The sequence below is a fragment of the Stappia sp. genome (assembly GCF_048261845.1).
Lineage (GTDB): Bacteria > Pseudomonadota > Alphaproteobacteria > Rhizobiales > Stappiaceae > Stappia.
In genome coordinates this window covers 55,674-111,119 of the sequence record NZ_JBLXFR010000005.1, presented here as the reverse complement: position 1 = coordinate 111,119, position 55,446 = coordinate 55,674, and the positions used below count along the sequence as shown (strand labels likewise).

Here is a 55,446-nt window from a genome sequence, read left to right as displayed (position 1 = left end):
GCATGGACCGGATCACCGGCGTCGACTACGAGAACGCCCTGGTGACGGTCCAGGCCGGCATGAACGGCGAGCTCTTCGAGGCGGAACTCAATGCCAAGGGCTACACGGTCGGCCATCTTCCCCAGTCGCTGACCATTTCCACGACAGGCGGTTGGGCGGCCTGCCGGGGCGGCGGCCAGGAGTCCAGTCGCTACGGCAAGATCGAGGACATCGTCGTCGGCCTCAAGGCCGTGCTGCCGGACGGCCGCCTGCTTGAGGTCCGGCCGTTGCCCAAGCGGGCGACCGGCCCGTCGATCCGCGACCTGATCGTCGGCAACGAGGGCACGCTCGCCATCATCACCGAACTCACCTTGCGCCTGTGGAAGCAGCCCGAGGCCGAAGAGGTCATGGTGTTCGCACTGCCGGACCGCGTGGCGACGCTCGGCCTTGCCCGCCGGATCATGCAGGCGGGACTGCATCCCAGGATCGTGCGGCTCTACGACGAGCGGGAGACGGCGTCGCGTACCGAAGGGATCGCCGCCTTCGCCGATCGGCCCGTGATGGCCAATATCGTGGTTTGCGGGGAGCCGGGCCTCGTGGCCGCCGAAGCGGCGCTGGTGCGCGCCTTTGCGGCGGAGGCAGACGCCGTTGAAACCGAAACCCGGCCGTTCGACGAGTGGCGGGCGAGCCGCTACAAGTCGATCACCAAGCTGTGGCAGGACAAGGGCTATTACAACGACACCATCGAGGTGACGGTGAACTGGTCGCGTGCCGCCGCGCTCTACGAGGCAATCGAACGGCAGGTGCCGGGGATCTGCCCGGATGCGCATTTCAGCGCCCATTGGTCGCATGTCTATCCGGAGGGCGTGTGCCAGTACATGACGATCCGCCTGCCGCAAATGCCGCAGGACGAGGCCCTTCCGCTGCATGCCCGATTGTGGGAACTGCTGGAGGGCGAAACGCTCGCTCATGGAGGTTCCATCGCCCATCACCATGGCAGCGGCTTGTTCCGCGGTCCCTGGATGGACGGGGAACTGGGCGTCGGCATGGATGTGCTGCGCGCCGTCAAGCAGGCGATCGATCCGCAGAACCTCTTCAACCCCGGCAAGCTCGGCCTGCCGCCGCGCGCCGGCTCCATCGACCCCTATCGAGACAGGGTGGACCATGCCTGATCCGTTGCTGTTGGGCATAGACCTCGGCGCCGGCTCGCTCAAGTCGACCGTGATCGACGGGGCCGGCAAGGTCCTTGGCGCGGCCTCGGCCGCTGTCGAGACGCTGGCTCCGCATCCCGGGTTCAGCGAACAGGACCCGCTCGGCTGGCGGGCGGCGATGATCGACACCCTGTCGCAGCTCTGGCGGCAGGGGATCGATCCGGCCCGCATCGGGGGCATCGCCTTCACCGCCGGAGCGCACACGCACGTTCTCGAGGACGCCGACGGCCATGCGCTTCGCCCGGCGATCATGTGGAACGATCAGCGCTCGGGACGTCAGGTCGCGGCTCTTCGACAGACGCAAGGGGATCGGATCCTTGCGCTGTCCGGCAACCTGGTCAGCGCCACATGGACGCTGCCGCAGCTTGTGTGGACGCGCGAGAACGAACCTGACCTGTTTGCCCGCATCCACCGGGTCCGTCCGGCCAAGGACTGGCTGCGACGCCAGATCGACGGAAGCGACGCGACCGATATCACCGATGCCTGGGGGCTGATGCTGGCCGATGCCAATGGCTCGAGCTGGTCGGACGAGCTCTGCCGGATGGCGGGGATCGACCCGTCCGTGCTGCCGCCCATCGTCGGCTCGACAGAGGTCACCGGCCGGGTCACGGCGGCGGCCGCACAGGCGACCGGCTTGATGGCCGGAACGCCGGTGATCTGCGGAACCTCGGACACCAATGCCGAGACCTTCTGCGGCGGCATGACCCGCGCCGGGCTCGGCGCGCTCAAGCTGGCGACCGCGGGAACCGTGTCGACGCTGACGGCAAACCCGGCCTTTTCGGAAAAGGTCATCCACTATCCGCATCTGGTGCCGGGCCATTGCTACACGATCCTCGGCACCAATTCCTGTGCGTCGGCGCATCGCTGGCTGCGCGACACGCTGTTCGGCGCCATCGGTTTCGAGGGCATGGACCGTGCCGCGCAAGGCGTGCCGCCGGGAAGCGACGGGCTGGTCTTTCACCCCTATCTCAACGGCGAGCGCAGCCCCTATTGGGACCCGGACCTTCGGGCGTCCTATGTCGGCCTCGGCTTCGCCCATGGTCCGGGCCATTTCGTCCGGGCGCTCTATGAGGGAATCGCCTTCAGCCTGCGCGATTGTCTCGAGGTGCTGCGCGGGCTCGACATGGGGTTCTCGACGGCCCGGCTGGTTGGCGGGGGCACGCGCAGCGAGCTCTGGCAGCAGATCATCGCGGACGTGACCGGTCTGGTGATCGAGATCCCGCGCGAGGGAGATGCCTCCTTCGGCGCCGCCCTGATCGCCGGCCTCGGCGCAGGCGTCTTCGCCGACACGCAGGCCGCCGCCGCCGTGATCGAGGTCAAGGCAACCCGCCGGCCCGATCTGGACGCCGCACGGCGTTACGAGGACGTTTTTGCCATCTACCGCGAGACCAAGGACGCGCTGACGCCTGTCAACCATCGCATCGCCGCAGCCGGCAGGGAAGGGAACTGATGGCCGAAGTGAGCCTGCGCAACCTGCGCAAGACCTATGGCGGCGTGACCGCCGTCGAGGGGGTCAATCTGGACATCGCCAAGGGCGAGCTGATCGTCCTGCTGGGGCCTTCGGGCTGCGGCAAGTCGACGACGCTCCGCATGGTGGCGGGTCTGGAGAGCATTTCCGGCGGTGAGCTTTTCATCGGCGGGCGCGACGTGACGAACCTGGAACCGAAGGATCGCGACATTGCGATGGTGTTCCAGAACTACGCTCTTTATCCGCACAAGACGATACGCGCCAACCTGGGCTTCGGCCTGAAGATGCGCGGCATGACCACTGCCGATACGGCCCGGCGCGTCGACGAGGTTGCCGAGATGCTGGCGATCACGCATCTGCTTGATCGCAAGCCGCGCCAGCTTTCGGGCGGGCAGATGCAGCGGGTCGCGCTGGGCCGGGCTCTGGTGCGCGATCCGGCGGTGTTCCTGCTCGACGAGCCGCTGTCGAACCTCGACGCGAAGCTCAGGGTGCGCATGCGCGAGGAGATCGCCTTGCTGCAGAAGCGCATCGGCAAGGCGATGGTCTACGTCACCCACGACCAGACCGAGGCCATGACGCTGGCGGATCGCATCGTGATCATGCGGGACGGTCACGTCCAGCAGATCGGCGCGCCGCTGGAGGTCTACGACCGGCCGCGCAACGTCTTCGTCGCCGGCTTCATCGGATCGCCGGAGATGAACCTCTTCCCGGCCGAGATCGGGGAGGGACGTTTGCGCATGGGGCCGTCCGACGACATGTCGCTGCCGGCGCCGTCTGGGGCGCCGGACGGCCCGCTCGTTGCCGGCATACGGCCCGAGGCGCTCTTCGTCGCGCAGGAGGGCATTCCCTTCGCCGTGCGCGCCGTCGAGCAACTGGGATCGCAGACCCTGCTGATCGGCAGGATCGGCGAGCACCAGCTGCGGGTGATGGAGGACCGGCGCGACGACATCCGCGCGGGCGACACGGTGAACGTGTCGGCCGATCCGGCGGGCGTCCATCTGTTCGACAAGGAGACCGAACTGCGACTGGCGCTGTCCGCCTCTGCGGAACCGGCGCGGAATTGAACGAAACCACCGCGGCGGAGGACCGCGGGGCAACTCGGGAGGAGAAACCATGACGAAATCAGGCAATTCACGGCTGATCACGCGGCGACAGACCCTGCAGGGTGCCGGCGTGCTGGGCCTCGGCGCGGCACTGTCCAGCCTCGGCGCACCCGCCCTCAGGGCGCAGGGGCGCAAGGAGATCCGTTTCCTGAACTGCGAGACGGGCAAGGACACGCTCGCCTTCTTCGACAGGATCGCGAAGGAATACCAGGAGAAGACCGGCATCGAGGTGCGGATCGATTCCGTTCCCCTTGGAGAGGCCTTCACCAAGATCACCAACGGCATCCGCAGCGGAACGCCCTATGACATCGCCAATGTCGGCTTTATCGGCCACGTCCTGATCCTCGCGGACCAGGGGCAGATCGTGCCGCTGAACGAACTCACCGATCCGTATGAATGGGGCAACAACATCCTGTTCCCGATGGACGGCAAGGTCTACTGGTACCCGTTCGACTACAACCTTTCGGTCATCTACTACCGCAAGGATCTCTACGAGCAGAAGGGCCTGTCGATCCCCAACACCTGGGACGACTTCGTGACCAACTGCCAGGCCACCATCGAGGGCCGGCGCAAGGGCTGCCTGTTCCCCATCGGCTCCAATGGCGCGACCAACTGGATGTCGGTTGCCTTCATGTGGGCCGAGGGTGTCAAGCTGTTCGACGACCAGTGGAATGTGACGCTGGACGCCGAAGGCATGAAGTCCAAGGCGGCCGCCTATCTCGACTTCATGGAGCGGCTCTACCCGACCATGCCGCCGGGCGCGATCCAGGCCGACTACGCGACGGTGTTGTCGAACGTCGTCGGCGGCTCCGTCGCGCATGGCGCCTATGCCGGACGGGTTCTCGAGGCGGCGGAGCGGGACAATCCGCAGGTCGCAGAAAACCTCGGGATCATGCCCTACATGGACAGCGCCGGGCAGAACAAGGCGGTCAGCCACGGCTATGACGGCTGGGTGGTCCTCAAGACCGACAATACCGGCCCGGCGATGGAGTTCATGCGCTGGATGACCACCGACCGCCTGGTCGACTTCCTGCACACCGCACCTGTCCACTTCCAGCCGGCGCGGCTCGACATCTACGACAATGACCGCTGGCGCGACAACGCGATGATCAAGAAGTATTCCGAGCAGATCGAGACGATGCGCGGGATGGTCACCGACGACAAGATGCTGGTCACCTCGATCGACACGCAGGGACCGTATCCGGACATCCGTCCCGGCAAGGTGTTCGAGGCCTTCGTCATGCCCGAGATGCTCCAGAACAAGCTCATCAAGGGCATGTCGTCGACGGAGGCCGTCGAGACGGCGGCGGCGCGGATGCGCGAGCTTGTGAACTGATCGCCCGGTCCGTTCCCGACATCGTTCCGGAGGCGGCGCAAGCCGCCGCCTCCGGCCTTCGGATTGCAAAAAGGGTGCAAGAATGACCCGCTGGATGCTGCCGGCCTTCCTGGCTGTGGGCGTGATCGTGACATTGCTGCTGATCGTCGGTCCGGCGGTCTATGCCGTGTCGCTGAGCTTCTTCGACCTGCCGTCGCTGACCTCCGACCCGGTCTGGGTGGGCCTTGCGAAATACCAGGCCGTGCTGGCAAGCGCGGAATTCTGGAGCGCGCTGTGGAACGGCATTATCTATGCCGGGCTGGCGATCGTTCTCCAGGTGGTGCTGGGCATCAGCTTCGCGCTTGTCCTGCACCAGCCGTTCCGTGGCAGGGCGCTGGTGCGCGGCATGGCGTTCCTGCCCTATCTGCTGCCGACCGTGATCGCCGTTCTGACCTTCAAGTGGATGGTCGACGGGTCGCTCGGTATCGTCACCATCCTGATGGACGAGTGGGGCCTGCCGCCGATCTACTGGTTCGAGACCGAGCAGGCGGCCATGATTTCGGTGATCCTGATCTCGGTCTGGCTGTGGACGCCGTTCGTCACCACCACCTTCCTTGCCGGCCTGCAGACGGTGCCGACCCAGCTCTACGAGGCGGCCCGCGTCGACGGCGCCGGTCCCATCCGCCGCTTTTTCCACGTCACGCTCCCGGTGCTTCGGCCGATCCTGACGGTGATCGTGCTGCTGCGCGGGGTGTGGATGTTCAACAAGTTCGACGTCATCTGGCTGACGACGGGCGGCGGTCCCCTGGGGGCGACGGAGCATCTTCCGATCCTGTCGTACCGGACGGCCTTCGCGCTCTACGACATCGGCACGGGCGCGGCGGTCGCGACGATCTCCTTCCTGTTCCTGTCGCTCGCCGTCTTCCTGTATTTCCGAGCCTTTCCCATGGAGGACGATGCATGACAACCGCATCGCGCCGGCCGGCCGCCCGTATCGGCCTCTATCTCGCGGCGATCGCCATCGCGCTCTACAGCGCCTTTCCCATCTACTGGATGGTGTCGTCGTCGCTGCGTCCGACGCAGGAGATGCTGCTCAACCCGACGCTCGTGCCGACCGAGCTCACCTTGCAGTACTATTACAGCCTGCTGGCCCAGACCGATTATCCCCGGCAGTTCCTGAACAGCCTGATCGTCGCCCTGTCGACGGTGGTGCTGACCATGTTCCTGTCGGTGATGATCGCCTATGGCGTCACCCGGCAGCGGATCCGCGGCAAGAAGGCGATCATCGCCGGCATGCTCTATGCCTACATGTTCCCGCCGCTGCTGCTCGCCATCCCGCTCTATGCGATGTTTACCAAGGTCGGGCTCAACGACACGCTCCTTTCCCTCGTCATCTCGCACCTGACCATGACCATGCCGCTCGGGGTCTGGTTCCTGTGGGGGTTCTTCAAGGCGATGCCGTTCGAGCTGGAAGAGGCCGCCATGGTCGACGGCTGCACGCGGCTCGGCGCCTTCCTGCGGGTGGTGCTGCCGCTTTCGGTTCCCGGGCTCGTGACCGTCGCGATCTTCGCCTTCCTGCTGTCGTGGACGGATTACACCTTCGCGCTGGTGATGATCGGCTCGGACGTGAACAAGACGGTGCCGCTCGGACTTGCCTCCATGATCGGGGCGTTCGACCTGCGCTGGGGCGACATCATGGCCGGTTCGACGCTGATCGCTATGCCCCTGTTCATCGCTTTCATCCTTCTGTCCCGCTATTTCGTGCAGGGCCTGACGGCCGGCGCGGTGAAAGGCTAGGTCATGGCCCTGCGTATTCTCGGAGCCCCGCAACGCTACGTCCAGGGACCTGGCGCGGTCGACACGCTCGCCGGGGAAGTCGAGCGGCTGGGCGGCGGCCCGGTTGCCGTGGTCATCGATCCGGTTGCCCGGGAACTGCTCGGCGACCGACTGGGGCAATGCCTCCCGCAGGCGCGGCTCCTGCCGTTCGGGGGTGAGTGCACGGCAGAAGAGATCGAGGCCCGCGCCGGCGAGATCGGCGATGCGCGCCTGATCCTCGGCATCGGCGGGGGCAAGGCCATCGACACGGCCAAGGGCGCCGCGATCCTGTGCGACCTGCCGGTGGCGATCGTCCCCACGATCGCCTCCAACGACAGCCCGACGAGCCACATCGCGGTGGTCTACACCGCCGACCATGCGGTCGAGGGCGTGCGTCACATGCGGGCCAATCCCGTTCTGGTGCTCGTGGATACGGCCGTCATCGCCTCCGCGCCGCGCCGCTTCCTGGCCGCCGGCATCGGCGATGCCATGTCGAAACCCTATGAGCTTGCCGGCGCGCTGGCCGGCGGCGGCCTGAACTTCTTCGGCGGAACGCCGACCGAGCTGACAAAAGCCATCGTCGAACGCGCCCGTGTCATCCTTCTGGAAGACGGCGAAACGGCCATGCGGGCGAAGGAACCGGACGAAGCCTTCGAGCGCGTCGTCGAGGCGTCGATCCTGCTGAGCGGGCTGGCCTTTGAAAGCGGCGGGCTGTCCATCGCCCATTCCATGGTGCGCGGGTTCTCCGCGATGCCGCAGCTCGCGCGTCTCCTGCATGGCGAGATGGTCGCGCTGGGCACGCTGACGCAGCTTGCGGCCGGGCAGGGCAGCAAAGAGGAAATCGAGGAGCTGACAGCCTTCTTCGAAAGGATGGGGCTGCCGGTGTCGTTCGAGGCGTTCGGGCTCACCGAGAAGGCCGACTTCCTGAAGATGGCGGAGATATCCCTGACTGCGCCCTATGCCGGGAACTACATGCGCCAACTTCGGCCGGAAGACCTGGTCACGGCCATGCGCGCCCTCGACGGGCGGTCTTGAGGCGCCAACACCTGTGAGGTTTTTCGATGCGAACGGCGATTGTAACGGGCGGGGGAACCGGCATCGGACGGGCGACGGCGGAAGGACTGGCCCGCCGCGGCTGGAGCGTTGTCGCGGCGGGGCTGGAACGTGATGAGGGTCTGTCGGACGAGGTTTCCTTCGCCGAATGCGACATCACCGATGCCACCGCCCGCGCGGCGTTGTTCGCGTCGGTGCCCGTGTTGCACGGGCTCGTCAATTGTGCCGGCGTGATCCGTTTCGACGACGAGTGGACGGAGGAGGGCTTCCGAAAGGTGATGGACATCAACGTGGGCGGCAGTTTCGCGGCGGCCAACGCCGCCCTGCCGGCGCTTGAACGCGGCGGCGGGGCGGTGGTCAACATCGCCTCGATGTGGAGCGGGTTCGGCAATGCGGCGGCGCCCGCCTACTCGGCGAGCAAGGGGGCGGTTTCCTCCATGACGCGTTCGCTGGCGGTCGCCTGGGGCGGACGCGGCGTCCGCGTCAATGCGGTGGCGCCGGGCTGGGTCGACACGAAACTCTCGGCACGGGCAAAAGCGGATCCGGTGCGCGGGCCCCGGATCGAGGCGCGCATACCGCTTGGCCGCTGGGCGCAGCCTGCCGAGATTGCCTCTGTCATCGCCTTTCTGCTGTCGGACGAGGCGTCCTATGTCCACGGGGCGATCATCCCCGTCGATGGCGGTTACCTGGCCGCCTGATCGCGACATCCGGGTGCCGTCGCACCGCTACTGATAGTCGGAGAAGTCCGGCGCTGGCAGGCGTGTCGAGAGCCTCGACCGGTGACGCCCGCCGAGGACATGGAAGATGTCCCCGAAGATGTATGTCCAGGGCACGGGATAGCGTGACGGTTTGCCGTCATGCATGTCGCCGGGTTGCTCGCGCGGGTGGCGCGCCGGGTGCTCGAGCAGTGCCGGCAGCAGCTTGTCGAGCCGACGGTTCATCTCGTCCCACCACGCCTGGGCGAACGGGGTCCCGGGCCTGAACACGAAGGCGCAACAACCGATCAGGCTGCGGAAATGCAGCTGAAGCCATTTGCGATGCAGGTATGCGCGCGCGCGCCGGTCGTGACTTTCGCCGAGCAGGCAGCTTGACGAGTACATGTTGGAAATCGCGCCAGGATTGGGTTCGCGGTAGCCGGCGGCCCAGATTGCGGGATCCTCGTCCAGCTGCCGGAACGCCGGTTCCCAGCTGTGGTAATGCGGTTTGATGTCGGCATAGCCGCCGCCGTGACGCAGCATCGCGTAGCAGCGCAGGAAATCGGCCCGATGCGCGAGATTGAGATGAGGGTAGGCCGGATGCAGGTCGCGGGCGGGGATGAAATCCGTCACTTCGTCGGCGGCGATCAGCACGACCTCGCAGCCGGAGTGGTGGCGAAGGGCGGCAAGCCCTTTCCTCCGGTTTTCCGTCAACGGATTTTCTCCCGTCCAGAAACAGAAGATCCGGCGTTCGAGCATGACGGTCCGCCCCCTTTGCGGCCCCGGAGGCGGTCGCGCCGGGGCCTGTCGCTGGCGGTCTAGCTAGCACACGGCAAGGTGGCGTGCAGCCGGCTATTTCACATGCTGCGCGGGTTCCGGGCCCTCGGTTGGAGGTTCAGAACGCCTCGCGCTCGCTGGTCACGCTTTCCAGGAACTCCCGGTCGAGGTGAACACCGATGCCGGCACCTTCCGGTACGGCCATCATGCCGTTCTCGGTTTCCAGGTTCTCAAGGATGATATCCTTGCGGAAGTAGCGGCTTGCGCTCGAGGTATCGCCCGGCTTGCGGAAGTTCGGCAGGGTCGAGAGGTGGATGTTGTGGGCGCGGCCGATGCCGGCTTCCAGCATGCCGCCGCACCACACGGGCACGGCCCATGCGGCGGCGATGTCGTGGATGCGCATCGCTTCCGCATGGCCACCGACGCGGCCGACCTTGATGTTGATGACGCGGGTCGCGTCGTTGGCGAGCGCCTTGCGGGCATCCGCCGCCGAGCGGATGCTCTCGTCGAGGCAGATCGGTGTCGAAATGCGCGACTGCAGCACGGCGTGGTCGTGCAGGTCGTCATAGGCCAGCGGCTGCTCGATATATTCGAGGTCGAAGGCGTCGAGCGCCCGCATCACCTTGGTGTCGGCGAGCGAGTAGGCGGTGTTGGCATCGACGCTGATCCGGGCGCCGGGCAGCGCGGCACGCACCGCCGAGACGAGTTCGATGTCGTGCCCGGGCTGGATCTTCAGCTTGATCCGCTTGTAGCCCTCGGCGTGATGGCGCTTCGCCGCCTCGACCGTTGCCGCGATGCTGTCGATACCGAGCGAGACACCGACCGCGACCTTGTCGCCCGAACCGCCAAGCAGGGTCTTGAGCGGAAGGCCGAGCGACTTCGCCCACAGGTCCCAGAAGGCCATCTCCACGGTCGCCTTGGCCATCCAGTGGCCACGCCAGGGCGCGAGCACACGCTCCAGCTCGCCCGGATTGGCGAAGCTCTTGCCGACGACGTGCGGCAGGATCGCCTCGCGCAGGAAATGGGTCGTGGCCGAGATGGTGTCGTCGAGATAGTCCGGCAACTGGTCCATGACGCCTTCCGCGATGCCTTCCAGTTCGCCTGCCTTTAGCACCAGGACGGGAAGGACCTTTTCGCGCATCGTGCCCGTCGAGGTGGTGAACGGGTTGATCAGGGGCAGGTGAACGACGCGCAGTTCGGCGCTGTCGATGGTCAGGGCTGCGGACTGCCGGGCGGCAAGCGGACTGGTCATCTGGGGTCCTCGAAGGATAATGAAAAAAGTGAAGGAAGGCGGCGGTGCCCGTCAGGTGGCGAGCGGAACGGTGAGGGCGGAGGCAAGAAGGCGGCGCGTGTAGTCATGCGCCGGGCCGGCGAAGAGGCGCTCGGCCTCGTCCAGCTCGACGATCCGGCCCTCCTGCATCACCGCGACGCGGTCGGCGATGTACTCGACGACGGCAAGGTCGTGGCTGATGAACAGGTAGGTCAGGCCGAACTCGGCGCGCAGTTCCATCAGGAGGTTGAGCACCTCCGCCTGGACGGAAACGTCGAGCGCCGAGGTCGGCTCGTCGCAAATGACGATCTCGGGCCTCGAGATGAGCGCCCGGGCGATGGCAACGCGCTGGCGCTGGCCACCCGACATCTGGCTCGGATAGGCATCCAGCATGCGCTCGGGCATGCGCAGGATGTCGAGCAGTTCGCGTACCCGCGCCAGCCGTTCGGATGCCCGAACCCCGCCGGCGATGACCAGCGGCATCTCGATGAGCTGGCGCACGGTCTTGCGCGGATTGAGCGAGGAGTAGGGGTCCTGGAACACCGGCTGGACACGCGCGGCGAATTTGCGCCGGGCGATGGAGGAGACCGGCTTGCCGTCGAGAAGGACCTCGCCCGAGGTCGGCGCCTCGAGGCCGAGCAGGATGCGCGACAAGGTGCTCTTGCCGCTGCCCGATTCCCCGACCAGCGCCAGCACTTCGCCGCGCCTGAGGTCGAGGCTGACACCGGCCAGCGCGTCGAGGTTTCTGGGCTTGCCGAACAGGCCGCCGCTGAGCTGATAGGTGCGCCGGATGTCCCGGATTTCCATCACCGGATCGGTCGTGCTGCCTGTCACGGGCGTGTCTCCCGGCTCTCGGCATCGTCCGCGTCCTCGCTCCAGCGGATCGCGCCGAGCGTGTCGCGGCCCCAGCGCATGCCGCGCCGCGGCACGGAGGAGAGCAGAGCCCTGGTATAGGGGTGCCTGGGATGGCGCAGCAGGTCGTCGACCGGTCCGCCGTCGACCGTGCGCCCGCCATACATGACCTGGACGCGATGGGCGATGCGCGAAACGACGCCGATGTCGTGGCTGATGAAGACCATGGCGAGGCCGCGCTCCTGTTGCAGGCCGGCGAGGAGGTCGAGGATCTGTGCCTGTACCGTCACGTCGAGCGCCGTTGTCGGTTCGTCGGCGATGATCAGTTCGGGATCGCACAGGAGCGCCATGGCGATCATCACCCGTTGGCGCAAACCGCCGGAAAGCTGGTGCGGATAGACGTCCATGCGCTCGCGCGGATGCGGGATGCCGACCCGGTCGAGCAGGTCGACGGCGCGTTCGCGCGCCTCCTTCATCGGCGTCCTGCGATGGCGGAGCCAGGTCTCGGTGAGTTGTCGCCCGACAGTGAGCACCGGGTTGAGCGCGGTCATCGGCTCCTGGAAGATCATCGCCATGCGCTCGCCGCGCAGGTCCGCCATCTTCCGCTCGCCCAATGTCAGGAGATCGGTGCCGCCGAGGCGCATCTCGTCCGCGGTGACGGAAATCCGCTCGGGCAGCAGGCGCATCACCGCCATCGAGGTGACCGACTTGCCGCAGCCGCTTTCGCCGACGATGCCGAGCGTTTCGCCGGCCTTGACCGTCAGGTCGACGCCGCGCACGGCGGCGAGCGGCCCGGCATGGGTCGGGATGGTGACCTGGAGGTTGCGGACACTGAGCACGGTCATCCGCGTCCCTCCGGGGTGAGAACATCGCGCAGGCCGTCGCCGATCAGGTTGATGCCGAGGACCAGGATGGCGATGGCGGCGCCCGGCAGGGCGATCAGGCGGGCGTCGAAGAAGACCATGCCCTTGCCTTCCGACACCATCAGTCCCCACGAGGGCGTGGGGGGCTGGACGCCGAGGCCGAGGAAGGAGAGAGCCGATTCCAGCAGGATCGCATGGGCGACTTCCAGCGAACCGATGACGACCAGCGGCCCGACAAGATTGGGCAGCAGCTCGACGATCAGGATGCGCGGTGTCGAGGCCCCCATGGCGCGGGCGGCGGTGACGAACTCCTGGTTGCGCAACTGCTGCGTGGCGGAGCGGACGACGACGGCGAAGCGGTCCCACAGGAGCAGGCTGAGCACCGCGACGACGATCCACAGTTCACCGCCGAACAGCGACACGACGGCGAGGGCGACAAGCACCACGGGCAGCGCCAGGCGAACGGAGACGATGAAGGTGACGAGACTGTCGACCTTGCCGCCGAAATAGCCGGCGAGAAGCCCGAGCGTTGTTCCGATGATGCCGGAGCCGAGCGCGGCGGTGAGACCGATCAGCATCGAGACACGGGCACCGTAGAGGATGCGGGAGAAGTAGTCCCGGCCGAGCGCGTCGGTGCCGAAGATGTGGTCCCACGAGCCCTTGTCGGACCAGACCGGCGGCACGAGGCGCTTGCTGAGGTCCTGGAGATAGGGATCGTGCGGCGCGATCAGCGGGGCGGCGAGCCCGACGAACAGCACGGCAAGGACGATTGCCCCGCCGATCAGCAGGCCGCGATGGGCCCTGGCGCGCTTCAGCAGGATGCGGCGGGGCGAGGGATGGGGAAGGCCGGGGGCGACGGACATCGGGTCAGCTCACGCGAATGCGGGGATCGAGCCAGGCGTTGATCACGTCGGCGAGGAAGGTCAGCCAGACATAGATCATCGCGTAGACGAGAATGATCGCCTGGATGGTCGGGAAGTCGTTGCGGGCGATGCTTTCCCAGGCAAGCAGGCCGACACCGCGGATGCCGAAGACGCTTTCCACGACGACCGAGCCGCCGAGAATGAAGCCGAACTCGACCGCCGCGACGCTGATCACCGGAAGGATGGCATTGCGGATCGCATGGCCGAACAGGACCTGGCGCGGCAGCATGCCCTTGGCGCGGGCCGTGCGCACATAGTCGGAGGCCAGCGCGTCGATCATGCCGGCGCGGCACAGGCGCAGCATGGAGGGAGCTGCGTAATAGCCGAGCACCAGTGCCGGCAGCACGAAATGGGCCAGCGTCTGGGATCCGGAGACGGGCAAGGCGCGCAGCTTGACGGCGAAGAGCCAGATCAGCATCAACCCGAGCCAGAAGCTGGGCGTTGCCTGGCCGATGGTGCCGAAGGTGAGGGCGGCGCGGTCGGCCACCTTGTTCTGGCGCATCGCGGCGATGATGCCGAGCGGGATCGACAGGACGAGCGCGACAACGATGGCGAGAACGCCGAGCGTCGCCGTTGCGGGAAAGCGTTCCGCGAGGAGGTCGACGACCGGCTTGCTGAAATAGATGCTGTCGCCGAAGTCGCCGCGCGCCGCATTGGCGACCCAGGCGCCGTACTGGACGAGGATCGGCCGGTCGAAGCCGTAGCGGGTGCGGATGACGGCGATGTCGTCTTCCGTGGCGCCTTCGCCGGCAATCGCGATCGCGGGATCGCCGGAGACGAACATCAGGCCGAAGCTGATGCCGGAGACGACCAGGGCGACGAGCGCGGCGATCGCCAGCCTCTTGAGGGTGAAACGGAGCATGCCGGGCCTTTGCGGGAAAGGTGCGCCGCGGCGGCTGGCGCTCGCGGCTGTCAGCGAAAAGTGAAAGGGTCCGGCGCTGCATCCGGGCGCGACACCGGACCCTCTTGCCGCTACTTCCAGCTTGTCGCGTAGAAGCGCGGCAATTCGTCAGCCGACGGGGTGAAGTCGAGCTGCGCGTTGTAGGTGTAGTTCTTCGTGTAGCTGAACAGGGGCAGCCAGTAGACCTCGTCGGCGATCAACTGGAGTGCTTCCGTGTAGCCGGTCTTGCGCACCAAGGGGTCCGTTGCCAGATCGGCGCGGCGAAGCGCTTCCTGGAGCGCAGGATCCTTGGCGGGGTCGTCCGGGCCGCCGCCGAAGAAGTAGCTGGTGATGGCGGAGACGTCGGGGATCGAGGACGAGCCCCATGTCATGTTGGCGACCGGTGCCTTGCCCTCGCGGATCAGGTCGCGCGCGGCGGCGTATTTCATCCAGCGCAGGTTGGCCTTGATGCCGACCTTGGCGAGATCGCCCATGATCGCCTCGGTCACTTCGCGGTCGCGATAGCCGTAGAGGTCGAAGGTGAAGCCGTCCGCCTTGCCTGCTTCCGCAAGCAGGGCTTTCGCCTTCGCCGGGTCATGGTCATAGGTGGCGACATCGTCGGTGCAACCGAACTGGGTCGGATGACAGGCGGCGTTCACCACCTGGCTGTTCTCGCCCATCAGATACTTGGCGATGCGGGCGCGGTCGATGGCATGGCCGACGGCCTTGCGTACGCGCGCGTCGGTGAACACGTCGGTGCCGCTCGTGCCCTTCAGGTCGAAGGTCAGGTAGCTGATGCGCATGGTCGGCGCGTTGACCGATGTGAGATGCGGTGCCTCTGCCAGGGCGGCTGCCTGGTCGTTGCTGATGCCCCAGACCCAGTCGACGCCGCCGGTCATCAGCTCGGCGATCTGTGTCGCACCGTCGGAGATCGTGCGGTAGGTGATCGCACCGATCGCCGGCTTGCCCTTGGGGCTGCCCTCGAAATAGGCCTCGTTGGCCTCCATCGTCACCGTGTCGCCTGTGCCGAAGCCCGTCACCTTGTAGGGGCCGGTGCCGTTCGCCGGAACGGCGGCGAATCGCTTGCTGCCGTCGCTGCCCACCTCGGCCTTGTCGAAATGTCCTTCGGCCATGATCGGCAGCACGAGGGCCAGATAGGAGAGTGCGGCCGGGAACGGCTCGTTGAGATGCAGGCGGACCGACTTGTCGCCGATCTTTTCCGCGCTCTTCAACCACTTGATGTCGCCGTAGTTGAGAACGGCGTTCTTCGGGTCGACGACGAAGTTCAGCGTGTAGACGACATCCTCGGGGCCGAAGCTGCTGCCGTCATGGAACGTGACGCCGTCGCGCAGGTCGAATTCCAGCGTGTAGGGATCGATCTGGCGCCAGGCGGTGGCAAGAAGAGGCTCGAAGGTCTGGCCGGCCTGGTCCCAGTAGACGAGGCCGTCATAGACGTGCTGCGAGACGACAACGGCCTCGCGGGACGTGTCGAAATAGGTGTCTGCCGCGGTCAGTTCCTTCTCCGCCGACCACACGAGGGTGTTGTCCGCCGGCCCGGCTAGGGCAGGGGCCGTGAAGGGCGCGGCAAGGAAGAGCGTCGCGGCAAGTGCCGTTCCGAGTTTCAAGCTGTTCAGGGACATCTGGACCTCCTGGGCGCTGGATCGCCCTAAATCGTTATTTTGTGTCTGCTATCAAATAATGATCGTCGACATTGGTATTTAACCGTGGCAACTTATTGCTTGTCAAGCGTGGCCGTTTCGTGCGGCAAACAGGACGAGGGGAACGACACGCCATGAACGAACAGACCAGACCGCCGGTACTTGCCAGCACGCTGGAGCGGGGGATGCGGGTGCTGGCGCTTTTCCGCGACAACCACGCTCCTCTCAGCCTGACGGAAATCGCGGAGGCGGCAGGGCTGGAGAAGAGTGCCGCGCAGCGACTGACCTACACGCTGCACGCGCTTGGTTATCTCGACCGGGACGAGAAGACCCGCCGCTACAGGCCCGGCCTCAGGATGCTGGATCTCGCCTATGCCTTTCTCATTCACGACCGTTTGCTGGAGCGGGCGCTGCCGCGCATGATCGAGGCCAGCCGGACGGTCCGGACCACGGTCAATCTCGGCGTTCTCGATCGTCACGAGGTCGTCTACAAGGCCCGGATTCCCCATACGAGCCTTGCCTATGACACGACGCTGATCGGCGTGCGGCAACCGGCGGCGGTCACGGCGGTGGGGCAGGTGATCGCGGCCTTCTCGCCGCCGGAGACGCTGGAGGCGATGCTTGCACCCGGCCTGCCTGAAGCTGTCACACCCTTCACCTGCCAGGACCCGCAGATCGTGCGTGACCGTGTCGCCCAGGCGCAGCGCGACGGCTATGTCATCTCGGTGCAGCAGATCATGGTGCAGGAGATCGTCATTGCCGCGCCCGTGATCGGGGCGAACCGGCAGGCGGTCGCCGCGATCAGCATGCCGGTCTATCTTCCCGAGTGGGACGAGGAGAGGGTCCGCCGCGAACTCGTGCCGGCGATCACTGACGCCTCGCGCACGATTTCATCGATCGTTGCGCTGAGCTGAGCTGAGCTGAGGCGGGAGACTGCCGCTCTCACATGACCTGGAGCGTTGCCGCGGCCAGAGCGACATAGCGACCGGTCTTGGCAATGGCGACGAGCACCAGAAACACGACGAAGCGCTCGCGCATGACGCCGGCCGCCAGCGTCAGGGGATCGCCGATCACAGGCATCCAGGAGAGCAGCAGCGACCACTTCCCGTAGCGCGCGTACCAGTGCTGCGCCCGCTGCAGCGCGGCTTCGCCCACCGGAAACCAGCGCCGGTCGCGAAACCTCTCGACGCCCCTTCCCAGCAGCCAGTTGACGACCGAGCCCAGCGTGTTGCCAAGGCTTGCCACGACCACAAGGCCGGTCGCCGGATGTCCGGCCACAAGCAGGCCGGCGAGCAGTCCCTCCGACTGCAGCGGAAGCAGCGTCGCCGCCCCGAAGGCGGAGAGGAACAATCCTCCGTAGATGCCAAGCTGCAGCATGTGTCGGCGGCCTTTCCGTCCCGTTTGCCTTGCATGCCCATAGGCCGGCGGGTGGCGATCGTCGCCAGCGGACGCGAACCGGATTTCCCGTCGCGGCGCCGGATGGAACGGCAGGAGCGTCGGCCGGACGTGACGGTCTCGCGGGCAACACCGTCACCGGGCGGCGAGGTGCCTCCCGGCACTCGCCAGGGCGGTCGAAGCTGATGGTCTGGCAGGGAGGGTATTCTTCGCCGGTGAACCGCTCTTGAAGCGGTGTGGTACGCCCAACGGGACTCGAACCCGTGTTTCCGCCGTGAAAGGGCGGCGTCCTAGACCGCTAGACGATGGGCGCCCGGTCGGTCGATGTGCGCGGGTTATAAGCACGTTTGCCGCGGTCGGCAAGAGGGTAGATGGTCCGTCGTCCACAGGTCTGACAAGGGACCCGGCACGGCCGGCCAAGCGGTGGGTCTCCCGCCGGGCAGATCGTTCGACGCACCCTGCGGGAGACGTTGCCGCGTGCCGATTACCAGCTGCCGGTGTTGCCCATGGACGCCCAGGGCTCCTTCGGCTCCTGCGCGCCGCCTTTGTTCAACAGCTCGATCGAGATGTTGTCCGGCGAACGGATGAAGGCCATGCGACCGTCGCGCGGCGGGCGATTGATGGTCACGCCTGCGGCCTGCAGCTTTTCGCAGGTGGCGTAGATGTCGTCGACCTCGTAGGCGAGGTGGCCGAAGTTGCGGCCGCCGTCATAATCCTCCGGATCCCAGTTGTAGGTGAGCTCGAGCGCGGGAGCCTGGCCGTTGCGCACGGCTTCGGCATCGCCGGGTGCCGCGAGGAAGATCAGAGTGAAACGGCCGGCTTCGCTTTCGTGGCGGCGCACTTCCTCAAGCCCGAACTTGTTGCAGTAGAAGTCGAGCGACTCGTCGATGTCGCGGACGCGGACCATTGTGTGCAGGTAGCGCATGAAAACCTCGTTCTTCCAGTGTGTCCGGCGTGAAACGGTCGTTGCCGCCGGGAGGGAGGGTGCTTTTGGTGCAAGTGTCGCCGAGCCCGGCGCCGCCGGCCGGCAGAGGACACGGAGCAGGCTCCGGGACCTTTACTTTCGACGTCGAACAATATGGCCTTCGTCGGCGACATCAATCCCGACCGGACAAATTCCGCCGCCTGAAGGCCAAAACAGCATTGGTGGGCTTTGCGAATCGCTTGAAGGCCGACAAACTTGGTGAAGGAAGCGCCCATGGCACTTTTTCGCAAAATTGACTGGTTCCGGCTTCGCGGGATGCTATCCTTGGCTTGCGGAATCGACGGTATCACGGTTTTGCGCTCACGGATCCAGCTTACGGCGTATCAGAGGCAGGACTATGAAGAATTTGGGGGCAAAGCCTGTTGTGGCGGCGCGTGACGCAGGATCGGAGGATCCCGGCGTCGAGCTTTTGGTGGTCGCAGGGGCGATCAAGTGGTTCGACGTGGCGAAGGGATACGGTTTCATCGTTCCCGACGACGGCCAGCCAGACATTCTTCTTCATGTGACGTGTCTCAGACGCGACGGGTTCCGCACCGCCTATGAGGGCGCCCGAATTGTCTGCGAGGTGGTGCCGGGATCCCGCGGACTGCAGGCCTTCCGCATCCTGTCGATGGATGAATCCACCGCCGTTCACCCTTCCCAGCTGCCGCCTTCGCGCACCCATGTCCAGGTCACCCCGGAAGGCGGTTATGAGCGAGCCACGGTCAAATGGTTCAATCGCGTCAAGGGTTTCGGTTTCCTCACGCAGGGTGAGGGGACAGAGGACATCTTCGTTCACATGGAGACACTGCGCCGTTTCGGTATTACCGAGTTGCGCCCCGGGCAGACGGTCATGGTGCGCTTCGGCCAGGGACCCAAGGGCCGCATGGCGGCCGAGATCCGGCCGGACGGGGATGGCGTGCATATCCCGTCCTCGCACTGAACGGCCGGCCCGCTTGACGAGCCCCGCTCTCGCGCATCCGCGTGCCGTAAGTGTCCGTCGATGTCGTTCGGGCAAGAGCGCCGGCACATTCCTCTTTCTTTGCCTTTCCGTGCTGATGCTTGCGTTCCTGTCCCTGCCGGGCCGTGCCGGACAAGGTGACGAGTTGCGGCGCGAACCTCTGGAAATCCGCTCGGCGTCCGGATCGCACCGCTTCGACGTGGAGATTGCCGACACGCCGCAGGCCCGTTCCTACGGACTGATGCACCGGCAGCATCTCGCCGCCGATGCCGGCATGCTGTTCGATTTCAAGGAGGACCGGGAGGTCGCCTTCTGGATGAAGAACACGCTGATCTCCCTCGACATGCTGTTCATCGACCGCACCGGACGGATTGCCCATATCGCTTCCGACACCGTGCCCTTGTCGGAAGAACTCGTGCCCTCGCGGGCGGTCGTGCGTTTCGTTCTCGAGGTGCCGGGGGGCACCAGCGCCGCACTCGGGATAGCGCCCGGAGACATGGCAACCAGCGCCACCATCAAGGCCGCAACCCCGGACTGAGCGTCGTTGTGAAGCGGCGGCGCGCGATCGGCCCGAACATTGCCGCATTCGTCAGCGCATCGTTATGACATCGTTATTTTGACCTCGAGCGGTCCTGAAGACGCCTTTTCAGGGAGCGAATCGTTTTCCGATTCAACGTAGGGTCTCTATCGGAAAACTCGAATCGAACTATGATTCCTTGAGCCTTGGCGTTTGGCCCGGTCGCGTCGAGGCGCATAAATCAGGGAAGCATGCATGAATGGCGATGGAGGATCCGTGGATGTCGCGGGCTGCGATGTCGATCTGAATCAGACCGTGTTTTTTCAGCAAATGATCGGCACGCTCGCCAATACGCTGGAAGAGGTCGTCGGTCTGGAGGATGCGGCCTCGTTTGTTGGCGTGGTTGGCGGTCAGGTTGGCGATGAGCTTTCCCGCAAGTACAGCAAGGCGCTTGGCCACCGTGAACTGGATGTCCGCACGATTGCCGCCATCCTGGTCGATCTGAAGGCGCGTATTGGCGGAACCTTCCGGATCGAGTCGGTAACTGAAGACGAGATTTGCCTTACCAACGGACATTGCCCGTTTGCCAGTCAGGTTGTCGGGCGACCATCGCTTTGCATGATGACAACCAATGTTTTCGGACGGATCGTTTCAAGGGCCTCAGGGTATGCGCATGTCGAAATCCTTGAAGCAATTGCCACCGGGCACGCCGGATGCCGCGTCCGGATCCATCTCCGGCCAAAGGCCGACGTGGATGGATACGAATTCTTCGCATGAAACCGGGCTGATACTCGATGGCGTGCGGATCGCCATCGAGAACATGCCGAAACCGACGCTGCTCATCGATCCCGGCGGGCGCGTGCATTTTTCCAACCGTCTCGCGGTCAAGCGGTTCGGAGACCTGTCGCAGCACGGCGTCTTTGCCCTGACAGGTCTGCCGCGCGAGCTTGTCGAGGAGCGCATGGAGCGGGCCTTTCGCGGGTCCGCCCCGGCCTTCATCGGGCTCGAGGGCACCGGCGGATCGAAGTTGATTTTCTCCGGCTGGCGGCTTGCCGGCATACCGGGACTGGAGACACCGCTCGCGATCCTGCAGCTCGACCAGAGCAAGTCGCTTGCCGCCAAGTTCCTCGCCGCCTCGCAGGAAGTGGCGGCACATCGCGAGCGGCTCGCCGACAGTCTCGAGCAGCAGCGCAAGCTGCGTGAGGAGGCGAGGCGCCTGCAGCGACTGTCGGTCACCGACCGCATGACGGGCCTGCTCAACGCGATCGAGTTCCGCATCCAGGCGACGGCACTGATCGCCGAGATCAGCGAGTCGTGTCCCTGTGTCACCTTCGTCTATGTCGACCTCGACCATTTCAAGCAGATCAACGACCGGTTCGGCCATCTGGCCGGCGATGCGGCGATCCGGTCGGTCGCACGGGTGCTGAAGCGGGCCGTGCGAGAGACCGATATCGTCGGGCGGATGGGAGGCGACGAGTTCATGATCGCCTTCGCCGGGGCGACCAGCCACGACATTCGCGACCGGGTCGAGGAGATCGTCGCCCAGATTCGCGAGCCGCTGCGTTGGCGACCGCCCGATGGCGGCCCGCCTTGTCTTCTTGCAACCTCGGCCTCGGTCGGCGTGCACGGGGTCAGCGATCCGAACACCGCATTCGACAGGGTGCTGCGCGCAGCGGAAGCGCGGATGTACGATATGAAGCATATCAGCCGCGACGCCTGACCCGATCCGTTCAGGCTTGGCGATACCGGCACCTGGCCCGGTTCCGGAACGGTAACGTGCATTGCCTGCGGCAAGCGGTCGACCGGGTACGCGGCCGGCGGGCAAATGTCCGCACTTGCCATGCCGATGCCTTGTTTTCCCTGTTCGTTCCCGGTTGACGCGGAGGGGCGAAGCCCATACACCGCACTTCTCTAGGGTCCGGGGTATAGCGCAGCCTGGTAGCGCATCTGCTTTGGGAGCAGAGGGTCGCAAGTTCGAATCTTGCTGCCCCGACCAATCTCCCGTTCCGGCCAGGGAACGGGAACCGCGGAGCGGTAGGCCCGCTTTAACCCGCGCGGGATCCCGGCATTTTCGAACAATCTCGACAATTCCAGACAGAAATTTTCGAAAATTTGTCGTGATTTTGCGCGATTTTTATCGCAGCGGACAGATCGCGCCGCCGACCGCAGCCGAATCCTCCAGCTCGACCGCTTTGCCGAGTTGACTTCGGTCGGCGAACCAATGAATAACCGGGGATGAGCGGCGGCGCGCACGGGGACAGTGCGGCGATGCCGAAGGTGTCGCGTCGAGGGGTTTTCGCGGAAGCGGGCCTGGCCGGCGCAACGTTCCGAGCAAGGGTTCTGACCATGGTCGCACGCATCTACTCTCCGGCGAAGACAGCCACCCAGTCGGGTCGCGGCAAGACCCATGACTGGGTGCTTGAATTCGTGCCGGAACAGGCGCGCTCCATCGAGCCGCTGATGGGCTACACGTCCTCGACCGACATGAAGCAGCAGGTGCGGCTTCGCTTCGAGACGCAGGACGAGGCCATTGCCTATGCCAAGAAGAACGGCATTGCCTATCGGGTCGAGGTTCAGCGCGAGCGCCGTGTGCCGAAGATCGCCTATTCCGACAATTTCAAGTACGACCGCTACATGCCCTGGACGCACTGAGCGTCCGGTCGAACAGTCCTGACCGGGCGACCTTGCAGGTCGCCCGCCTGCGTCACGGACGGCTTTGCGCCGCCGCGACGCCGACGGCCCCGTAGCTCAGCTGGATAGAGCACCGGCCTTCTAAGCCGATGGTCGCAGGTTCAAGTCCTGCCGGGGTCGCCAATCTTATCTGCCATATCCGGCTATTCGGCCGCATCGCGGCGCGGCAGAACCCAGCCGGCCCGCGGGAAATGGCAGGTGTAGCCATTCGGAAAACGCTCCAGATAATCCTGGTGCTCGGGTTCCGCCTCCCAGAAATCCCCCACGGGCTCGATCTCGGTGACGACCTTGCCCGGCCACAGCCCGGACGCCTCGACATCGGCTATCGTGTCCTGCGCAATCCGCTTCTGCTCGTCGGACGTGTAGTAGATGGCGGAACGGTAGGACGGGCCGATGTCATTGCCCTGCCGGTTGGGCGTGGTGGGATCGTGGATCTGGAAGAAGAACTCCAGCAGCCTGCGATAGCTGGTGACCTGAGGATCGAACATGATCTCGATTCCCTCGGCGTGGCTACCGTGGTTGCGGTAGGTGGCATTGGGCACATCGCCTCCCGTATAGCCGACACGGGTGGCCAGGACGCCGGGCAGGGCACGGATCAGGTCCTGCATGCCCCAGAAGCAGCCTCCGGCCAGAACAGCGCGCTCGTTCATCATGCGTCCTCCAGAAGGTTGCGGAACAACGCTCCCGCACTCTTTCAAGTGTCGGGAACGCCTTCAAGTATAGGGCAGTGCGGCCGGGTGGGAAGGCAGCCGCCACCATGCCCGCCCCGCCCGGTCCCGTCCCAGCGCGGGGTCCTGCGCCGGGCCCTGCTGCCTTGCATCACGTGGCGAAGAGCTGGTCCATGTTGGCGAAGGCCTTCAGCTCCACGGCATTGCCGGCAGGGTCGGTAAAGAACATCGTTGCCTGTTCGCCGGGCTGGCCCTTGAAACGGATATAGGGCTTGATGACGAACTCGACACCGGCCGCGGTCAGGCGGTCCGCCATCTGCTGCCACTCGTCCATCGCCATCACGAGACCGAAATGGCGCACCGGCACGCCGTGTCCGTCGACTGCGTTGGTTGCCCCCTTGCCGGTTTCCTCGGGAGCCAGATGGGCGACGATCTGGTGGCCGTAGAAGTCGAAATCCACCCAGTCGGGCGAGCTGCGGCCCTCGCGGCAGCCGAGCAAGCCCTTGTAGAAGGCGCGGGCAGCCTCGAGATCGTCGACAGGGAAGGCGAGGTGGAAGGGACGAATGGCGCGGTCAGTCATTGTCAGCTCCTGAAATGAATCGATCGCGGCACCCTATCAACGCGCATTCATCATTGATAACTGTATGTCGTGAGGCTGAGACAAACAAAAGATTATGAATGATCGCTGAGCTCAAGACCCTCGTAGCGGTGGCGCGGCACGGCACCTTCGCGGCGGCGGGCGCGCGGATCGGCCTGACGCAGGCCGCCGTCAGCGGCCAGATGAAACGGCTGGAGGAGAAGCTCGGCCAGCGCCTGTTCGACCGGACGGGCCGGTCCGCCACGCTGAACGACGCCGGGCGAAGGGTGCTCGCGCGGGCCGGAGAATTGCTGGCCCTGGCCGACAGCCTGGCCGATCCGGCGGATCTGTCGAGACAGCGCGGCTGCCTGCGCATCGGAGCGATCGTCTCGACCCAGACAACCCTGGTGCGGCGTGCGCTCGACGGGTTTCACAAGATGTGTCCGGACTACCGTGTCCAGGTCATTCCGGGCCTGTCGCTCGACCTGCTTGATCGTCTGGATGCTGGTGAACTGGACATGGCGCTGGTCATCCGGCCGGCGGTCGGGCTTCCTCCCGGGCTGCGCTGGCAAACGCTGGCGCATGAGCCCTTCGTTCTGGCCGTGCCGCCGAAGTGGCGGGACACCGACTGGCGGACCAGCGCTGCAAGCCGTCCGTTCCTGAGATACAGCCGTCACTCCCTTGGCGGACGGCAGGTCGAGCGCTTTCTCGAACAGGAACGCATTTCGGTCAGCGACTGGGCGGAGATGGACGATATTCCCGCCTTGCTGGCGTTGGTTGCCGACGGCCTTGGCGTGGCCATCGTGCCGCAATCGGAAGCCTATGCCGAGTATTTCAGCAAGGTCCGTACGCTGAGCCTGGACGCGCCCGGTTTCGGGCGCGAGATCGGCGTCGTTGCTCCGGCGTCGGCGGATGACGCGGTTGGGACGATGGTGCAACTGTGCCGGAGAGCCGCCCCGTCCTGAACTCGTGTGGAAGGCGTTCCGCTGCTGTCCAGCGTCCCGGCGCGCGGGTTCCGCGATCCGCGCGCCGGAGACATCGAGCGAAACGCTCGCCAGGACAGGGCTCAGCTGTAGGCGCCTGCCGAGTAGGTGAGCTCATAGCTGTGAGAGTAGAGTTCGAAAACGATGCCGAAGGGGTCCTCGACATAGACCATGCGGTAGGGCTTGTCGCCGGGATAGTATTTGCGCACGGGCATCCGCTGCTTTCCGCCGGCCGCGACGATCCTTTCCAGCAACCCCTCGATATCCGGATCCTGTATCGCAAAGTGAAACAGGCCCACCTGTCGATAGGGCAGGTTGTTCCCGGGCTTTTCATTCTCCGGGAACTCGAAAAGCTCGAAGCCGATCCGGTCGGCGGTCGACAGGTGCGCGATACGGAACCTGTTCCAGCCAGGACCGAACACGTCATTGCACATCACGCCGATATCGCTGTCGTCTTCGACAATCTCCGTCGGCTCCATGATGACATAGAAACCCATCACGTCCCGATAGAACGCCACGGCGGCATCAAGGTCGGGCACGGACAGGCCGATATGAGAGAAAGTTCTTGGTGTCGTTCCGGTCATGTCGGTCTCCTTCGTTGGAGACCTTGATTTAGGGTGATTTTCCTATTTCATCCAATTATCATTCATGCTTGAAATAATAACAAAACGGTATGACTCATGCTCAACTCGGTCTGGCTGAAAACCTTCGTGGCGCTGTGCGATGCGGGGCATTTCACGCGGGCGGCCCATGCGTTGAACATCACCCAGCCCGGCGTGAGCCAGCATGTGAAGAAGCTGGAAGAGCAGGTGGGGGAGCCGCTGGTGTCCCGTGACGGCAAGAGTTTCATGCTGACGCCCGCCGGGGAAATGGTTCTGGATTTCGCGCGCCGACGACAGGTGGAGGAGAAGCGGCTCCTGAGCGATCTCCAGCAGGACGATCCGGATGCCGGACAGGTCAGTGTTGCCTGTTCCGGTTCGCTCGCCCTGCTTCTTTATCCGCACTTCATGGAGATGATGGCCGCAGCGCCGGCTCTCGCCATCCGGCTTGAGGCAACACCGCAATCGCGTGTTCTGGCGGGCGCGAGCGACGGTACGGTCGATCTTGGCATTGTCGATCACGCGCCGACCCACGCGCGCCTCGAAGGCGAGAGGGTGGGGCAGGACGAGTTGTGTCTCGTCGTCCCGAAGGCGCGCGGAGCCGTCGCGACACTGGCAGAGCTCGAGGATCTTGGCTTCATCGCCCATCCGGACGGCTTTGCCTATGCCGACGAGTTGCTCGGAGCAAATTTCGCCGAAGACTACCAGGGGGCCGACAGGCTCCGGCAGAGAAGCTTCATCAACCAGATTTCGCAGATCCCGGAGCCCGTGGTGAGAGGGCTCGGCTACACCATCCTTCCGCGCAGCGGGATAGACCTGCATGCCCGGCGTGAGCAACTGACGGTATGTCCCCTTGCTCACCCCGTGCGTCACGAGCTTTGGCTCATCCGCCGAAAGGGACGTGTTCTGCCCGCCCGGACCAGAAGGGTGCGCGAGGTGATCGGGGACGTGCTGGCCGCGCTCGAGGCCCGCCATCTTCCAGGTGGCGGATAGGCGCAGGTCGTCTGCACGTGTGCGCGACACTCCCGCGGGTCAGAAGTCCAGCGGGGCGTTGTCGATCACTTCCTTCATCACGAAAAAGGTGCGGGTCTGGCGGGTGCCGGGCAGGGCGATCAGCTTCTCGCCATGCAGGCGGTTGAAATCCGCCATGTCGCGCACCCGGATCTTGAGAAAATAGTCGAAGTCTCCGGCCACAAGGTGGCAGTCGAGGACGAACCCCAGCTTGCGCACGGCGCGTTCGAATTCGGTGAAACTTTCCGGTGTCGAGCGGTCGAGCACCACGCCGACCATGACCAGCGCGCCACGGCCGACCTTGTCCGGTGCGACCATGGCGCGGACCTGCGGGATGTAGCCTTCGGCGAAAAGGCGCTGGGTGCGGCGATGGCAGGTGGCGGGCGAGGTATTGGTGCGCTGGGCCAGATCGGCGTTGGTCAGTCGTCCGTCCTCCTGAAGAAGCTTCAGGATCTTCAGGTCGGTGCGGTCGAGTTTTTGTAGCTTGGAAGATTCTTCCATTTTAATCCCGTTTCTTCGTATGAACCATGAATTATCATATCATTCATTCATTCAATATCGCCATGAATCACGGAAAATAGAGAGCACCTTTCAGGTTCGAATTGCTAGCGTTTTCGACATCAAACACCCTGTCGAGGACCAAAATGCTGGACAAATTCGAACGCTATCCGTTGACCTTCGGGCCGACCCATATCGAGAAGCTCGACCGTCTTGGCGCGCATCTGGGCGGCAAGGTCGAGATCTATGCCAAGCGCGAGGATTGCAACTCGGGTCTTGCCTATGGCGGCAACAAGCTGCGCAAGCTCGAATACATCATCCCCGACGCGGTCAGAAGCGGCGCGGACACGCTTGTGTCCATCGGCGGCGTGCAGTCCAACCACACCCGCATGATTGCCGCCGTGGCGGCCAAGATCGGGTTCAGGTGCCGGCTGGTCCAGGAGAGCTGGGTGCCGCACGAGGACGCCGTGTACGACCGGGTCGGCAACATCATGTTGAGCCGGATCATGGGCGCCGACGTGCAGATGGTGGATGAAGGCTTCGACATCGGCATTCGCAAGAGCTGGGAGAAGGCCTTGGCGGACGTGGAGGCCGCTGGCGGCAAGCCCTATGCGATCCCCGCCGGAGCCTCGGTGCACAAGTATGGCGGGCTTGGTTATGTCGGCTTTGCCGAGGAAGTGCGCGCGCAGGAGGCGGAGCTCGGTTTCAGGTTCGATTACATCGTCGTATGCACGGTGACCGGCTCGACCCATGCCGGCATGCTGGTGGGCTTTGCCGCGGATGGCCGTGCGCGCCGGGTGATCGGCATCGACGCATCCGCGACGCCGGCGCAGACGAAGGCGCAGGTTCTGGAAATCGCGCGGCGCACAGCGGATCTGGTCGAACTCGGCCAGCCGTTGAGCGAGGACGACGTCGTGCTCGTCGAGGACTATGCCTATCCGCTCTACGGGGTGCCGTCGGAGGAGACGAAGGAGGCGATCCGCGTTTGTGCCCGGCTGGAGGGGATGATCACGGATCCGGTCTACGAGGGCAAATCCATGCAGGGCATGATGGATCTTGTCCGCAAGGGCTATTTCCCGGAGGGCTCGAAAGTGCTTTACGCCCATCTTGGCGGCGCACCGGCGCTGAACGGCTACGGCTACACGTTCCGAAACGGCTGAGAACCAACGCAACGCGCAACAGCCCCCGTTTTCCTTCTCGGGGCCGGACGGGCGTCGTTGCAAAAGCCGTCCTGCGCCGGATCTCGGGCACATCCGTCAGCCGGTTCCGAACGTGCAGGAGCCGGTTTTGCGCGGCGCCCTTCAGAGGGTGACGCGGTTGCCGAGATATTCGCGGATTGCGATCTCGCTCGTGGTCGGGCGGCCGAAGAGGTAGCCCTGGGCGAGGTCGCAGCCGTTTTCCTGCAGGAACGCGAGCTGTTCCTGTGTCTCGACACCTTCGGCCACGACATCCATGCCGAGGGCCTTTGCAAGGCTGATGACCGTGCGCACGATGATGGCGTCGTCGGGGTCGGTCTCGACATTGCGGACAAAGGACTGGTCGATCTTCAGCCGGTCCACCTGGATCCGCTTGAGATGGGCGAGAGATGCGTAGCCGGTGCCGAAGTCGTCCAGAGCTATGCGGGTGCCCAGACGTCGCAACTCGCGCAGGGTCAGGGCAATGCGGTCGGCAAACCGACCGAAGACAACGGTCTCCGTCACCTCGATTTCCAGCTGATCGGCGGTCAGTCCGTGCTCCCGCAGCATGGCGGCGACGGTGGCGGCGAAATCAGGTTCGCGCAGTTGTGCAGCCGACACGTTGACCGAGATCGTTCCGTGGTCGAGCCCGGCGTCCGAGAGCTGCCTTGCAAGACGCAGCGTTCGGCGCAGGAGCACGAGGCCGAGCGGAACGGCAAGACCCGTCTCCTCCGAAAGCGGGATGAACTCTCCCGGCGAGATCGTTTGTCCGTCGAGCGTCCACCGGGCCAGCGCCTCGAATCCCTGGTGGGCGCGGCTGCCTGCCTCGACGATGGGCTGCAACGCGATGGACAGTTCATCGGCGGCGATGGCCGCGCGCAACGCGTCCGCCAACCGCCTGCGGCGCTCTTTCACCGCGCTCTGTGCGGGCGAAAAGAACGTGTAGGTCTGCCGTCCGGCGGCCTTGGCCTCGAACAGGGCGATGTCGGCGTGCTTCAGGAGCGTGTTGGCGTTCTGCCCGTCGCGAGGGAAGATCACCGCGCCGAGAGAGACGCTGGTCGACAGGTCGCGGCCCTCGATGCGCACTTCCTGCGCAACGCGCGTGCTGATCCGGCCGATCGTCCTTCGCACCGTATCCTCGTCCTCGGCATGGCTTAGAACGATAACGAACTCGTCGCCTCCGATCCGGGCCACGATGTCGGAGGGGCTGATGCATTCGCTCAGCCGCGCGGCCGTGACGCGCAGGAACCGGTCGCCGGCATCGTGTCCGAGCGTGTCGTTGATGTCCTTGAAATGATCGAGATCGAGGAGGATCAGCGCGCCGGACCGGCCGTCGTCCGCGCGCTGGCGTAGCGCCTCGTCCAGGCGGCGGCGCAAAAGCATGCGGTTGGCCAGACCCGTCAGCTCGTCCCGCTCGGCCAGCCGCCGGATTTCCTCGTCCTTCATCTTACGCTCGGTGACGTCGAGGATGACGCTGTGCCAGACGGTCTCGCCGTTCGGCTCACGGCGCGGCAGCCCGCGCCCCTCGAGCCACTTGAACTTGCCCGAAGGGGTGGTCAGTCGCCAGACATAGTGCCAGGGCGTCAGGTTGCGGGCGGATTCCAGCACCGATTCCATCATCGGCGGAACGTCCTGGGGATGGATCATGTTCCAGATCGGTGTCGGGTCGTTGTTGATCGCCTCGGCCGGCAGTTCCCAGATGCTCTGGCACCCCGGGGTCATGTCGAACATCTGGTGCGAACCGTCGTTCCTCAGCCGATACCGGTAGATCGCGCCAGGGATGTTTTCGGCCAGCGCCCGGAACCTGGCCTCGCTCGCATGCAGCCGGGCATAGGCCTCGATCTGGACCGTCACGTCGGTGATCGTGATGTTCCAGGCATCGTTCGGCAGATCGGTGCGTGGAAGGCCGCGGCCCACCACCCATTTCGGCGCCCCGGTGTCGGTCAGGATGCGTGCCGCGACCGTCCATTCACGTTTGGCCCTGGCAGCGGTCCGCAGCGCCTCGATGGTCTGGGGCAGATCGTCGGGGTGAACTCTCGACCACAGCAGACTGAGGTCCGCACCGATCCTGGAAGCGCTGAGTCCCCAGATCTCGCTGCAACTCTCGCTGATATAGTCGACCGCGAACGTTCCGTCCTCCGGGCGGCGGGAGACGCGCATGACGGAGAAGGGCAGCGGGTTTGCCAGCAACAACTGCGCGGCTGCGCTCGAAAGTTCCCGGGTGTCGTGGTTCGAGCCGTCTGCCGGTCGCTCCGGCGCTTGCGCTTGTTTCAACATTCCTGTCCGGTTGCTCGTGTTCATGGTCTTGCCCGCGGGTTCACCGGTTGAGATCCAGTTGACGAGTCAAGTCTGTATTTTATGCGTAAAAAAGTAGTTCCAACTTCGATTCAATGAAAACGGAAATTTTCCGCCTGCCCGATCAGGGGGGCGGGTATGGTGTACAGCCAGAAAATATTAACAGGGTATAGCAATTCGGGGCCGAGGTTCAATAGTAGCCATCTGCCTTGTCTATACGAAGCTTTTTCGTTTGTGTCTGTGTTGCTGCGTCGCGGCGACGTCCTCAACATTCCGCACGGATGCGCCTGTAAAACGCACGCAAATCTCGACGGCCACCGGCAGCGCGCCGGTGGCCGGGATCGGGAAACCGTTACCAGCTGACGCCTTCATCGGCGAAGAAGGGGTAGGGGCCGGCAAATTTCTCGACATAGGCGAGATGGCTGACGACACCGCTTTCGCGGGTGTGGTGATGCATGAAGAAGGCGGGCGGCTCCATGATGAATTCGCCCTCGCCCTTGTCGAGTATGTCCAGATGAACCTGGTGCCCGGTGCTGGGAGCCAGCGTCATCACCGTTCCGCCGACCGACGCGATGATCGTGCGGTGAATATGGCCGCACATGACACGCGCCACGTGACCGTGGCGCGAGATGACGCCGGCAAAGGCGGTCGCGTCCTTCAGGCCGATGCGGTCCATGTGGGCAATGCCGGTCAGTGCCGGCGGATGGTGCAGGGCAACCAGTGTCGGGCGGTCGCTTTCGGCCAGCGTATGGTCGAGCCAGGCGATCTGTGCCTCGCCGAGTTCGCCATGCGGGGCTCCCGGCACGGCGCTGTCCAGGGCGATCAGGCGAACGTCGCCGATATCGACCGCGTAGTGCATCTTGCCGTTCTCGCCCTCGTGGATCGGGCCGACTCCGCTCAGGCTTTCGCGCATCAGCTTGACGGAATCGTGATTGCCGGGAAGCACATAGACCGGGGCCTTGAGCCGGGACAGAAGACGCTGGACGCCCGCATATTCGCGCGCGTCCGGGGTGTCGCCGAGATCGCCGGTGACGACGATGGCATCGGGCTGCGGGTCGAAGGCGTTGAGCGCCTCGATGGCGCGCCTGGCGAGCGTGTTGGTTTCGCTGACGCGGTAGCAGGCAAGCCCGCGCGGCCGAATGTGCAGGTCGGTGATCTGTGCGATCAGGGTCATCGGTCTCTCCGTCTTGGGGCGCGCGTGCCGGCGCAGTGTCCTGATTTAGCGAAACTGTCCGGCACAGGCGAGGGAAGAAAGCATGGGCCGGGTTCCGGCGGTATCGGGACGGCACCCGGGGTCAACAGAATGGCTGCAGGATGCGCGCGGAAGGTTTCCCTTTCGCGCGCGCTCATGTAGGAAGCGCGCGGGGGTGTTGGCGCTTGCCGAGGCAGGCCGGAGTAGCAGGCGAATTTGACATGAGCGAAACGACTGACGGGCAATCCACAGAGGCTTTTGCCGGTCCCGGCGCTCGCTGGCTGCGAACGGTCGGGCACCGTGGTATCGCGCCGCTTCTGCTGGTCGTGCTGTCGCTCGCGTTCTTCCTGCCGGGCCTTGCGCAGGTTCCGCCGCTCGACCGCGACGAACCGCGATTCGCCCAGGCCACCAAGCAGATGGTCGAAAGCCGCGACTTCATCGACATCCGTTTCCAGGACGAAGCCCGGCACAAGAAGCCGGTCGGCATCTACTGGCTGCAGTCCGTCGCCGTGGAAGCGAGCGGGCTGGGTTCGGCGGCCCCTATCTGGGTTTACCGACTGCCCTCCCAGCTCGGTGCGATCCTCGCCGTTCTCCTGACCTATTGGTGCACGCGGGCCTTTGCCGGCCCGCGCACGGCTTTCGTCGCCGGAGCGCTCGTTGTCGCGACCTTGCTGCTCGGGGTCGAAGCGCGGCTGGCCAAGACCGATGCGATGCTGCTCGCCACGATCCTGGCGGCACAGGGGGCGCTGGCCCGCATCTGGCTTGACCGCGAGACGGGGCGTCACCCGGGACTTGCCGCCGTTTTCTGGGTTGCGCTGGCGTTGTCCGTGCTGATCAAGGGGCCGGTTGGCCCGATGGTCGTCGGGCTGGCGCTGGTCGCCCTGTGCGCCGTGCGGCGCGAGTTTTCCTGGCTGAAGCGGCTCTATCCGCTGCAGGGCGGGATCGCATTCGTGCTGATGGTGCTGCCCTGGTTCGTCGCGATCTACCTGCAGACGGATGGCGCCTTCTTCGAGGAGGCGATCGGCAAGGACCTGCTGGCCAAGGTCGGCAGCGGACAGGAAAGCCACGGGGCGCCGCCGCTGACCCACCTGGCCGCGGCGCTTGCCACCTTCTGGCCGCTGCCGGCGTTTGTCGTGCTCGCCCTGCCGATGCTGATGCGTTCGCTGAAAAGCCCCGTGGTGCTGTTCTCGCTCTGCTGGATCCTGCCGTCCTGGGCGGTGTTCGAACTGACGGCGACGAAACTTCCCCATTACACGCTGCCGCTGCTGCCGACGATCGCGCTGGTCGCCGCCGTGCTGCTGTCGCGGCAGTCGGGAGACGCGGCGCACATGCCCTCGAAGGCATGGCGCTACGCGGGGGCCGGTCTGCTCGCCGTGCCGGTGGTGGGTGTCATCGCCGCGAATTTTGCGGCCGGACCGGTGCTTGGCACCTGGCCGTCGCCTCCTGGCGCGATGATCGCGGTGCTGGCCCTGCTGCCGGGACTTGCGGCGACGCGCCGACTGGCGCGCGGCGCGGCCGCGGCGGCCCTCCCGCCGACACTCGCGGCCGGCCTGCTGCTGATCGTCGCGACATGGGGCTTTACCCTGCCGAGCCTGTCGCCGATGTGGATCAGCCCGCGGCTTGCCGAGGAGGTCGCCAAGGTGGCGGATTGCCCGGATCCGCTCGTTGCCAATAGCGGCTTCAACGAGCCGAGCTATATTTTCCTGCAAGGCACGGACACGCGGCCGCTTTCGGCTGTCGACACGGCCGCCTTCCTGCTGCAGGTGCCGCAGGCGGGTGAGGGCGGACGCTGCAGGGTCGCCGTCGTCGAGGGGCGCGAGGAGGCCGGCTTCCTCGCCGCGCTGGCAGCGAGCGGGCGCGCGGATGCGGTTCCGGCTATTCGCATCCAGGGCTTCAACATCAATGGCGGCAAGAAACTGGATTTCGGCATCTACCGGGCCACGGACCTGAACGAATGAGCGAGACCGAGAAGACCAAGGACGCGGCCACGACCGGCAAAACCGGTCATGACTGGGAGCCGTCCATGACGAGGTTGCGGACCTGGTTGCGGCACGCGTTCGACCGTGCCCGTGCCAACGCGGCGCGCATGAAGGTGCTGGTGGACGGACGCAATGCCAGGGTCGCGAGCGCGACGCGGACATTGCCGCCGGGTCACCGGCCGCAGGATGTCCTGGCAGTCTTGCTGCTGACGGTGGGCATTGCCGTCATCGTGCTCGATATCCCGACCTATCCCTGGCTGCGCTCGCTGCCGCAGGAGTACAAGGCCGCCTTCTCGGCGATCACGGATCTGGGCAAAGGGCACTGGATCCTGTGGAGCACCGGTCTCTACTGCCTGCTGACGCTGGCCCTTGACTGGGATGCGATGCGCTTCCGGGTGCGCATGGCGCTGGGCACGGTGTGGACCTTCGCGGCCTATATCTTCGCGGCGGTGGCGACGAGCGGCATCGCCGTTCTGCTGCTCAAATGGGTTCTGGGCCGGGCGCGGCCCAAGCTCTACGAGGAGGTCGGGCCGGTGCATTTCGACATCTTCGCCTTCAAGGGCGCCTATACGAGCTTTCCTTCCGGCCATTCCACGACGGTCGCCGCACTGGCGACCGCGCTGGCGCTGATCTTTCCCAGCTATCGCTGGCTGATCGTCGTGTGCGGCTTCTGGATTGCCTTCAGCCGCATCATGGTCGGTGCGCATTATCCCAGCGACGTGATCGCCGGCACCTTGCTCGGGATGAGCGTCGCGCTCGTCATCGGGCGCTGGATGGCGCGCCGGCGCATCGGCTTCGTCTTTGACGAGGCCGGCACCATCCGACCGATCATCGGCCGGACGGGGGCCCGGCTCGGTGCCAGGGCGCTGATGCGCGGGCTGACCGGCAAGCGTCCCATCGCGGGCATGAACACCCTTGCGCCTTCTGCGGAGGCGCGCGACGACACCCAGGACACACCGCAATGAGCGCTCCCGATCCCGAGATTTCCGTCATCGTGCCGGCCAAGGACGAGCGCGACAACCTGGGCGAACTGATCGCCGAGATCGCCGGCGCCCTTGAGGGCCGGCCGTTCGAGATCATCGTGGTCGATGACGGATCGGGTGATGGTACGGCCGAGTGCCTTGCCGAACTGGCGCAGGAAGCCCCCTATCTGCGGGGACTGCGTCACGAGACATCATGCGGACAGAGCGCGTCGGTGCGCTCGGGGCTGCACGCGGCGCGCGGGCGGATCATCGTCACCATCGATGGCGATGGCGAGAATGACCCTGCCTATATTCCGGCGCTGATCCAGGCGCTCGAGGCGGCCGGCGACGACGTGGCACTGGCGGCAGGCCAGCGGACCGGACGCAAGGCAAGCTGGGCCAAGCGTCAGGCTTCGCGCCTTGCCAACGGGCTGCGCGGGTGGCTTCTACGAGACCAGACGCGCGATTCCGGTTGCGGCCTGAAGGCGGTGCGCCGTGAGGTTTTCCTGCTGCTGCCGTATTTCGACAGCTGGCACCGGTTTCTTCCGGCGCTCGTTCTGCGAGAGGGGTATGGCGTGACCCATGTCGATATCGTCGATCGTCAGCGCCGCCACGGCAGTTCAAAATACGGGATCTTCGACAGGGCCCTGATCGGCGTTCTCGACCTCTACGGCGTATGGTGGCTGCGCAGGCGTCGCCGCAACGTGCCGCACGTGACACGGGTCGCGGGCTTTTCCGGTTCCGTGCCGGCGGCCGCGGCAACGGGCAAGGAGTGAGCGCCGTGCTGAACGATCTTCTTGCCTGGCTCTATCTGGTTTTCATCGAGCGCTTCGACGGATGGGTGGCGCTCGGCTTCGTCGCCCAGGCGATGTTCATGATGCGCTTCGTGGTGCAATGGGTCGCCTCGGAGCGTGTCGGCCGGTCGATCGTGCCTGTCGCGTTCTGGTTCTTCTCCGTCGCGGGCGGCGGGCTGCTGCTTGTCTATGCGATACAGGCGGGGGACCCGGTGTTCATCGCCGGGCAGGGACTGGGGCTGGTGATCTATTTCCGCAATCTCTGGCTGATCTTCCGAGAGAAGCGAAACGACCCGAATATCTGAGACGATTCGGGCGGGGCACGGCCTTCAGGGGCTGGCGAATGACGGGGACGGCGCGGCAAGGCGCCGTCCCTTTTCCGTCTCAGGCCCCAAGGGCAGAGAAGCCGGCTTCGAGATCGGCGCGGATGTCGGCGACATCCTCCAGTCCGATATGCAGGCGGATGCTCGGGCCGCCGTCGGGCAGGGGCGTCGCGGTGCGCGCGCCCTTGAGACGGACCGGGATCGCCAGGCTTTCGAATCCGCCCCAGGAATAGCCGAGCCCGAAGAGCTTCAGCGCATCAAGGAAGGCGTGGCTCTGCTCGAGGCTGACGCTATCGATGAAATCGAAGGCGAAGAGACCGCAGGCGCCGGTAAAATCGCGCTTCCAGATGGCGTGGCCAGGATCGCTCTCGAGCGCGGGATGGCGCACGCGGGCGACCTCGGGCCGCTCCGCCAGCCAGCGCGCGATCTCCAGGCCGCTGGCCATGTGATGGCGCAGGCGCACGTCCAGGGTGCGGAGCCCGCGCAGGCCGAGGAAGACATCGTCCGGCCCGACATGCAGGCCGAGCGCGCCATAGGTCTCGATCAGACCGTCGAGGGCACGGTGGCTGGCGGCGACGGTGCCCAGCATGGCGTCCGAATGACCGACGAGATACTTGGTCCCCGCCTGGATCGACAGGTCGACGCCGTGTTCGATGGCGCGGAAGAAGCAGGCTGTCGCCCAGGTGTTGTCCATCAGCACGAGCGCGCCGGCGGCATGCGCCACCTCGGCGATCGCCGGAATGTCCTGCATCTCGAAGGTCAGCGAGCCCGGCGCCTCGGTCATCACTGCCTTCGTGTTCGGCTTGAACAGCGCCGCGATACCCGCCCCGATGGTCGGGTCGTAATAGTCGACCTCGATGCCGAGGCGCCGCAGGGTGGTTTCGGCAAGGTTCCGGGTCGGGCCATAGGCGCTGTCGGTGATCAGCACGTGGTCGCCGGAAGACAGGCAGGAGAGCAGGGCCAGCGAGATCGCGGCGAGACCGGACGGGGCGAGCCGGGCTCCGGCCGCGCCCTCGATTTCGGTGATGGCGTCCTCAAGGGCGTTGGTCGTCGGATTGCCGCGTCGCGCGTAGTGGTAGGGCTGCGCGCCTGTCAGCATCGTCTTGCTGTCGGGGAAGAGGACCGTAGAGGCATGAACCACGGGCGGGTTGACGAAGCCGTGGAAATCTTCCGGCGTTCGGCCTGCATGGGCGAAGCGTGTCGCAAGACCTCGCGCCGGGTTGGACTGGGACGCGGACATCTAGACCCTTTCGGAGTTTTGACTGGATTTTCGCGATGTGAAAAGTTTTTCACAAATCGTGCCTTACTGTGCGTCGGCCTCTTGACCCTTAGCGATAAATGCCATCGAATGCACCCATGAGATGACGGTGGCATCTTCGACGATCACAGAAAAACCAGGATCGCGAGGGCGCCGGGAGGGGGTATCCAGTGTTGACACTGCTTCTTGATATTGATCGGGGCGGAGTCTGCACAACATGGTCGCATCCTGTATCCCAGACACGTAATCTCGAAAAAACCCAGAATAAACAGGGCAAAAGAGAAGGCTGCATAACCATGACGCATAAATTCCTTCCGATCGTGCTCGGCGCGGCGCTTGGCTTTACCGCCACCGCCGCTTCCGCTGCGACGCTCGATGACGTGAAGGCCAAGGGCTTCCTGCAGTGCGGCTCGAACACCGGCCTGGCCGGTTTCGCCGCTCCGGACGACAAGGGCGAGTGGAACGGTCTTGATGTCGACACCTGCCGTGCCATCGCCGCGGCGATCTTCGACGATCCGAACGCGGTGAAGTTCACGCCGCTGACCGCCAAGGAGCGCTTTACCGCTCTGCAGACCGGCGAAGTCGACGTGCTGGTGCGCAACACGACCTGGACGATGAGCCGCGACACCACGCTCGGCCTCAACTTCACGGGCGTGAACTACTATGACGGCCAGGGCTTCATGGTCCGCAAGTCGCTCGACGTGTCGTCGGCGCTCGAGCTGTCCGGGGCTTCGGTCTGCGTGCAGACCGGCACCACCACCGAGCTGAACCTGACGGACTACTTCAAGGCCAACGGGATGGACTACAACCCGGTGGTGTTCGAGAAGCTCGAGGAGGTCAACGCCGCCTACGACGCCAATCGCTGCGACGTCTACACGACCGACGCCTCGGGTCTCTACTCGATCCGCCTGCAGCTCACCAACCCGGGTGATCACATGGTGCTTCCGGAGATCATCTCCAAGGAGCCGCTCGGGCCGGCAGTGCGCCAGGGCGACGACCAGTGGTTCAACATCGTGAAGTGGGTCCACAACGCGATGATCAACGCCGAAGAGCTCGGCGTCACCTCGGCCAATGTCGAAGAGATGAAGGGTTCGGACAACCCGAACATTCGTCGTCTGCTCGGCGTCGAGGGGCAGTTCGGCGAGGCCATCGGCCTCAGCAACGACTGGGCCGCGCGCGTCATCAAGCATGTCGGCAACTACGGCGAGTCGTTTGACCGCAACGTCGGTCCGGACACTCCGCTGGGCATCGCTCGCGGCGTGAACGCGCTGTGGTCGAAGGGTGGCCTGCAGTACGCACCGCCGATCCGCTGATCTCAAGGGCTGACCGGCCCGGCGCATCACGTGCCGGGCCGATTTTCCTTGGTACGAACCGAGCCCGGACATACCGGGCCGGGCACGCCCGCAAAGCGGGTTGGTTTTACGGATCAGGCTGAATACAGCCGGTCCGGGCGAGGGGAACTTGTCTGACATGACACCTGCGAGCTCTGCCCTTGGCGAGCGAACGGGCGGCGCGTCTGGTGCATCCTGGTTCTACAATCCGCGCGTGCGCGGCGTGGTCTTCCAGGTGCTCGTTGTCGCTTTCCTGTTCGGGATGCTTGCCTTCTTCGCCTATAATGCGAAGATCAACCTGGAACGTGCTGGAATCGCTTCCGGACTCGGGTTTCTCTCCGAGCGTGCCGGTTTCGACATCTCGCAGACGCTGGTCCAGTACACCAATGACAGCAGCTATTTCCGCGCCTTCATCGTGGGCCTGCTGAACACGCTGCTGGTCGCCGCGATCGGCATCCTGATCGCCACGGTGCTCGGCTTCATCGTCGGTATCTCGCGGCTCTCCAAGAATTTCGTCATCCGGCAACTTGCCACCTGGTATGTCGAGCTGCTGCGCAACATCCCGCTGCTGCTGCAATTGCTGTTCTGGTACAAGGCCGTGCTTTCGGTGCTGCCGTCGCCGCGCCAGTCGCTGGAACCGCTCTCCGGGGTGTTCCTCAACAATCGCGGCCTGATCCTGCCGGAAGTTGTCGGACAACCCGGCTCCTCGCTGATCGGCTATGCGCTGATCGCGGGCATTGCCGGCGCCTATGGCATTTCCCGCTGGGCGCGGAAGCGGCAACTGGCGACGGGCAAGCAGTTCCCGAGCGGTTTCGTCGGACTCTGCCTGATCCTGGGCCTGCCGCTGCTGGCCTTCCTGCTCTCCGGGATGCCGCTGGAGCTCGCCTATGCGGAGCTCAAGGGGTTCAATTTCCGCGGCGGCGTCGTCGTCAATCCGGAATTCATGGCGCTCCTGCTCGGCCTGTCGCTCTACACTGCGGCCTTCATTGCCGAAATCGTGCGCGCCGGCATCCTGGCCGTGTCGCACGGGCAGACGGAAGCGGCCTTTTCGCTCGGCCTCCGGCCCCGGCGCACGCTGCAACTCGTGGTGATCCCGCAGGCAATGCGCGTGATCATCCCGCCGCTGACGAGCCAGTATCTCAACCTGACCAAGAACTCCTCGCTCGCGGTGGCGATCGGCTATCCCGATCTCGTCGCGGTGTTCGCGGGCACGGTGCTCAACCAGACCGGCCAGGCCGTCGAGGTGATCATCATCACGATGCTTGTCTATCTCACCTTGTCGCTGCTCACCTCGGGCTTCATGAACTGGTACAACGCGCGCATGGCGCTGGTGGAGAGGTAGGGCGATGAGCACCAACACGATCGCCTATCTGCGCAAGGACGAGGCGCCCAGCCTGCCGCCACCGGTCACCAAGACCGGCGCGATCGGCTGGCTGCGGGACAACCTGTTCGATTCCGTTGCGAACTCGATCCTGACGGTTGTCGGCATCGCCATCCTGGCGCTGATCCTGCCGCCGATCATCAACTGGCTGTTCATTGATGCGGTCTGGACCGGCTCCGGCCGCGATGCGTGCGTCGCCGAAGGCGCGGGGGCCTGCTGGGCCTTTGTCTATGCCAAGTTCGGCCAGTTCATGTATGGCCGCTATCCGGACCCGGAACGCTGGCGGGTGGACCTCACCGGCCTGCTGCTGATCGCCGGCCTGGTGCCGGCGGCGATCCCGCAGGTGCCGTTCAAGCGAGAGACGGTGATCTACCTGCTGGTCGTCTTCCCGATCGTCGGTTTCATCCTGCTGACCGGCGGAAACGTGGACATTTCCGGCTCGTTCTGGCTCGGCTTTGCTATCATCGGCGGTGTTCTGCTGGCCGCCGCCGTCATGGTGTGCATGAATGCCGGCATTCCGCTCGCCGGGCCGCTGACCGCGATCCTGTCCGGGTGGGTGGCGCTGGCGCTCGTCTTCGGCGTGGTGTCCTTCGACTTCGGGCTTGTTTACGTCGAGACGCAGCTTTGGGGCGGGTTGCTGGTGACCCTGGTGGTTGCCATCGTCGGCATCGTCGCCTCCTTCCCGATCGGCATCGTCCTGGCGCTCGGGCGCAGGTCGAAGCTGCCGGCGGTGAAGCTGATTTCGGTGATCTTCATCGAGTTCTGGCGCGGCGTGCCGTTGATCACCGTGCTGTTCATGTCCTCGGTCATGCTGCCGCTGTTCCTCCCCGATGGCGTCAATTTCGACAAGCTGCTCCGGGCGCTGATCGGCGTCGCCCTGTTCGCCTCCGCCTACATGGCCGAGGTCGTACGTGGCGGGTTGCAGGCGATCCCCAAGGGACAGTACGAGGCAGCCGACGCGATGGGCCTGTCCTTCTGGCAGGGGATCGGCCTGGTGATCATGCCGCAGGCGCTGAAGCTGGTGATTCCGGGTATCGTCAACACGTTCATCGGCCTGTTCAAGGACACGAGCCTGGTGCTGATCATCGGCCTGTTCGACCTGCTTGGCATCGTGACGCTGAACTTCTCGGACTCCAACTGGGCCTCACCCAACACGCCGGCGACGGGCTTCATATTTGCGGCCTTCGTCTTCTGGATCTTCTGCTTCGGCATGTCGCGCTACTCCATCTACATGGAGCGCCGCCTGCACACCGGTCATGCGCGCTGACGCGCGCGGGCCCCGAAGCATCCGACATTGGAATTTGGAGCAAGTGACATGACCGAGAACGTAGTCGAGGCCGAGAGCATCCCCGCCGTCCGCAGCAAGATGACGGTGTCGGACACGGATGTGGCCATCGAGATCACCAACATGAACAAGTGGTACGGGGATTTCCACGTGCTGCGCGACATCAACCTCAAGGTCATGCGTGGCGAGCGCATCGTGATCTGCGGGCCCTCGGGCTCGGGAAAGTCGACGATGATCCGCTGCATCAACCGGCTGGAGGAGCACCAGAAGGGCTCCATCGTCGTCGACGGGATCGAACTCACGGACGACCTCAAGAAGATCGACGAGATCCGCCGCGAGGTCGGCATGTGCTTCCAGCACTTCAACCTCTTCCCGCATCTGACGATCCTGGAGAACTGCACGCTGGCGCCGATCTGGGTGCGCAAGATGCCCAAGGCCAAGGCCGAGGAAATCGCCATGCACTACCTGGAGCGGGTGAAGATCCCCGAGCAGGCGAACAAGTATCCGGGGCAACTGTCCGGCGGCCAGCAGCAGCGCGTGGCGATCGCCCGCTCGCTGTGCATGAGCCCGAAGATCATGCTGTTCGACGAGCCGACCTCGGCGCTCGATCCGGAGATGATCAAGGAAGTGCTCGACGTGATGGTCGGTTTGGCGGAAGAAGGTATGACCATGCTTTGCGTCACCCACGAAATGGGTTTTGCCCGTCAGGTCGCCAACCGCGTCATCTTCATGGATGCCGGCCAGATCGTCGAGCAGAACGAGCCCGAGCCCTTCTTCACCAACCCGCAGCACGAGCGGACCAAGCTCTTCCTCAGCCAGATCCTGCACTGACGGAACGGCAGGTGGCCGGCGCGGCGCGCGAGGCCATCATTCCGGCGAGCATGCAGATGTCGTGCGGCACGAATGAAAGGCGCGGACCAGGGATGGTCCGCGCCTTTTGTGTGTTCCATGCCGGAGACGGGGAACCGGGGGCGGGCCGTTGCCTTGCCACCTCTCGGAAAGGAGGGCGCCTGCCGCCCGGCGCCGACACGACAGCCGCCGTTGGTGGCAGTCAGGAAGTGCTTTGCCGCGCACCGGCCGCGCCGATGCGGCGCATCTTCGATCAGGCCGGCTGCAGGCAGCCCATCACCAGCTTGAAGACATCGACCGGGCGGTAGGGATAGTCGATGAAATGGTCGACACCGGTTTCCGCAAGGCCGCTGCGGACGCTGTCCGCCATGTGCGGGGGCGCCAGCAGGACGATCTTTCCCTGCTTCGGACGCACGCCCGAGTTGGTCATGTATTGCAGGAAGAAGTGGACTATCTTGCTGTAGACGAGAAAGACCAGGTCCTGCGATCCTATGTCGAGGCTCTTGGTCTTCAGTTTCTCTTCCGGAATGAGGGTCACTTCGCACCCCAACTCCTCCAGCGCGGCGCGGATCGGCTCGGTGACCTTCGGCAACCCACTGATGATCGAGACGCGAAGCGAACGCTTCTGCGCCTCGCGCGACTGGCGCACGGCCTTCTCGATCCTCTTTAACTGCTGCCTGTGCGCCTGGTTGATGCGCTCGACTTCCTTCAACCGGGTTTCGACCGTGGCCAGCAGCATGTCGAAATCGAGCGGCTTGGTCAGGTAGTCGTCGGCACCGAGCTTCTTGCCCTGGATGATATCCTCGCGGGTGGCGAGGGCGGTCAGGAAGATGAAGGGCACGCGAGTCAGTTGCGGCTGGTCCTTGCGGATGTGCTCCAGGACTTCGGGGCCGCTCATGTTCGGCATCATCATGTCGCAGATGATCAGGTCCGGTGTCTGGGTAGCGAGACACTCCAATGCCTCCTGGCCGTTGCCGGCCGTGAAAACCTCGTAGCCGGCCTCATCGAGTTCCTCCCGGAGGTCTTCCAGCAGCAACTTCTCATCCTCGACGCAGAGAATTTTCTTCTTGGTCATATCACGGCCTCGCCTGAGAGGGGGGTGCCGGTGGTTTCCCCGTGGTGGGGAAGGCGGATCTCCACGACCGTGCCGCGTCCGGTCTCGCTGGTGACGTGCAGCTGTCCGCGGTGCTCGGTGACGATCATGTGCGTCATGTTCAGCCCGATTCCGGTTCCCGGAATGCCGCTGGAGGTGGAGGCACGGTAGTAGCGGTTGCAGATCTTCGGGATTTCACTCTCCGGGATGCCGACCCCCTGATCCACGAAGCGAATGACGGCAAAACGCCCGTCTGTCAGTCCCTCGACGCGGACGCTGTCCTTGCCGGGGGAGTACTTGATCGCATTGGAAAGGATGTTGCTGACGCATTGCTCGACAAGGCGGGCGTCGATCATCGCGCTGTCCGGAAGGCCGTCAAGGTCGGTGTGAATGCGATGGGTGGCGCAGACGCTTTGCTGGCGGATGCAGGCACGCTGAACGAGTTCCCTGAGTGGCGAAGGTGCCGGCGTGATCTCAAGTGCACCCGACTGGTGCTGGGAGAAACTCAGGAAGCGGTTGATCAGATACTGCATCCGGTCGACCGATTCCCGGATGTTGGAAAGACGCTTGGCAACCGCATCCGTGTCCAGAACCGCGCCGGCCACGTTGTCGGAGAGACGGTCGAGCCCACGCTTCAGACGCTGGGCGTTGCTGTCGATGATGGCAAGCGGGGTCCGGAACTCGTGTGAGGCCATCGACACGAACTCGTGCTGCATCTCGTTGATCTTCTGCTCGTCGCGCAGCATTTTCACGAGCTTGTCGGTGTGCCGTTGCAGCGTGCGGTGCTGGTTCTTGAATGTCGTTATGTCGGCGAACTTGTAGGTGACCATCCCGTTCTCGCCGTTGGCACGCCGGCTGACGCGGTACCATCTGTCCTTGCCGATGCGGAACTCGCACGGTGTTTCAGGGTCGTTTTCAAGGCCCTCCAGGGCTTCCGCCAGGCCGGCCGGACCGAGGCGCCGCATCGTGTCGACAATGTCGGCCTCTTCAGCTGCCCAGCTCCGGTCGTTTGGAAACAGGGTGTCGAAGGTTCCGTTGGTGAGGATAATCCGGCCGTCGGCATCCGTGACGACAAGGCCGTCAATGACCGCGTTGACCGCATTGACGAGCAGGTCATGTCCCTTGCGCAGTTCCTCCGTGCGCTCTTCCAGGCGCTCGGCGAGCAGATCCCGCTTCTCGGTAACCGCGATTTCCCGGTGGTGAGCCTCGGTCACGTCGGTGTAGATCGTGACGAAGCCGCCGTCGGGCATCGGCGTTCCCTGGATTCGCAGGACGGTGCCGTCCGGACGCTGACGGACGAAGTCATGCGCCTCGCGTCGACGTGCGAGCGCCACCCGCTCCTGGACGAGCGTTTCCACGTCGCCGGGGCCGTAGTCCCCTCGCTCGGCGTTGAAGCGTATGAATTCATCAAGGCTTGCCATGCGCTCGATGAGCTCGACGGGCAGATCGAGCAACCGGCGGGCCGTTTCGTTGGCCAGCACAAGGTGCAGATCGGAATCCACGACCGTGATGCCTTGATGGACGGTCGCCAAAAGGTGCTTCAGCACGCTTCTCTCAGAACTGCCGTCCCGGATAAAATGGTTCACTTGGAGGTCCTGTTCTGGGAACGCCTTGATTGCGTTTTTGATTAGAACACCAGAGACAAGGATTCGAAGTTGAAGTCAAAAACGGGCTTAACAGTACCTTTCAAAAAGTCCGCTTCTGACGTAGCGGGCACGGAGCTGTTTTCGGTTCTTATGCCTGATTTGAAAAGACGAGGGAAAGGCTGTCCGGCTCGAATTGTCTATCGGATACAGCCGTTTGAGGATCCGCGAGAGACCACAAGGAGGCGCTTGCTGCCGATCTGCTCCACGCTCCTGGGCGCCGGTCCGGGTGTTTTTCAGGTGCCGACGGGGGAGGCCGGCTGTGTCAGCTCACCGTCACCAGACGCGCGGCGGCACCGCGCATCGGCGCCTTGCGTCCGCCCTGCGCCCAGAAATAGGACTGCCGCTCCTCGGTCGGGGTGCAGCTGTAGCGCTCCCGGTAGCACTTGGTGAAATGAGAGGTCGATGCGAAGCCGCAGGCAATCGCCACGTCGAGCACGGCACGGTTGGTGCGACGGAGCAGGTCGCGCGCCGTCTCCAGCCGGAGCTTGAGGTAGTACTGGCCCGGGGTGCAGTCGAAATGGCGGCGAAACAGGCGCTCCAGTTGCCGCGGGCTGAGGTTCACCGTCATCGCCAGTTGCTGGCAGGACAGAGGATCCTCGATGTGCAGGTCCATGATGCGGATCGCATCGAGGATCTTGACGTTGGAGATGCCGGTGCGGCTTTCCAGGTCGTGGCGCTGCGCGCTCTCGCCCGAGCGCATGTTCTGATAGAGCGCGACTTCCGCCACTTCATGCGCCAGATAGGCGCCGTGCTGGATGGCGATGACGCGCAGCATCATGTCGAGCGCGGCCATGCCGCCGGCACAGGTGATGCAGTTGCGGTCGATGGCAAACAGATCGCCGGACACCTCGATCTCGGGGAATTCCTCACGGAAGGAGCGCAGGTTCTCCCAGTGGATCGTGCAGCGGCGGCCGTCGAGAAGATGGTAGCGCGCCAGGACGTAGGACCCGGTGCAGACTGCACCATAGGTGCGTCCGCGTGCGTTGAGCTTGCGAAGTTTGGTGCCGAGCTCCTTGGGAAGCGGTATCCGCTCCACGTCGACCCCGGAACAGATCAGGGTGATGTCCGCGTCCTCGATGTCGGCCAGGGCGCCATCGACCGACATGTGGCAGCCGTTGCTCGCCTGAACGGTGTTGCCGTCGACCGAATAGGTCTTCCAGGAATAGAACTCGTCGCCGAGCACCCTGTTTGCGATACGGATCGGTTCGATGGTCGAGGTGAACGCGATCAACGAAAACTGATCCAAAAGGATAAGGGCCACCGATTGTTTTTCGGTGGTGCCGGTCTGTGCCGTCATGCGCTGCGCCCGATCTGTAGACGTCTGGAAGGCTTATGCTTCTTGTTTCGTTGAGTTTGTGAGCGGCTATCTGACTTGTCAAATAAATTTGGCTTTGAATACATGTGAATGCAGCTTATGCCTGAAATCATGAAATAAACGGGGGCGGCTTCAACAAAATGTCATGACCGCCGCCGCCGATGCGCAGTGAACGCATGCTCAATCCCTTGCCGGCAATGATGCGCCGTCGATGACGGGGGGCGGCGAGGGGGCTTGCTCGAACCAATGCATGCCGGCTTCGCTGTGCGGACGCCGTTCGAACGACGCTATGTGAAGGACCTTGCCGCGAGCGCTCATCCGGACGCGGTTCGCGCCTTCAATGCGACACCGCCTGTGCGGCGCAAGTATTTCGCCGGCGCGCGCGGATTGTACCGGCCCGAACATCACTATGTGGTGGCGCCGCCGTGCTGGGAGCGTACGGCGGAGGGCAAGGTCTGGCTTGGCGTTTTTGCCCATGAGATCGGGCATGCCATCGACATGCACGGGCGCGGTGTCGCCGGCGCGCGCTCGATTGCACTTGTGCCGGCGATCCGCCGCGACCGGGCCCTGCTTGGCGCGCGCATTGCCGCCGGACACCGGCCACCGAAGCGCCAGGAAAACGGCGAGGGCGCCCGGGGACTGTGCGGTCTTCCCGCAGAAGCCCGCGCGGCGCTGTTGCATACGCTGCCGCATGCCGAGGCGGCAGCGGCCTTCGCGCGGTCCTGGCACGAGGGGGCGCTCCGCGAGGCGCTGCGGGAACTTGCCGGCCGACTGGCGTCAATGCAGGCGGCGGGAGCGCGCTCGAGGCGCGAGCGGCAGGCCCGCGAAACCGCGCGGTTGATGGCTTATGCGCTGGCAAGCGTTGGAGACTTCATCGCAGCCGTCTACGATCTCGAAGGCAATGGACGGTCTGCGGACTATTACCGGCAGTTTCCCGCAATTTCGGGCCCGTATCTGACTGTCGGGCACACGGCGGAGGCCTTCGCCAACGCTTTTGTCTCGGACGTTCTGGAGGGACGGGAGCTGCTTTCCTACCTGACGCGCACCGCCGCACCGTGTACCCACGCGGCCTATCGGAGCCTTCTTGCAGGCATCGGGCGGACTTGATCGGCCGGGCAAGCAGCAACGCGCTGCAACTCGTGACCGAACGGTCATGGCACCCGCCATGGGGCCAGTGTCGCCGGTCTTTCTCTACGTCAACTTCACCGCGAACCTGTAGATTGCCTGGCTTGCGTGGGCCACCGTCCTGACGATGTCGTTGGTGTGCCGGCCATGGAAAGCATATCTGTCCACGACGAAAAGAGAGGAGACGATAAATACGGCCGCTACCATGCGCATACCACATGGTGACTCTGGGTAATTAAAGAGTCGTTTCGGTAGTCCGGATTATAATAATATAACAATATTACATATATATTTCAATGCGCAAGTTCGTCCGGAATGTCGCCATTGCCTCGCGAAATGCTCAACACGGTGCATGCGGACCGTGCCGCAAGTGCGGGAGCGTGTCCGTCACTCGAGGTTCTTCATCCAGGCAATCGCCTCTTCAAACTCTACGCCGATCTCCTCGTCCTTGCGCCAGACAACAGTTATGTGGGTGCGGATGTTCTCGGGAAGAAAGACAAGCTCGACATCCCCGTCCGTGATCAGCGGGGTCTCCAGCTTGAGCCTGGCGCCCTTCGACGACATGTTGACGATGCGGCAGTCGATGCCGAACCCGCCCTTTCCGGCGAGCACGATACGTCCCTGCTTCAGTGTTCTCTGGCGTTTTCTGATCCGGGAATCGTTCATTGCTCTGGCTGGTTTCCTGTCCGTGTGTTCCGGTGACGGATCCTACCCGATTCCCTGCCTTTGGCCCCGGAGCAATGCGGCAAGGTTCTTCAGTCGAGAACCCGATCATCTCGCTCGCCCGGCGGTCCGGAATCTTGTCGGGTCTGGCTGTTGCCGGCGAGGAGATTGTTTCTGTTTCGATATCCGTAGTTTAGGCGGTGTTAGCGAATCAGCCAATATTGTTCACGCCAATCAAGGACAATAATCACAGGAAGGTCACGCCTATGTTTCGCACATTCTGCATGGCTCTCGTCGCACTTTTCGGCTTTTCAGGAATGCCGTCCGCAGGCGCGGCGGAGCCGGAGGTGGTCCTGACCGTGGAGGGGGAACTCGAGGGCGGGAAACCCGTCGATTTCACCATGGCGGAGCTGGAAGCGCTCGGAAGCGCGACCATCCGAACCACGACACCCTGGCATGACGGCGTCCAGACCTTCGAAGGCGTGCCGATGGCCGCGTTGATGAAGAAGGTCGGCGCGAACGGCAGTCTGCTCTATGTGGTTGCACTCAACGACTACAGCTCGGAAGTGCCCATAGCCGACTTCGAGGAACATGGCGTGATCCTCGCGTACAAGCTGAACGGGGAATACATGAAGGTTGTCGACAAGGGGCCTCTCTTTGTCATGTACCCGTTCGACGACAAAGAAGAGCTGAGCAGCGAGCTCTATTATACGCGAGCCGTGTGGCAGGTCAGGAAGATTACTGTCGAGTAAGTTTTGGCCGGTCGGGGTGTCATGCTTAGTATAAACAGGTTTCGCTACGTCGCCATTGGTGTCGGGTGCTGCCTCGGCCTCGGCATTTTCGTGCTCTCCCAGCTGATCGATGCCTCGGAGGAGGCCGTGGTGCGTTCGATGCGCTACGACATCGCGTGGACGGGCGTCAACGGGCGGCTGGAGGCGTCGCAGCTGGAAAAACACGTCGCGCGCTACGCCTGGAGCGGAGAGCGCTCCGATGCGGACAGGGCCCGGCTCTACTACGACATTTTGAAAAGTCGTCTGGAGACCTGGGATTCCGGCGGGTTCAGGCTGTTTCTGGATTTGACGGAGGAGCGACGTGCCAGGTTCAACAAGGTTCGTTCGCAGCTTCTCGAACTCGACGACGAGTTTGCCAATCTCGACGGGCCGAATTCCATCAACGTAATTCTCGGCGCATTGCGGGATGTCGCCCCGGTGATGAACCGGCTTGGCAGCGATGCGCACACAGTCAGCGTGAGCGAGGCGTCGCATGTGCGACAAACGCTTCGCTCCAGGCATTACCTGCAGAGCATCCTCATTGCCGGCCTGATCGGTGTCGGGCTGGCCCTTTTGCTGCTGCTCTGGGTTCAGAACCGCTCGTTGGGTCTTGCCCGCCGGGATGCGGAGCAGAACGCCAGGGACTTCGCCTTTCTCGCAGAACACGATGCTCTCACCGCACTGCCCAATCGCCTCTCGCTCAAGCGGGCCGTCGAGGAGTGCGATCGGCACGGGATTCCGGAGGGCAGGGTACGCGCCGTCCTGGCGCTTGATCTTGATGGCTTCAAGACGATCAACGACACGCTTGGCCATGCTGCGGGTGATGCCGTGCTGGTGGCCGTGGCACGGCGCATCGAGAGGTTGTTGCGCACATGGGGCGAGGGGAGCCTTGCGGCCCGCTTCGGCGGCGACGAGTTCGTGGTTCTGATGCGCAACGAACAGTCCCGCGACGCCGTGGAGGAAAAAGCCGGCCGCTTGCTCGAGATCGTCCGCCGTCCCTACAAGGTCGCGGGAGGAACGGTGAGCGTTGAAGCCTCCATCGGCATGGCGGTGGCGGACGGGACGAGCATCGACGTGCCCGCTCTCATGCGCAACGCGGACATAGCCTTGAGCGAGGCCAAGAGCCGCGGCAAGGGCATCGTCGTGGGATGCGACGAGGTGATGCGCGCCTCTCTGGAGCGGCGCAAGTCCATCGAGCAGGACATTTCAGGAGGCCTGGAGCGCGGCGAGATTTTTCCGTTCTTCCAGTCGCAGGTCGACCTGGCTACGGGAGAGGTGGTCGGATTCGAGGCGCTTGCTCGCTGGCGCCATCCGACGCTCGGGTGGATATCGCCCATGGACTTTATCCCGATTGCCGAGGCCAGCGGCCAGATCAACGCCATTGGCAGCGCGATTCTGGCGTCTGCCTGCGAGGTGGCCTGCCGGTTTCCGTCGCCGGTTCCCGTTTCGGTCAACGTGTCGGTTGCACAGTTGATGAATGACGAGATTGTCGGGACGGTGCGCGATATTCTCGCGCGTACAGGCCTGCCGGCAAGCAGGCTCACGCTGGAAGTCACCGAGTCCGTCGTCATGCACGATCAGGAACGGGCGCTGTCCATGCTGGGGCGCCTCAAGGAACTCGGTGTTTCGATCGCCCTGGATGATTTCGGCACCGGATACTCCGCCCTGGCCTATCTCATCAATTTCGATTGGGACGAACTGAAGATCGACAAGAGCTTTGTCCAGTCGCTGCAAACCAACCCGGACAGCGCGGCCATTATCCGGACGATCGTCTCGCTGGCCTTGCAGATCAAGACGTCAGTGGTCGTGGAGGGAATCGAGACGGTTGAACAGCACATGTGGCTGAAGGACATCGGATGCCGTGTGGGGCAGGGATATCACTTCAGCCGGCCGATTCCGGCCGAGAGGCTGGGCGAGCAGAACGCGACCGGCCGAAACAACGCGGCTTTTGCGGCCAGCTGAACGCGCCGGCAACCGACCGCGCCCGCGGTGCGAAGCTGACGGCATGTCGCTGTTTTCAGATCATTCATTGTGGAAAATGGTGGGCGATACTGGGATTGAACCAGTGACCCCTCCCGTGTGAAGGGAGTGCTCTCCCGCTGAGCTAATCGCCCTGACCGTGTCGGCTGGTGGCGGAGGTCTATTATAGGTCGGGGGGATAGGCAATAGGCAAATGACGTTTTCGAACAGGAGCGGCAATCCGGACCCGTACCGGGTGCGGACGGAGTGCCCGCGCGGTCCTTGCAGCGCCCGTGCCGGGGAGGCTGCAGATCGCTCCGTCCGGTCTCAGTTTCCTGCGAGGCCGGCCAGCGCCCCGGCAAGCTGGTCGAAATGGTTGATGACCGCATCCGGCCCGAGGTCCGCGACCGGTGTGTCGGTATAGCCGAAGGTGACGGCCACCACCGGCAGCCCGGCGGCGCGCGCCGCGTCGATGTCGGTCCGGCTGTCGCCGATCATCACCGACCCCGGGACGATGCCGCCGCTCCGCTCGATGGCACCCAGAAGCGGCATCGCGTCAGGCTTCGGCCGGGCAAACGTATCTGCACCGACAACCGCCCTGAAACGGTCGATCAGGCCGAGTTCGATGAGAAGTTCGCGGGCGACGACCTCGGTCTTGTTGGTGCAAACGGCCATGCGCCAGCCTGCGACATGCAAGGTGTCGAGCGCCTCCACGGCGCCAGGAAAGGGGCGGCTCAGCGTTGCGATATCCGCCCGGTAGCAAGCGATGAAATCGCGGTTGAGTCGCTCGATCGTTTCCGGAGACGGGTCTGTGACGCCGTTGTCGGCCAGCGCCCTGCGCAGCATTGCCCGTCCGCCCTGGCCGAAGAGATGGCCAAGGCGCTCCACGCTGGTCTCGTCATGGCCCTCGGCACGCATCACCGCATTGATCGCGGCGGCAAGATCGTGGCTCGTGTCGACCAGGGTGCCGTCGAGATCGAAGAGAAGAACGGGTGAGGTCATCGGGCGGGGCTCCACGGTGTCGGACAGCGCCTTATACAGGCGCTTCCCGTCCGGTGCGAGGGGCAAGCCCGGCCGCGCCCGGGGAGCCCGGGCCTTGCAACGCTCTACAGCTTGTAGGCCGTTCGGAAGGCGCCCCAGTGACGGCCGTCGATGACGATCGGGGCGTCGACCTCGCGCATCCAGATGACGGCGCCGTTGCCCATGTCGCGCGGATAGGTCTGCACCAGGAAGGGACGGGTATTGCGGGCCGCACTTAGACCGGCGCGATCGTCGAACACGCGGCGGTTGCGGCAGTTGGCGGCGTTCCAGGCCGGGTCATCCGGGCGCTGGGGCTTGGAATAGACCAGATTGTGCACGGGGAGGTAGCCGTTGCGGTCGACCGAGGCGCAGAAGGCCATGCCGGTTCCGCCGGCCCGGCCGAGAATGTCTTCCTGGATCGGCGGCAGGATCCTGTCGAGCACCGCAAGGGCCCGGTTGGAGACCTGGCGCGGATCCGTTCCCTTGATTGGCTGGTAGTCGGTGTCGAACAGCGCGTCCAGCGTCAGGGAACCGTTCTCCAGTGCCTTGTCCATCGCCTCGATGATCCGCCGGGCACCGTCCTGCGCGCATTCGATGGACGGGTTGAGTTCGGTCCGTATACGCGTGAGCACGTCGACAAGCCGTCCGGTGAAGACGTCGTCGGCATCCTCGAAGGCGCAGTGCATGCCGCTCTCGGAGACGGCGACGATCCGCAGCGCCGTTCGCCCGAGCCCGTCGATATCGGCGGTGGCCGGACCGATTGAGGCATTTGCCGCGCCGCCCTGCGGCACCAGCAGCATGCCACCTGCAGAAACGTCGCGCGTCTTGACCTGGACGCGGGTGCCTTCCTGGGTGACCGTTCCGGCGATCTCGACGGGGAGGCGGTCGTCACGGCGCCGGTCGCCGATGGTGGTCTGCCGGATCATCATGGTGAAGCGGTTGCTGAGGCTCGTTCCCAGCGCCAGCATCTGGCTTGAGGCATTTCCGGCGGCCGTGCCGGCCCGTTCGGCGCTGTCGGTGGCAGCTGCGATGGTGGAGACCTTGTCGGTCACGGCTCGTACGAAATCGGCCGTCTGGCGCGCGGTTTCGCCCACGGATTTCGAGGTTTCCATCTGCCGGCCGACGGCATCCGCGACGGCAGAGAAACTGGGCAGGATTTCGCCGATCACGCCGATGATGCGGTCGACGGCGTGAATGCTGCCTTCGGCCGACTGCTGCAACCGCCCGATATTGGCGACGATCTCGTCGGTTGCCGTCTGGGTTTCCACCGACAGTGCCTTCACCTCGTTGGCGACGACCGCGAAGCCCTTGCCGGCTTCACCTGCGCGCGCCGCCTCGATCGTCGCGTTCAGCGCCAGCAGATTGGTCTGCTTGGCAACGTCGGAGATCAGGCGAACCACATTGGCAATGTCGTCGATCGCGGTCTTCAGCTCCTGGATGCCGGCATTGGCGGTGTCGGCGACCTGGCGGGCTTCCTCGGCGAGCTTGCCGGATGTGCGGACCTGGGTGTCGATCTCGTTGCTGGCCGCGACCAGGCTTTCCACCGATTGCGAGAGGTGATGGGCCGTTTCGTCGGCATGCCGGGATTCGGAATGAAGCGCTTCGGAATGCCCGCGAATATCCGAGAGAAGCAGGAGCTGCTCGTCGACCCGCTGGCGCAGTTCTTCCGCGCCAGAGCCGATTCCGGTGGCCGCCGTGCGCAAGTCGGATTCGATAAGGTCGAGCGTCAGGGCGGTCTGATGATCTCGCCCGAGGGAGGTCGCCTGTGTCTCGACTGGCGCGCCGGTCTCCTCGATCACTTCCAGAACATTATTTATTTCAACGGCTTTACGACGCGATGCCGGAAAAAGGCGCATGTGTTTTTCTCCGAGAGCGTAACTTCCCCAGGGGATCGTGATTTTTCTTCATTCGAGGTTCCCAGATTTACTTGAAGTGTTGGTTAACGGCGTCATGGCGTGTCCGTCGACCTTCGTCGCGGGGGCAGGCGGCCGGGCCGGCTCCGGCCCCGGGGGTTCTTTGCCTTGCGCGGTTCCCATGCTAAACCCGCGCGACGCCGGATGTAGCCGGCCCCGAAACCTCACAAGCAGACGGAACGGAATGAGCGAAGACCTGAAGCGACTGGCCGCCGAAGCGGCGCTGGACGAGGTTCGCAACGGCATGCGTCTGGGCATCGGCACGGGATCGACGGCCGAGCATTTCGTGCGCGCGCTGGCGGAGAAGGTTGGCGAAGGGCTCGAGATCATCGGCGTGCCGACATCCGAGCGCACCGCCGCCCTGTGCAGGGAGCTTGATGTGCCGTTGACGACACTCGAGGACTGCCCGGAACTGGACCTGACCGTTGACGGCGCCGACGAACTCGATGCCCGGCTCTGCCTGATCAAGGGCGGCGGCGGCGCGCTGCTGCGCGAGAAGATCGTGGCATCGGCCTCCACTCGCATGATCGTGATCGCCGATGCAGGCAAGAAGGTGGAGGCGCTCGGTGCCTTTCCGCTGCCGGTGGAGGACGTGCCGTTCGGCCTTGCCTCGACGCGCAATGCCATTGCCCGGGCGCTGTCCGGCCTTGGATACGAAGCGCCGATCTGGTTGCGCGGCGGGGATACGCCTTTCGTCACCGATGGCGGTCACCATATTCTCGACATCGACATGCGCCAGATCACCGATCCGGCGGAACTGTCGCGCGCGCTGCTCGATATCCCGGGCGTCGTCGAGCACGGACTTTTCATCGGCATCGCGGATGCCGCCTATCTCGCCGGAAAAACCGGGGTCGAGCGCCTCGTTCCGGTGACCGAATAACCTGATGGCGCTGCCCGGCCACGAGGGCCGGGTGCCCGATCACTTGCCCATGGAGTACCCGATGTTTCGAAATAGCCGGAAGACCGCGACGATCGCCGCCACGGCCCTCGCGCTTGTCCTGTCGCTGGGCCAGCCGCTGACCGCGCAGGAAAGCATTTCCGACGAGCATATCGCTGCGGCACGCGACGCGGTGTCTTCCGCCAACGCGATCCGGGCCTTCGACGACGTGCTGCCATTGATGGCCGACCGGACGCGGACGCTGTTCATCCAGAACAATCCGGCCAACACGGCGATGATCGACGAGGTCGTGAACGAGACGGCTCTTGAGCTTGCCGAGCGCCGGCCGGAGCTGAACCGGGTCGTCTATGAAGTGTGGGCGCGGCGGTTCACCATCGAGGAACTCAACGAACTGGCCGCGTTCTACAAGACGCCGCTGGGGCAGAAATATTCGAAGGTCGAGCCGGAATTGCGCGCGTTGTCGATCGGTGCCGCCAAGCAGTGGGGCGATGCAATCTCGACGGAGATGGTGACCTTGGTGCGTGACGAACTGACCAAGCGCCTTGCCGCGCAGGAAAGCCAGGCGACGCCCGAGGCGCCGGCACAGTAAACGCATGCCCGGCGTGATGCCGGGCGGTCTTCTCGGCACGGACGGGTGCAGGGCATGGAGCGCAAGGGCGAGGCATGAGCGATTTCGAGTTTGACCTGTTCGTCATCGGCGGCGGATCCGGCGGCGTGCGTGCAGCGCGGATCGCCGCCGGACATGGCGCGCGCGTCGGCATTGCCGAGGAATACCGTTATGGCGGAACCTGCGTTATCCGCGGTTGCGTGCCGAAGAAACTCTTCGTCTATGCCTCGCGGTTCTCGGAGGAGTTCGAGGATGCGGCGGGCTTTGGCTGGCAGGTCGGAGAGAGCCGTTTCGACTGGGAACGGCTGATCGATGCCAAGGACCGCGAGATCGCCCGGCTTGAGGGCATCTATCGGCGCAATCTCGAGCGTGTCGGCGTCGAGATGTTCGACAGCCGGGCCGTGCTGGAGGATGCGCATACGGTGCATCTCCTGGCTGACGGGCGCCGCATCCGCGCGGCGAAGATCCTGATCGCCGTCGGCGCGACGCCCAATGTCGACGCCAGCCTGCCGGGCGGCGAGCATGTGATCACCTCCAACGAAGCCTTTCATCTTGCCGATCTGCCGAAGCGCGTGATCGTCGCGGGCGGCGGTTACATTGCCGTCGAGTTCGCCGGCATCTTTGCGGGCCTGGGTTCCGAGACGACGTTGATCTACCGGGGCGAGGAAATCCTGCGCGGGTTCGACGACGACCTGCGGAAGGCCTTGCACGAGGAGATGGAAAAGAAAGGCATTCGAGTCGTTTGCGGGGATGTCTTTACCTCGATTGAGAAGAACGGGGCGGAACTGGTCGGCCACACCCGCAAGGGTGATGCGCTGATCGCCGACAAGATCATGTTCGCCATCGGCCGGCGCCCGAACACCGCCGGTCTCGGCCTCGATGCCGCC

The 55,446-nt window shown here is 64.5% G+C and carries 53 protein-coding genes and 4 tRNA genes (2 of these 57 running past the window's edge); 33 read left to right on the top strand and 24 right to left on the bottom strand.

Features of this window, described 5'->3' with window-relative positions:
• From ACN0T5_RS04250 to ACN0T5_RS04215, 8 genes are all read left to right on the top strand, one after another.
• Positions 1-1,151, top strand: the 3' portion of a protein-coding gene (locus tag ACN0T5_RS04250) for an FAD-binding oxidoreductase (protein ID WP_417767375.1). Its footprint begins 310 nt before the window's first position; the window shows 1,151 of its 1,461 coding nt (coding positions 311-1,461); its start codon lies off the left edge, out of view; the stop codon is at positions 1,149-1,151.
• Entirely contained in the window at positions 1,144-2,640 is a 1,497-nt protein-coding gene (locus ACN0T5_RS04245; protein ID WP_417767374.1) for a xylulokinase, read from the top strand. The genes ACN0T5_RS04250 and ACN0T5_RS04245 overlap by 8 nt, the downstream gene beginning before the upstream one ends.
• Positions 2,640-3,722, top strand: a complete 1,083-nt coding sequence (locus tag ACN0T5_RS04240) for an ABC transporter ATP-binding protein (protein WP_417767373.1) — start codon at positions 2,640-2,642, stop codon at positions 3,720-3,722. The genes ACN0T5_RS04245 and ACN0T5_RS04240 overlap by 1 nt, the downstream gene beginning before the upstream one ends.
• A gap of 49 nt (positions 3,723-3,771) precedes the next feature.
• Entirely contained in the window at positions 3,772-5,097 is a 1,326-nt protein-coding gene (locus tag ACN0T5_RS04235; protein WP_417767372.1) for an ABC transporter substrate-binding protein, read from the top strand.
• Positions 5,098-5,179: 82 nt separating this feature from the next.
• On the top strand, positions 5,180-6,040 hold the full coding sequence (locus ACN0T5_RS04230; protein WP_417767371.1) for a carbohydrate ABC transporter permease: 861 nt from the start codon (positions 5,180-5,182) through the stop codon (positions 6,038-6,040).
• Positions 6,037-6,873, top strand: a complete 837-nt coding sequence (locus ACN0T5_RS04225) for a carbohydrate ABC transporter permease (RefSeq protein WP_417767370.1) — start codon at positions 6,037-6,039, stop codon at positions 6,871-6,873. The genes ACN0T5_RS04230 and ACN0T5_RS04225 overlap by 4 nt, the downstream gene beginning before the upstream one ends.
• A gap of 3 nt (positions 6,874-6,876) precedes the next feature.
• A complete protein-coding gene (locus tag ACN0T5_RS04220) occupies positions 6,877-7,926 on the top strand; it encodes a glycerol dehydrogenase (protein WP_417767369.1) in 1,050 nt (349 codons plus the stop codon).
• A gap of 26 nt (positions 7,927-7,952) precedes the next feature.
• Positions 7,953-8,642: an SDR family NAD(P)-dependent oxidoreductase gene (locus tag ACN0T5_RS04215; RefSeq protein WP_417767368.1), complete on the top strand. Its 690-nt coding sequence runs from the start codon at positions 7,953-7,955 to the stop codon at positions 8,640-8,642.
• A gap of 27 nt (positions 8,643-8,669) precedes the next feature.
• On the opposite strand, the gene ACN0T5_RS04210 is transcribed toward ACN0T5_RS04215, so the two are convergent.
• From ACN0T5_RS04210 to ACN0T5_RS04180, 7 genes are all read right to left on the bottom strand, one after another.
• The gene (locus ACN0T5_RS04210; RefSeq protein ID WP_417767367.1) at positions 8,670-9,398 is read right to left on the bottom strand and encodes a hypothetical protein; all 729 of its coding nucleotides are present in this window, start codon (positions 9,396-9,398) and stop codon (positions 8,670-8,672) included.
• Between the two features lie 136 nt (positions 9,399-9,534).
• Positions 9,535-10,668, bottom strand: coding sequence for an o-succinylbenzoate synthase (menC, locus tag ACN0T5_RS04205; protein ID WP_417767366.1), 1,134 nt, complete (start codon positions 10,666-10,668; stop codon positions 9,535-9,537).
• A 51-nt stretch (positions 10,669-10,719) separates the two neighbouring features.
• Positions 10,720-11,520: an ATP-binding cassette domain-containing protein gene (locus ACN0T5_RS04200; protein ID WP_417767365.1), complete on the bottom strand. Its 801-nt coding sequence runs from the start codon at positions 11,518-11,520 to the stop codon at positions 10,720-10,722.
• Positions 11,517-12,383, bottom strand: a complete 867-nt coding sequence (locus ACN0T5_RS04195; RefSeq protein WP_417767364.1) for an ABC transporter ATP-binding protein — start codon at positions 12,381-12,383, stop codon at positions 11,517-11,519. Before ACN0T5_RS04195 ends, ACN0T5_RS04200 begins: the two co-directional genes overlap by 4 nt.
• A complete protein-coding gene (locus tag ACN0T5_RS04190; RefSeq protein WP_417767363.1) occupies positions 12,380-13,264 on the bottom strand; it encodes an ABC transporter permease in 885 nt (294 codons plus the stop codon). Before ACN0T5_RS04190 ends, ACN0T5_RS04195 begins: the two co-directional genes overlap by 4 nt.
• A gap of 4 nt (positions 13,265-13,268) precedes the next feature.
• On the bottom strand, positions 13,269-14,186 hold the full coding sequence (locus tag ACN0T5_RS04185; RefSeq protein WP_417767362.1) for an ABC transporter permease: 918 nt from the start codon (positions 14,184-14,186) through the stop codon (positions 13,269-13,271).
• 110 nt (positions 14,187-14,296) lie between these two features.
• Positions 14,297-15,844: an ABC transporter substrate-binding protein gene (locus ACN0T5_RS04180; RefSeq protein WP_417767361.1), complete on the bottom strand. Its 1,548-nt coding sequence runs from the start codon at positions 15,842-15,844 to the stop codon at positions 14,297-14,299.
• Between the two features lie 152 nt (positions 15,845-15,996).
• Between ACN0T5_RS04180 and ACN0T5_RS04175 the strand changes: the two genes are divergently transcribed.
• Entirely contained in the window at positions 15,997-16,776 is a 780-nt protein-coding gene (locus tag ACN0T5_RS04175; protein ID WP_417767360.1) for an IclR family transcriptional regulator, read from the top strand.
• A gap of 28 nt (positions 16,777-16,804) precedes the next feature.
• Here the strand turns inward: ACN0T5_RS04175 and ACN0T5_RS04170 are convergent, their stop codons facing one another.
• The 3 genes from ACN0T5_RS04170 to ACN0T5_RS04160 form a co-directional block, all read right to left on the bottom strand.
• Positions 16,805-17,239 carry a YqaA family protein gene (locus ACN0T5_RS04170; protein ID WP_417767359.1) on the bottom strand — a complete coding sequence of 145 codons (435 nt, stop codon included), beginning with the start codon at positions 17,237-17,239 and terminating at the stop codon, positions 16,805-16,807.
• A gap of 255 nt (positions 17,240-17,494) precedes the next feature.
• Positions 17,495-17,570: transfer RNA gene (locus ACN0T5_RS04165), tRNA-Glu, on the bottom strand.
• Positions 17,571-17,741: 171 nt separating this feature from the next.
• Positions 17,742-18,182, bottom strand: coding sequence for a VOC family protein (locus tag ACN0T5_RS04160; protein ID WP_417767358.1), 441 nt, complete (start codon positions 18,180-18,182; stop codon positions 17,742-17,744).
• Positions 18,183-18,579: 397 nt separating this feature from the next.
• Between ACN0T5_RS04160 and ACN0T5_RS04155 the strand changes: the two genes are divergently transcribed.
• The 7 genes from ACN0T5_RS04155 to ACN0T5_RS04125 all read left to right on the top strand — a co-directional run bounded on the left by ACN0T5_RS04155 (position 18,580) and on the right by ACN0T5_RS04125 (position 22,513).
• Positions 18,580-19,164 carry a cold-shock protein gene (locus tag ACN0T5_RS04155; protein ID WP_417767357.1) on the top strand — a complete coding sequence of 195 codons (585 nt, stop codon included), beginning with the start codon at positions 18,580-18,582 and terminating at the stop codon, positions 19,162-19,164.
• 115 nt (positions 19,165-19,279) lie between these two features.
• Positions 19,280-19,720 carry a DUF192 domain-containing protein gene (locus tag ACN0T5_RS04150; RefSeq protein ID WP_417767356.1) on the top strand — a complete coding sequence of 147 codons (441 nt, stop codon included), beginning with the start codon at positions 19,280-19,282 and terminating at the stop codon, positions 19,718-19,720.
• A 234-nt stretch (positions 19,721-19,954) separates the two neighbouring features.
• A complete protein-coding gene (locus ACN0T5_RS04145) occupies positions 19,955-20,476 on the top strand; it encodes a methanogen output domain 1-containing protein (protein ID WP_417767355.1) in 522 nt (173 codons plus the stop codon).
• Entirely contained in the window at positions 20,454-21,419 is a 966-nt protein-coding gene (locus ACN0T5_RS04140) for a GGDEF domain-containing protein (protein ID WP_417767354.1), read from the top strand. Before ACN0T5_RS04145 ends, ACN0T5_RS04140 begins: the two co-directional genes overlap by 23 nt.
• A gap of 199 nt (positions 21,420-21,618) precedes the next feature.
• Positions 21,619-21,695: transfer RNA gene (locus ACN0T5_RS04135), tRNA-Pro, on the top strand.
• 239 nt (positions 21,696-21,934) lie between these two features.
• The gene (locus ACN0T5_RS04130; protein WP_417767353.1) at positions 21,935-22,351 is read left to right on the top strand and encodes an ETC complex I subunit; all 417 of its coding nucleotides are present in this window, start codon (positions 21,935-21,937) and stop codon (positions 22,349-22,351) included.
• Between the two features lie 85 nt (positions 22,352-22,436).
• Positions 22,437-22,513: transfer RNA gene (locus ACN0T5_RS04125), tRNA-Arg, on the top strand.
• A 20-nt stretch (positions 22,514-22,533) separates the two neighbouring features.
• On the opposite strand, the gene msrA is transcribed toward ACN0T5_RS04125, so the two are convergent.
• Both msrA and ACN0T5_RS04115 read right to left on the bottom strand, forming a co-directional pair.
• A complete protein-coding gene (gene msrA, locus ACN0T5_RS04120) occupies positions 22,534-23,040 on the bottom strand; it encodes a peptide-methionine (S)-S-oxide reductase MsrA (RefSeq protein WP_417767352.1) in 507 nt (168 codons plus the stop codon).
• 169 nt (positions 23,041-23,209) lie between these two features.
• Complete coding sequence (locus tag ACN0T5_RS04115; protein ID WP_417767351.1) at positions 23,210-23,638, bottom strand: VOC family protein; 429 nt, start codon at positions 23,636-23,638, stop codon at positions 23,210-23,212.
• A gap of 98 nt (positions 23,639-23,736) precedes the next feature.
• Between ACN0T5_RS04115 and ACN0T5_RS04110 the strand changes: the two genes are divergently transcribed.
• Positions 23,737-24,600 carry a LysR family transcriptional regulator gene (locus tag ACN0T5_RS04110; protein ID WP_417767350.1) on the top strand — a complete coding sequence of 288 codons (864 nt, stop codon included), beginning with the start codon at positions 23,737-23,739 and terminating at the stop codon, positions 24,598-24,600.
• A 101-nt stretch (positions 24,601-24,701) separates the two neighbouring features.
• On the opposite strand, the gene ACN0T5_RS04105 is transcribed toward ACN0T5_RS04110, so the two are convergent.
• Positions 24,702-25,202 carry a lactoylglutathione lyase family protein gene (locus tag ACN0T5_RS04105; protein ID WP_417767349.1) on the bottom strand — a complete coding sequence of 167 codons (501 nt, stop codon included), beginning with the start codon at positions 25,200-25,202 and terminating at the stop codon, positions 24,702-24,704.
• Between the two features lie 96 nt (positions 25,203-25,298).
• On the opposite strand from ACN0T5_RS04105, the gene ACN0T5_RS04100 reads away from it, so the two are divergent.
• A complete protein-coding gene (locus ACN0T5_RS04100; protein WP_417767348.1) occupies positions 25,299-26,210 on the top strand; it encodes a LysR family transcriptional regulator in 912 nt (303 codons plus the stop codon).
• Positions 26,211-26,249: 39 nt separating this feature from the next.
• On the opposite strand, the gene ACN0T5_RS04095 is transcribed toward ACN0T5_RS04100, so the two are convergent.
• A complete protein-coding gene (locus tag ACN0T5_RS04095) occupies positions 26,250-26,729 on the bottom strand; it encodes an Lrp/AsnC family transcriptional regulator (protein WP_417767347.1) in 480 nt (159 codons plus the stop codon).
• A 143-nt stretch (positions 26,730-26,872) separates the two neighbouring features.
• On the opposite strand from ACN0T5_RS04095, the gene ACN0T5_RS04090 reads away from it, so the two are divergent.
• On the top strand, positions 26,873-27,886 hold the full coding sequence (locus tag ACN0T5_RS04090) for a 1-aminocyclopropane-1-carboxylate deaminase (protein ID WP_417767346.1): 1,014 nt from the start codon (positions 26,873-26,875) through the stop codon (positions 27,884-27,886).
• Between the two features lie 141 nt (positions 27,887-28,027).
• On the opposite strand, the gene ACN0T5_RS04085 is transcribed toward ACN0T5_RS04090, so the two are convergent.
• Entirely contained in the window at positions 28,028-30,178 is a 2,151-nt protein-coding gene (locus ACN0T5_RS04085; RefSeq protein ID WP_417767345.1) for a putative bifunctional diguanylate cyclase/phosphodiesterase, read from the bottom strand.
• A gap of 370 nt (positions 30,179-30,548) precedes the next feature.
• Positions 30,549-31,370 (bottom strand): phosphodiesterase, encoded by an 822-nt coding sequence (locus ACN0T5_RS04080; protein ID WP_417767344.1) that lies wholly within the window; start codon positions 31,368-31,370, stop codon positions 30,549-30,551.
• Between the two features lie 239 nt (positions 31,371-31,609).
• Between ACN0T5_RS04080 and ACN0T5_RS04075 the strand changes: the two genes are divergently transcribed.
• The 4 genes from ACN0T5_RS04075 to ACN0T5_RS04060 are packed head-to-tail and all read left to right on the top strand — an operon-like array spanning position 31,610 to position 35,428.
• The gene (locus ACN0T5_RS04075) at positions 31,610-33,346 is read left to right on the top strand and encodes an ArnT family glycosyltransferase (RefSeq protein ID WP_417767343.1); all 1,737 of its coding nucleotides are present in this window, start codon (positions 31,610-31,612) and stop codon (positions 33,344-33,346) included.
• Positions 33,343-34,332 (top strand): phosphatase PAP2 family protein, encoded by a 990-nt coding sequence (locus tag ACN0T5_RS04070; RefSeq protein WP_417767342.1) that lies wholly within the window; start codon positions 33,343-33,345, stop codon positions 34,330-34,332. Before ACN0T5_RS04075 ends, ACN0T5_RS04070 begins: the two co-directional genes overlap by 4 nt.
• Positions 34,329-35,105, top strand: a complete 777-nt coding sequence (locus ACN0T5_RS04065) for a glycosyltransferase family 2 protein (protein ID WP_417767341.1) — start codon at positions 34,329-34,331, stop codon at positions 35,103-35,105. The genes ACN0T5_RS04070 and ACN0T5_RS04065 overlap by 4 nt, the downstream gene beginning before the upstream one ends.
• An 8-nt stretch (positions 35,106-35,113) precedes the next feature.
• Entirely contained in the window at positions 35,114-35,428 is a 315-nt protein-coding gene (locus tag ACN0T5_RS04060; protein ID WP_417767384.1) for a lipid-A-disaccharide synthase N-terminal domain-containing protein, read from the top strand.
• 79 nt (positions 35,429-35,507) lie between these two features.
• Here the strand turns inward: ACN0T5_RS04060 and metC are convergent, their stop codons facing one another.
• Positions 35,508-36,686 (bottom strand): cystathionine beta-lyase, encoded by a 1,179-nt coding sequence (gene metC / locus ACN0T5_RS04055; RefSeq protein WP_417767340.1) that lies wholly within the window; start codon positions 36,684-36,686, stop codon positions 35,508-35,510.
• 314 nt (positions 36,687-37,000) lie between these two features.
• Between metC and ACN0T5_RS04050 the strand changes: the two genes are divergently transcribed.
• From ACN0T5_RS04050 to ACN0T5_RS04035, 4 genes are all read left to right on the top strand, one after another.
• Positions 37,001-38,017: an amino acid ABC transporter substrate-binding protein gene (locus ACN0T5_RS04050; protein ID WP_417767339.1), complete on the top strand. Its 1,017-nt coding sequence runs from the start codon at positions 37,001-37,003 to the stop codon at positions 38,015-38,017.
• Positions 38,018-38,174: 157 nt separating this feature from the next.
• On the top strand, positions 38,175-39,377 hold the full coding sequence (locus ACN0T5_RS04045; RefSeq protein ID WP_417767338.1) for an amino acid ABC transporter permease: 1,203 nt from the start codon (positions 38,175-38,177) through the stop codon (positions 39,375-39,377).
• Positions 39,378-39,381: 4 nt separating this feature from the next.
• Entirely contained in the window at positions 39,382-40,683 is a 1,302-nt protein-coding gene (locus ACN0T5_RS04040; protein ID WP_417767337.1) for an amino acid ABC transporter permease, read from the top strand.
• 48 nt (positions 40,684-40,731) lie between these two features.
• Positions 40,732-41,532, top strand: coding sequence for an amino acid ABC transporter ATP-binding protein (locus ACN0T5_RS04035; RefSeq protein ID WP_417767336.1), 801 nt, complete (start codon positions 40,732-40,734; stop codon positions 41,530-41,532).
• A 271-nt stretch (positions 41,533-41,803) separates the two neighbouring features.
• On the opposite strand, the gene ACN0T5_RS04030 is transcribed toward ACN0T5_RS04035, so the two are convergent.
• The 3 genes from ACN0T5_RS04030 to ACN0T5_RS04020 all read right to left on the bottom strand — a co-directional run bounded on the left by ACN0T5_RS04030 (position 41,804) and on the right by ACN0T5_RS04020 (position 45,586).
• A complete protein-coding gene (locus ACN0T5_RS04030) occupies positions 41,804-42,625 on the bottom strand; it encodes a response regulator (RefSeq protein ID WP_417767335.1) in 822 nt (273 codons plus the stop codon).
• The gene (locus tag ACN0T5_RS04025; protein ID WP_417767334.1) at positions 42,622-44,190 is read right to left on the bottom strand and encodes a PAS-domain containing protein; all 1,569 of its coding nucleotides are present in this window, start codon (positions 44,188-44,190) and stop codon (positions 42,622-42,624) included. Before ACN0T5_RS04025 ends, ACN0T5_RS04030 begins: the two co-directional genes overlap by 4 nt.
• Positions 44,191-44,551: 361 nt before the next feature.
• Positions 44,552-45,586 (bottom strand): GlxA family transcriptional regulator, encoded by a 1,035-nt coding sequence (locus tag ACN0T5_RS04020; RefSeq protein ID WP_417767333.1) that lies wholly within the window; start codon positions 45,584-45,586, stop codon positions 44,552-44,554.
• Positions 45,587-45,838: 252 nt separating this feature from the next.
• On the opposite strand from ACN0T5_RS04020, the gene ACN0T5_RS04015 reads away from it, so the two are divergent.
• Positions 45,839-46,711, top strand: a complete 873-nt coding sequence (locus ACN0T5_RS04015) for a hypothetical protein (RefSeq protein ID WP_417767332.1) — start codon at positions 45,839-45,841, stop codon at positions 46,709-46,711.
• Positions 46,712-47,116: 405 nt separating this feature from the next.
• Here the strand turns inward: ACN0T5_RS04015 and ACN0T5_RS04010 are convergent, their stop codons facing one another.
• Positions 47,117-47,395, bottom strand: coding sequence for a PilZ domain-containing protein (locus ACN0T5_RS04010; protein WP_417767331.1), 279 nt, complete (start codon positions 47,393-47,395; stop codon positions 47,117-47,119).
• A 263-nt stretch (positions 47,396-47,658) separates the two neighbouring features.
• On the opposite strand from ACN0T5_RS04010, the gene ACN0T5_RS04005 reads away from it, so the two are divergent.
• Together ACN0T5_RS04005 and ACN0T5_RS04000 are read left to right on the top strand one after the other, a co-directional pair.
• The gene (locus tag ACN0T5_RS04005; protein WP_417767330.1) at positions 47,659-48,144 is read left to right on the top strand and encodes a molybdopterin-dependent oxidoreductase; all 486 of its coding nucleotides are present in this window, start codon (positions 47,659-47,661) and stop codon (positions 48,142-48,144) included.
• A 138-nt stretch (positions 48,145-48,282) separates the two neighbouring features.
• Entirely contained in the window at positions 48,283-50,124 is a 1,842-nt protein-coding gene (locus tag ACN0T5_RS04000) for a putative bifunctional diguanylate cyclase/phosphodiesterase (protein WP_417767329.1), read from the top strand.
• Between the two features lie 77 nt (positions 50,125-50,201).
• On the opposite strand, the gene ACN0T5_RS03995 is transcribed toward ACN0T5_RS04000, so the two are convergent.
• From ACN0T5_RS03995 to ACN0T5_RS03985, 3 genes are all read right to left on the bottom strand, one after another.
• Positions 50,202-50,276 (bottom strand) — tRNA-Val (locus ACN0T5_RS03995).
• Between the two features lie 172 nt (positions 50,277-50,448).
• Positions 50,449-51,123 (bottom strand): HAD family hydrolase, encoded by a 675-nt coding sequence (locus ACN0T5_RS03990; RefSeq protein WP_417767328.1) that lies wholly within the window; start codon positions 51,121-51,123, stop codon positions 50,449-50,451.
• Between the two features lie 104 nt (positions 51,124-51,227).
• Positions 51,228-52,997: a methyl-accepting chemotaxis protein gene (locus ACN0T5_RS03985; RefSeq protein ID WP_417767327.1), complete on the bottom strand. Its 1,770-nt coding sequence runs from the start codon at positions 52,995-52,997 to the stop codon at positions 51,228-51,230.
• Between the two features lie 241 nt (positions 52,998-53,238).
• Here ACN0T5_RS03985 and rpiA point away from each other — a divergent pair, with 241 nt between their 5' ends.
• The 3 genes from rpiA to gor form a co-directional block, all read left to right on the top strand.
• A complete protein-coding gene (gene rpiA, locus ACN0T5_RS03980) occupies positions 53,239-53,934 on the top strand; it encodes a ribose-5-phosphate isomerase RpiA (RefSeq protein ID WP_417767326.1) in 696 nt (231 codons plus the stop codon).
• A gap of 4 nt (positions 53,935-53,938) precedes the next feature.
• Positions 53,939-54,541: a DUF2059 domain-containing protein gene (locus tag ACN0T5_RS03975; RefSeq protein ID WP_417767325.1), complete on the top strand. Its 603-nt coding sequence runs from the start codon at positions 53,939-53,941 to the stop codon at positions 54,539-54,541.
• Between the two features lie 74 nt (positions 54,542-54,615).
• On the top strand, positions 54,616-55,446 hold the 5' portion of the coding sequence (gene gor / locus ACN0T5_RS03970) for a glutathione-disulfide reductase (protein ID WP_417767324.1). It continues 543 nt past the right edge of the window; 831 of the gene's 1,374 nt are visible here — the first part of the coding sequence; it begins with the start codon at positions 54,616-54,618; its stop codon lies beyond the right edge, outside the window.

Bases quoted from the DNA above. Each gene is read 5' to 3' on its own strand.
- ACN0T5_RS04245 (WP_417767374.1), top strand. From the start codon at position 1,144: ATGCCTGATCCGTTGCTGTTGGGCATAGACCTCGGCGCCGGCTCGCTC.
- ACN0T5_RS04240 (WP_417767373.1), top strand. From the start codon at position 2,640: ATGGCCGAAGTGAGCCTGCGCAACCTGCGCAAGACCTATGGCGGCGTG.
- ACN0T5_RS04235 (WP_417767372.1), top strand. From the start codon at position 3,772: ATGACGAAATCAGGCAATTCACGGCTGATCACGCGGCGACAGACCCTG.
- ACN0T5_RS04230 (WP_417767371.1), top strand. From the start codon at position 5,180: ATGACCCGCTGGATGCTGCCGGCCTTCCTGGCTGTGGGCGTGATCGTG.
- ACN0T5_RS04225 (WP_417767370.1), top strand. From the start codon at position 6,037: ATGACAACCGCATCGCGCCGGCCGGCCGCCCGTATCGGCCTCTATCTC.
- ACN0T5_RS04220 (WP_417767369.1), top strand. From the start codon at position 6,877: ATGGCCCTGCGTATTCTCGGAGCCCCGCAACGCTACGTCCAGGGACCT.
- ACN0T5_RS04215 (WP_417767368.1), top strand. From the start codon at position 7,953: ATGCGAACGGCGATTGTAACGGGCGGGGGAACCGGCATCGGACGGGCG.
- ACN0T5_RS04210 (WP_417767367.1), bottom strand. From the start codon at position 9,398: ATGCTCGAACGCCGGATCTTCTGTTTCTGGACGGGAGAAAATCCGTTG.
- menC (WP_417767366.1), bottom strand. From the start codon at position 10,668: ATGACCAGTCCGCTTGCCGCCCGGCAGTCCGCAGCCCTGACCATCGAC.
- ACN0T5_RS04195 (WP_417767364.1), bottom strand. From the start codon at position 12,383: ATGACCGTGCTCAGTGTCCGCAACCTCCAGGTCACCATCCCGACCCAT.
- ACN0T5_RS04190 (WP_417767363.1), bottom strand. From the start codon at position 13,264: ATGTCCGTCGCCCCCGGCCTTCCCCATCCCTCGCCCCGCCGCATCCTG.
- ACN0T5_RS04185 (WP_417767362.1), bottom strand. From the start codon at position 14,186: ATGCTCCGTTTCACCCTCAAGAGGCTGGCGATCGCCGCGCTCGTCGCC.
- ACN0T5_RS04180 (WP_417767361.1), bottom strand. From the start codon at position 15,844: ATGTCCCTGAACAGCTTGAAACTCGGAACGGCACTTGCCGCGACGCTC.
- ACN0T5_RS04175 (WP_417767360.1), top strand. From the start codon at position 15,997: ATGAACGAACAGACCAGACCGCCGGTACTTGCCAGCACGCTGGAGCGG.
- ACN0T5_RS04170 (WP_417767359.1), bottom strand. From the start codon at position 17,239: ATGCTGCAGCTTGGCATCTACGGAGGATTGTTCCTCTCCGCCTTCGGG.
- ACN0T5_RS04160 (WP_417767358.1), bottom strand. From the start codon at position 18,182: ATGCGCTACCTGCACACAATGGTCCGCGTCCGCGACATCGACGAGTCG.
- ACN0T5_RS04155 (WP_417767357.1), top strand. From the start codon at position 18,580: ATGAAGAATTTGGGGGCAAAGCCTGTTGTGGCGGCGCGTGACGCAGGA.
- ACN0T5_RS04150 (WP_417767356.1), top strand. From the start codon at position 19,280: ATGCTTGCGTTCCTGTCCCTGCCGGGCCGTGCCGGACAAGGTGACGAG.
- ACN0T5_RS04145 (WP_417767355.1), top strand. From the start codon at position 19,955: ATGAATGGCGATGGAGGATCCGTGGATGTCGCGGGCTGCGATGTCGAT.
- ACN0T5_RS04140 (WP_417767354.1), top strand. From the start codon at position 20,454: ATGGATACGAATTCTTCGCATGAAACCGGGCTGATACTCGATGGCGTG.
- ACN0T5_RS04130 (WP_417767353.1), top strand. From the start codon at position 21,935: ATGAGCGGCGGCGCGCACGGGGACAGTGCGGCGATGCCGAAGGTGTCG.
- msrA (WP_417767352.1), bottom strand. From the start codon at position 23,040: ATGAACGAGCGCGCTGTTCTGGCCGGAGGCTGCTTCTGGGGCATGCAG.
- ACN0T5_RS04115 (WP_417767351.1), bottom strand. From the start codon at position 23,638: ATGACTGACCGCGCCATTCGTCCCTTCCACCTCGCCTTCCCTGTCGAC.
- ACN0T5_RS04110 (WP_417767350.1), top strand. From the start codon at position 23,737: ATGATCGCTGAGCTCAAGACCCTCGTAGCGGTGGCGCGGCACGGCACC.
- ACN0T5_RS04105 (WP_417767349.1), bottom strand. From the start codon at position 25,202: ATGACCGGAACGACACCAAGAACTTTCTCTCATATCGGCCTGTCCGTG.
- ACN0T5_RS04100 (WP_417767348.1), top strand. From the start codon at position 25,299: ATGCTCAACTCGGTCTGGCTGAAAACCTTCGTGGCGCTGTGCGATGCG.
- ACN0T5_RS04095 (WP_417767347.1), bottom strand. From the start codon at position 26,729: ATGGAAGAATCTTCCAAGCTACAAAAACTCGACCGCACCGACCTGAAG.
- ACN0T5_RS04090 (WP_417767346.1), top strand. From the start codon at position 26,873: ATGCTGGACAAATTCGAACGCTATCCGTTGACCTTCGGGCCGACCCAT.
- ACN0T5_RS04085 (WP_417767345.1), bottom strand. From the start codon at position 30,178: ATGTTGAAACAAGCGCAAGCGCCGGAGCGACCGGCAGACGGCTCGAAC.
- ACN0T5_RS04080 (WP_417767344.1), bottom strand. From the start codon at position 31,370: ATGACCCTGATCGCACAGATCACCGACCTGCACATTCGGCCGCGCGGG.
- ACN0T5_RS04075 (WP_417767343.1), top strand. From the start codon at position 31,610: ATGAGCGAAACGACTGACGGGCAATCCACAGAGGCTTTTGCCGGTCCC.
- ACN0T5_RS04070 (WP_417767342.1), top strand. From the start codon at position 33,343: ATGAGCGAGACCGAGAAGACCAAGGACGCGGCCACGACCGGCAAAACC.
- ACN0T5_RS04065 (WP_417767341.1), top strand. From the start codon at position 34,329: ATGAGCGCTCCCGATCCCGAGATTTCCGTCATCGTGCCGGCCAAGGAC.
- metC (WP_417767340.1), bottom strand. From the start codon at position 36,686: ATGTCCGCGTCCCAGTCCAACCCGGCGCGAGGTCTTGCGACACGCTTC.
- ACN0T5_RS04050 (WP_417767339.1), top strand. From the start codon at position 37,001: ATGACGCATAAATTCCTTCCGATCGTGCTCGGCGCGGCGCTTGGCTTT.
- ACN0T5_RS04045 (WP_417767338.1), top strand. From the start codon at position 38,175: ATGACACCTGCGAGCTCTGCCCTTGGCGAGCGAACGGGCGGCGCGTCT.
- ACN0T5_RS04040 (WP_417767337.1), top strand. From the start codon at position 39,382: ATGAGCACCAACACGATCGCCTATCTGCGCAAGGACGAGGCGCCCAGC.
- ACN0T5_RS04035 (WP_417767336.1), top strand. From the start codon at position 40,732: ATGACCGAGAACGTAGTCGAGGCCGAGAGCATCCCCGCCGTCCGCAGC.
- ACN0T5_RS04030 (WP_417767335.1), bottom strand. From the start codon at position 42,625: ATGACCAAGAAGAAAATTCTCTGCGTCGAGGATGAGAAGTTGCTGCTG.
- ACN0T5_RS04020 (WP_417767333.1), bottom strand. From the start codon at position 45,586: ATGACGGCACAGACCGGCACCACCGAAAAACAATCGGTGGCCCTTATC.
- ACN0T5_RS04010 (WP_417767331.1), bottom strand. From the start codon at position 47,395: ATGAACGATTCCCGGATCAGAAAACGCCAGAGAACACTGAAGCAGGGA.
- ACN0T5_RS04005 (WP_417767330.1), top strand. From the start codon at position 47,659: ATGTTTCGCACATTCTGCATGGCTCTCGTCGCACTTTTCGGCTTTTCA.
- ACN0T5_RS04000 (WP_417767329.1), top strand. From the start codon at position 48,283: ATGCGCTACGACATCGCGTGGACGGGCGTCAACGGGCGGCTGGAGGCG.
- ACN0T5_RS03990 (WP_417767328.1), bottom strand. From the start codon at position 51,123: ATGACCTCACCCGTTCTTCTCTTCGATCTCGACGGCACCCTGGTCGAC.
- ACN0T5_RS03985 (WP_417767327.1), bottom strand. From the start codon at position 52,997: ATGCGCCTTTTTCCGGCATCGCGTCGTAAAGCCGTTGAAATAAATAAT.
- rpiA (WP_417767326.1), top strand. From the start codon at position 53,239: ATGAGCGAAGACCTGAAGCGACTGGCCGCCGAAGCGGCGCTGGACGAG.
- ACN0T5_RS03975 (WP_417767325.1), top strand. From the start codon at position 53,939: ATGGCGCTGCCCGGCCACGAGGGCCGGGTGCCCGATCACTTGCCCATG.